The sequence below is a fragment of the Enterobacteriaceae endosymbiont of Donacia thalassina genome, assembly GCF_012568245.1.
Taxonomy (GTDB): Bacteria; Pseudomonadota; Gammaproteobacteria; order Enterobacterales; family Enterobacteriaceae.
Window position 1 is genome coordinate 410,240 of the sequence record NZ_CP046188.1, and the last position, 52,102, is coordinate 462,341.

The following is a 52,102-nucleotide window of genomic DNA, read 5'->3' on the forward strand; positions in this document are numbered from 1 at the left end:
AAATATTGTAAATGATCCATCTATAATTTTTGATGATATTGTTATTAACAATAATATTATTCTTCGTACAAATGATATAATTAAATATTATGATGAACTTATTAAAATAACCAATTATTGGAATTTATTTGGTGAAGGTACTTTTTTATTAAATAAAAAAAAAGTTACTATTAATTTATATAATTTAAAAAAAAAATTATATTTATGTTTAATGAATGTTTATATTTTAGAATCTATAAGATTTTATGTAAGTTTTGCATGTTCATTTGCTTTTGCTGAAAGAGAATTAATGGAAGGTAATGCAAAAATTATTAGATTTATAGCCAGAGATGAATATTTACATTTAATAGGAACTCAATATATTATAAATATAATGCAAAAGGGAAAAGAAGATAAAGATATGGCAAAAATTGCTATTGAATGTCAAGCACAATGTTATAAATTATTTCTTGATGCATCTATACAAGAACAAAAATGGGCAGAATATTTATTTTGTGATGGATCAATGATTGGATTAAATAAAAATATTTTATGTGAATATATTAAATATATTACTAGTATTAGAATGAAAAAAGTGGGTTTAAAAAGTCCATTTACTATTACAAAAAATCCTCTCCCATGGATTACTTCTTGGTTAATATCAGATAATGTTCAAATGGCACCTCAGGAAGTAGAGGTTAGTTCTTATTTAATTGGTCAAATTGATTCTACAATAGATATTAAAAAATTTAAAAATTTTAAATTATAAATTTATTATATTATGACTGTTATATACAGTCATAATATTTAAAATAAAAATTTATCGTATTAAAAAATATAAAGAATAAAAAGATAGTATTAATAAAATAAAACAAAAAAATTTTTCTATTTTATTTAAAAAAAGAATATTTTTATTATTAATTTTAATCAATATTAAAAATATTAATCCAGGTGTATATAATACTAATGATAATAATAAATTTAAAAATCCAGCTGCATATAATAACCATATAGAATAGATACAAGAACCAAAACCTATAAATAAATTAAATTTATTCTTTTTATTAAAAGATATTTTTAATAAATATGCGCCTACTAAAAAATATGGTATTAGTATCATTTCAGAAGCAATAGTTAATAATTTATTATAATCTATTTTAGTTATCCAAATTAATATTAAACATATTTGTACACTTATATTAGTAAACCATAATGCATATGATGGAGCATTATTATTGTTTTGTTTTGAGAATATACTAGGAAATATATCATTTTTAGCCGCAATCCATGGTACTTCTGCAGCCATAATAGTCCAACTAAGATATGCTCCACATACTGATATAATTAATCCCATTGCAGTAAATAAATTTCCAAATTTTCCAATCAAAATGGTCATTATTCCAGCCATTGAAGGATTTCTCATACTTGCTAAATCAATTCTATCCATAATTCCAAAAGATAATAAAGTTACTAATGAATATATAAATAATGCGATAATAACTGCTAATAAAGTTGCTTTACCTACATCATTTTTATTTTTTGCTTTAGATGATAAAATAACTGCACCCTCTACACCGATAAATACCCATAAAGTAATTAACATTGTATCTTTAATTTGTTTCCAAATAGGAATATTTAAATAAAATCCCATTAAATCAATTTTAAATTTATGAAAATTAAAAATAATAAAAGATAAAAATATAAAAACACTTAAAGGAATTAATTTACATAATGTAGTTATTATGTTAATAAAAGAAGCAGTTTGAGTACCATTAAGTAATAGAAAATGTATTAACCATAATAAGATAGAAGCTCCTAATATAGATTGCCATGTATTTCCATTACTAAAAATAATATTATTTGGTTTATCAACAAAAAAACTCATTGCAGAAAATACAATAACTAAATAAGAAACATTTGCAATAATAGCACATAACCAATACCCCCATGCAGAATAAAATCCAATTAAATTACCAAAACCATCTTTTGCATATGAAAAAATCCCGCCTTTAAGATTAGGTTTTAATTTATTAAGTAACAATAATGATGTGGCTAAAAAAATAATTCCAACTCCAGTAATACTCCATCCTATAATTAAGGCAAAAGGACTTGCGATTATAGCCATATTTTGTGGCAAACTAAATACCCCTGCTCCTAACATAGAACTTAGTACTAATGATGTAAGTGCTATTAAATTTAATTTTTTATTCAAAATAATTCCTTTTTTATATAAATTATTAATTTTAATTTTTTAAAATTAATAAAAAATGTTTAATATTTAAATATTAGAAATAATAATTATTTTTTACACAGGATTATATATATTTATAAATTTAGTTTTTAATTTAAATTTATTTTGTAACCATTTTCCTAACATAATTACCCCCCCTTTTTCGGTAGCATGATGTCCAGCACTAATAAAATGAATTTTATTTTCACAAGCAATATGAATATTCATTTCTGATACCTCTCCAGTAAGAAAAACATCTATATTATATTTTATAACTTTTTCAAAAAATTTTTGTCCTGCTCCACTACACCAAGCAATTTTATAAATTTTTTGTGGTGCATTTTCGCCAAAATGTAATGGAATTCTATTTAATTTATTTTGTATTTTAATTAGGAACTTTTTTATATCAATTTTCTTTTTTAAATATCCATAAAAAATAAAAGGATTAATTTTTCCTTGAATGTTTATATCTAATATATTAGCTAAATAAATATTATTACCTATATCTTGATTATAATCTAAAGGGAGATGCCAACTATATAAATTAATATTATGTTTTAAAATTGTAAATATTCTTTTTTTTTTAAATCCTTTAATAACTGGAGATTCATTATTCCAAAAATATCCATGATGGACTATAATAGCATCTGCCTTATATTTTACAGAAATATCTAATAATTTTTGGCAAGCACTAACTCCCATTATAATATTTTTTATATATTTTTTACCTTCTATTTGTAATCCATTAGGTATATAATCTTGTATACTAAGATTAGTATTTAATTTATTATTAATAATAATTTCTAATTCTTTATTTTTTATCATATTATTTTATTAAAATTTATTTTATTTATAAAATAAATCTATATTTTTTTTTGAAATTTAGGAAATTAATAATTAATTTTTTAGAACAAAATAATATTTTTTTGTAAAAAAAAGAAATTTTTGTGAGGAATATAAATGTTTGAAAATTTAAGTAATAAATTAACTAAAATATTATCAAAAATTAGAAATTATGGTCGTTTAACAGAAAAAAATATAAAAGATACTTTAGATGAAATTTATATTAATTTATTAGAAGCTGATGTTTCTTTAGAAGTAATTAAAGATTTTATTAATAAAATTAAAAAAGAAGCTATTGGTAAAAAAATTAATAATAATTTTACTCCAGGACAAGAATTTATAAAATTAATATATGAAAATTTAATAAAAATAATGGATTCTTCTAATAAAAATATTAATATAGCAACTCAACCTCCTGCTATAATATTATTAACTGGATTACAAGGAGTAGGAAAAACAACTAGTGTAGTTAAATTAGCATATTTTTTAAAAAAAAAATATAAAAAAAAAATCTTAGTAGCATCAACAGATATATATAGACCAGCTGCTATACAACAGTTAAAAATCTTAGCACAAAGTGTAAAAATTAATTTTTTTGATATAAGTTCAAATATCTCTTCATTAGAAATATCTAAAAAAGTACTTGATTATGCTAAAATAAATTTTTATGATATATTAATTGTGGATACAGCAGGTCGTTTACATATCGATCATAAAATGATGCAAGAAATACAAAATATTTCTAATTTATTATGTCCTATAGAAACTTTATTTGTTATAGATGCAATGACAGGACAAGATTCAATTAATAGTGCTAAAAAATTTAATAAAATATTACCAATAACAGGGATTTTTTTAACTAAAACTGATAGTGATACTAGAGGTGGAGCATTTTTATCTGTAAAGTATATTATAAAAAAACCTATTAAATTTATTGGAAATGGAGAAAAAATAAATAATATTACAACATTTTCTCCTGAAATTATTGCTTCTAAAATATTAGGTATGTCTTCTGAATTAACTATTATTGAAAATATTAAAAGTAATATTAATTTAAAAAAAAATCAAAAATTAATTGAAAAATTAAAAAATAAAAATTCATTAGATTTTCAAGATTTTCTAGAACAATTAGAACAAATAAAATTAATGGGTAATAAAAATATTACATATTTATTAAAAAAAATGAAAATAAATAATATGCAATATTTTACAAATCCTATAATGAATATTATTAATGTAAATGATTCTAATATAAAAAATATTAAAGCAATCATAAAATCTATGACAAATTTAGAAAAAAAAAATATTAATATCATTAATTATTCTAGAAAAAAACGAATATCATCAGGATCTGGAGTTTCTATTTTAGAAATAAATGCTATACTAAAACAGTATAATCAAATGAAATTAGTTACTAAAAAAATGAAAAAAAATAATAATATTCATAAAATAATTAAATATGTAAAAAATTTTTTTAATTTAAGAAAATAGGAATATAAATGGTTAAAATTAGATTATCTAGAAAAGGAATAAAAAAAAAACCTTTTTATCAAATAATTGTTACTGATAGTAGAAATTCTAGAGATGGACGTTTTATAGAAAAATTAGGTTATTTTGATCCTTTTAATTTTAAAAAAAATGAAAAAAAAAAAAATATAAAATTTAATAAAGATAGAATAAATTTTTGGATATCTAAAGGAGCTATTCTTTCCAAAAGATTATGTAGTTTAATAAAATAAATTTATTTATGAATATTTTAAATAAAAAAATAATTTTGGGTAAATTTGGTAAACTTTATGGTATAAAAGGATGGATTAGATTATTTTCTTATACTCAAAATAAAAAGAGTATTTTTTTATATAAAAATTTATTTATATTAGATGATATTAAAAATATTACTTTTATAAAGTTTAATCAATATAAAAATAAAAAAAATTTTTTTATTGTTCAGATTAATAATCTTAATAAAAATGAAAATACTGTTAAATTTATTAATAATAAAATTTATATATTTAAAGATGAATTAATAAAATATAAACATAAAAAAGAGTATTATTGGAATGATATAATTGGATGTTATATATTAAATAATAATAAGATTTATTTAGGTAAAATTATAAATATAATGGCAACAAAAATGTATGATATACTTATAATACAACCTAATGATTTAAAAACAAAAAAAAAAATATTAATTCCTTTTATAGAACCTAATATAATTAAAAATATAAATTTAGTTAAAAATATTATTAAAGTAAATTGGAATATATAGTTTTTTTAAATAAAATAAAAAATAATTATGTGGATTAGTATTATTAGTTTATTTCCAGAAATGTTTAAAACAATTATAAAATATGGTTTAATTCATAAAAGTATAAAAAAAAAACTATTAAATATTAATTTTTGGAATCCTAGAGATTTTGTAAAAAATAAATTTAGTAAAGTAGATTCTCCAATTTATGGAGGTGGTGGTGGTGTTATATTAAAAGCAGAACCATTAATAAAATCTATTTCTAAAGCAAAATTAGAAATGAGAAATAATGTTAAAATAATTTATTTATCTCCACAAGGTAAAAAAATTAATATATCTTATATTAAAAAATTATTATCATATAATAAAATGATATTACTTTGTGGAAGATATAAGGGTATAGATGAACGAGTTATTAATAATTTTATAGATGAAGAAGTGTCAATTGGTGATTATATTCTTAGTGGTGGTGAATTACCTGCTATGATACTAATAGATATATTAGTAAGACAAATTCCTGGAGTGTTAAATACAATGTCATCAGGTAATACTGATTCTTTTTTTAATAATGGATTATTAGACTCACCACATTATACTCGACCAAGAATAATAAAAAATGTAAAAAAAAATACTGTTCCTTCTATATTATTATCTGGAAATCATAAAAAAATAAAAGAATGGAGATTACAACAATCATTAGGAATGACTTGGTTAAAAAGACCTGATTTATTAAGAAAAAAAAAATTAACAAAAAAAGAAAAATTTTTATTTAATAAATTTAAGAATTCTTATTTAAAAAATAAATAATATTATGAGGTAAAAATGAGTAATATCATTAATTATTTAGAAAAAAAACAAATAATAAATTATCCAAAATTTCCTTTATTTAGATCTGGAGATACATTAGAAATAAAAATTTGGGTTGTAGAAGGGTCAAAAAAAAGACTTCAAACATTTGAAGGAATTGTTATTTCATTAACAAAAAAAAATAGTTTTAATTGTTCTTTCACTATTAGAAAATTATCCAATGGTATTGGAATTGAACGTGTTTTTCCTCTATATTCTAAAATAATTAATTCTATTATAATTAAAAAAAAAGGTCATGTTAGAAAAGCAAAATTATATTATTTACGTAAATTAACAGGTAAAGCTGCTAGAATTAAAGAAAGATTAATATAATATTTAAGTTTTTTTTATAAAAAAATATTATTTTTTCTTGTTTATAAAATTAATTATTTTTTTTCTAATATTAGAAAATCTTTTAATTTTAAGTTTTATTGTATTAAAAAAAATTAAATCATTACTATAAATATTTATTTTTTTTTTAGCTCTTGTAATAGCAGTATAAATTAATTCTCTAGTTAATATGGGATAAAGTTTATTTGGTAATACTAATGAAACATTTTTAAATTCTGATCCTTGAGATTTATGTACAGTTATTGCATAAGCTATATCATAAGATGGTAAGTTTTTAATAGGTATTATTTGATATTTACCATTAGCTAATAAGAATTTTATTTTTAATTTTTTTTCATTTTTATCAAAAAAAGTAATTCCAATATCTCCATTAAATAAATTTAAAAAATAATTATTTTGAGTAATAATAATAGGTCTTCCTATATACCAATTTTTATATTTAATATTATTAATAATAATTTTTTTATTAAATAATTCTTTTTCTATGATATTATTAATTATTTGAGTACCAAATAAACTATATTTAATTGCACATATAATTTGATAATTATTAAATTTTTGTAAAATTTCTTTATGATTATTATTTTTTTGTAAAAAAATAAAATATTTTTTATATTCATAAATAAATGCATTAATCATTAATTTATATTTTTTTTCATTTAAAATATTAGTATAATTAATATCATTATTATTTTTTAATAAAAATAATTTTTTAATTTTTTCTATATTCCCTTGTTTAATCATTAATGCTAACTTATGAATACCAGAATTTATTGAATATCTATAATTATATTTTAATTCAGTAATAAAATTACGAAAAAAATTTTTTGGTATATTATCATTTTTTTTTAATTTATTATTATTTATAATATTTAACCATTTAAAATATTTTTCTGTAAAAAAAAATTTTTTAAAATAACATAAGTCTTTAAACAGATTACCATATTCTATTGAAGGTAATTGATATTCATCACCTAATAATATTAATTTAGTTTTTTTAGATAAAATTGTTAAAATTATAGACATTAAATTAAAATCAATCATAGAAGCTTCATCTATTATTAATAGATCTATATTTAATTTATTTTTATTATTAAATAATGTGTTTTTAGTATAAATTTTCATTTTTAATAAACGATGAATGGTAGTTGCTTTATCGGGAATATTTTTTTTCTCTTCTTTATTTATTAAATTCAAAGATATTTTTTTAAAAAAATTATTTATAGATTGTGTTAATCTTACAGATGCCTTACCAGTAGTTGCTACTACCTTTATATTTAAAGGTTTATGAAAAATTTTTATAAAAGTAAAAATTATTTTTGATATTATATTTGTTTTACCGGTTCCTGGAGAACCATTAATAATACTAATTCTATGTGTTAAAGCTGCATAAATAGCTTGTTTTTGAAAAAAATTATTTTTATAGTTATGAAATAAAATATTTAATATGTTTTTTATTTTATCTTTTTTTTGAGGAATAAAATTATTTTTAATAAAATTTTTAACTATTATATTTTCTTCATACCATGTTTTATATAAATATAAACAATTGTTTTCTAAAATAATAGGAGTAATTCTTTCCCCATTACTAATGATATCTTTCTCAAAAGAGAAGATTTGTTCCCAGTTTGTAATACAATTTATTTTTTTTATTTCTTTTAAAAAAAATGTATTTTTTTTATTTTTAATATTTATATTTAAATGTAATTTTGATATGGGTAAACAAATATTACCTTTACTAATACTATTACTAAGTAATGTAATTGAATATTTTAAAAATTTTTGTTTATTAGAAGTTAAAATAGATGCAAGGTAAAAATCAATTAATCTTATAACACCTATTTCACATAATTTTTTAAAAAAATATTGCATATATTTTTGTCTTTTTTAAATAATTTAAATAAATAATTTATTTAATTCATTAATTAATTGAAAAGAGGGTTTCGTTTCCCAGATACCATTTTTATTTTCTTTATTATTTATACCTCTAATATAGAGATATATTACTCCTCCAAAATATTTATCATAACTATAATTACTAATACGATATTTTAAATATTTATGTAAAGCTAAAGAATAGATTTGGTATTGTATATCATAACGATTTAAACATATATCATTTTCAATATATTTTTTTCTATAATCTATATAACTATTACCTAACCAATTTGATTTATAATCTAAAATATAATATTTTTTTTCCCATAAAAAAATTAAATCTATTATTCCAGATAAAAATCCTTCTATCATTTCAAATTTTAATGTAGGTAATTTAAAAGAATTTAGATCATATTTATTTATAATATAATTATATTTTATAGAAGAAAATAGATTTTTTATAGATAAATAAAATTTAAATTCTGTTTTTTTGTTTTTATTATTTATTTTATTTAAAATAATTTTTTTATTACCTATTGGAGTTTTAATAATATTATTAAACCAATTAGTTATCATAATATGCCAAATAGAATTAATATTTTTTTTTATTAATTCTTGTTTAATAAATTTTCTAGAAATTTTTTTAGTAAAATCTATTTTTTCTAAAATACTATGTAAAGTAATTCCTATTTGTTTTCCACAAGGAAAATTATATTGTGTTTTTTTTATTTTTTTTTCATTTGTATTTAAAAATTTATATTTTAAATTATTAGTTAAATAACTAATATTATTAGTTTGTTGATTTTTTATTTTAGAAAAACTAAATATTACTTTATTTTTATAAAAAAAATTATTAATTTGAGATGTAAATAATAATTTATTTTTTTTTTTTTTTAAACTTTTATTATTTATTTTTAATAAATCATTTTTTTTTATAATTTTAATAAAAATATCTTTATTTTTTAAATTATCTAAAATTTTTTTAAATTCTATATTAGAAATATCATTTTTTTTTTTAAGCAAAAAATCTAAAGCATTAAAATATTTTATATATAAATTTAATTTTTTAAGATTAAAAATTTTAAGATTAGAAATACCAATACTACAATGAAAAATTGATCTTGTTAGTGACACATATAATAATCTTAAATTTTCTGCTAATGATTCTTCTAAAAAAAATTTTTTACTTTCTTTATCTTTTTTAAAATCTAAAATTAATTTAAAATTTTTTCTATCATGATAAAATATAGCATCTTTATTTATAAATTCTATAATATTTGAAGAAATAAATGGTAACCAAATAATAGGAAATTGTAATCCTTTTGATTTATGTATTGTCATAATTTTTATTTTTTTATTATTATAAAAATTAGATTTTATTTGTTGATTTAATATATTTTTATCGGTATATATTATTTGTTGTAATAACCATTCTACTACTTGATTACAATTTATTATATTAATACATGATTTTTGTATTAATTCTCCTAAATATAAAATATTTTTTATTTTTTTTTCGGTAAAATTATTTATGATGTTTATTTTATAAAAAAAAGTATCTTTTATAAAAATTTTTTCTAACATATTTAAAATACCTTGTTTTTCCCATATTAATTTATAATTAATAAATTTATTAATTATTTTTTCTATATAAAAATCTTTTTTATCATCTTGTAAAAAAAACCAATTAATATTAAATAATGTACTAGATAAAAAATTAATAATTTTTTGTCTTTTATATGGGTTTAAAATAGTTTTTAATAATAAAACTAATTCTTTTGCTTCTTGTTTTTCAAATATATTGTCTGAATTAGATAAATATACAGATGGTAAATTAAATTTTATAAATTCTTTCTGTAAAATAGAAGCTTCAAAACGATTTCTTACTAAGATTGTTATATCTGAAATATTAATTTTTTTATTTTTAAAATTTTTTTGAAGAAATGCTTTATTTTTTTCTCCTAAAATTATTAATTTACATATTTTATATGCGCATGTATATGCCATTTTTTGTTTATATAAATTAATATCTAATATTTTATTTATAAACCAAAAAGTAATACCAGGTTTAATCTTGTTATTAACAATAAAATTATAATTTAATTTTTTAATTGTATAATTAATAGGATGAAAAACAATATTTTTAAATAAAAAAGGGTAAGATCTATTAGAAAATAATTTATTTATACTATTTACCATAGTACTTGAAGAACGCCAGTTATTTTTTAATGTATAACAATTTTTTATTTCAAATGAAGCTTTTAAATAAGTAAAAATATCTGCTTCTCTAAATGAATATATAGCTTGTTTAGGGTCACCAATTAATATCATAATATTATTTAATTTATTAAAATATATTTTTTTTAAAATATTATATTGTTGTATATCTGTATCTTGAAATTCATCTACTAATATTACAGGAAATAATTTTCTTATATCTTGTGCAATTTTTATACCAAATTTACTATTTAATCCTTTATTTAAAATAACTAATAAATCATTAAAACTCATTACATGATTTATTTCTTTTTTTTTTTTTATATATTGATTTATGTATTTAATTGCTTTAATAATTATTAAGAATTTTATATTAATAAATTTTTTTAAAAAAATATCTATATATTTAAATAATATATATTTTGGAATTTTTATATTTTTATTTGTTTTACTAATTAATGTTTTTTGAGAAAATCTATATAATTCTTTAGGATAATAATTGTTATTGTTTTTTGTTAAACTCCATAAATCAATAATATTTATCCATATATTTATTAATTTTGTATTGTAAATATGTTTATTAATATTTGAGTTAGTAATAATATCAATTATATTATTTTTATATTTTATCCAATATTTTTTAATTATTTTAATATATTTTAAATTTTTATAAAATTGTGTATAAAAATTTTTATTTTTAACTGAATATTTTATTATTGGTTTTGATTTTTTTGATAAAAATGGAGTTAATGTATTTAATAGATTTAAAGGTGATTTCCAATAAGAAAAAACTATTCTTGCTATTTTTTTTGGTAATTTATAAAAATATTTTCTCCAAAAATTTATAGATGCTCTTTGTTGTAAAATTAATTCATCACTAATAATTTTTTTATTGGAGAAAAAATCATAAATTTCATAATTTTTAAAATTTAAAATTTTTTTACAAAAAGAATGTATTGTGTAAATAGATGCATTATGCATATTTAATTCAGCTTTTAATAATAAATCACTAGCTATTTTATGATTTTTAATTTTTTTTATAAAGTTATTTATAATTTTATATTTACTTTTTTTTTTTAAACATCCTTTTCTTAATATATGAATACTATTTTTTATTCTTTTACATAAATCTTGTGTAGCAGTATCAGTAAAAGTTACTACTAAAATTTGTTCAACAGTTAATGGTAATGGAAGTGTATTATTATTTTTTTTATATAATCCTAAAAGCATTCTTAAATATAAAATAATAATAGTAAATGTTTTTCCAGTGCCAGCAGAAGCTTCGATAAGATATTGACCTTCTAATTTTTTTTTGAAAGGATTAAATTCTTTAAATTTTATTAAGTTTTTTGACATTTTATTATTTTAATTAATTACTGTAATATAGTAAATCAATCATCCATTTTTCTATTAATTTTATTGTTTTTATCCATTCTTTTTCATTTAAATTAAAATTTAATTTTTGAAAATATGGATCGTTTTTTTCATTAATGAAACTATTATTTCTATTCCAATAATAAAAAAATTTTTTTTTTGCTTTATTTTGTATTAAATAATTGTTATTAATACATTTATTTTTTTTATCATAACAATGAGTTATCCATATCCAAGAACTTTTCATAGGTAAAAAAATAGGATTATTTATACCTGTTAAGTAACCATTAATATATTTTTCTAATAAAAAAATAGCTTTATTTTTTGTTAAAAATTGAAAATTAAATTTTGTTTTTTTTAAACCATAAATAAATAAATTTATTTTTTTATTATCAATATTATTTGCACATAAAATTAAATATTTAACCCAAAGATCAATAATAACTTTAATATCTATTATTTTAGGTTCAAATTTAATTAATCCATTTTTATAACTAAAATATTTAATCTTACCTTTTAATATAATATTTAAAATTTTAAAATTAATTAAAAATAATTTTTCTGTATATTTATATTTTTTAAATTTATTATTAAAAATTTGATTCATTTTATATATTCTTTCTTCCCACCATATTTCTCCATAGACTCCATAAGGTAAAATACCATTATTTAAATAAAAATAATATAAATTATTAAGATTTTCATTTAAAATTAAGGCACGTAATATTTTTTTATTTATAATATATTCTTGTAAATAGTTAACAGTAAACGGTTCTGTATTGGATATTTCTATATCATTTAAATTTTTTAAATATATTTTTAATCTTTGATTAAAAAAACCTTTAATAGGATGTTTCCAAAAATTAATTAAATTATTAATCTTTAATTCTAAAATTTTTATTGGTTTTATTTTATTAATATTATGATCGTGTATAATTTTATTTTTTCGATTATTGAGAGGATTATTATTTTTATAATTATATTTTCTATAAAAATATTTAATAATATTTGTACTAATTTTTTTTTCTTTTATAAAATAATTTTTAGAAATATATAATAATAATTTATTAACTATACTAGACAAATTATTATTAGTTGGATTATTATTTGTATTACTGATAAATAGTTTATTTTCTGTAGAAATAATTAATTTTAAAAATAAATTTTTATCTTCATCTAAATAATTTTTTTCTTTTTTATAATAATTATTTTGTATTAAATCAAATATAATAGGATATTTCTTATTTGGAAAATAATCATTATTCATTCCTATTATAAAAACTTGTTTAAAATACATATTTTGTAGTATATTTAAAGGACAAAAATTAAGTTTATTTACAGAAAATAAAAAATTTTGATGTTTCTTTTTAATAAAAATTTTAGTTTTTTGTATGATTATTTTAATAGAAATTTTTTTTTTATATTTTATATTTATACCTTGATCAAGGAATAAAAAAATTTTTTTTAAAATAAAATATATATTTTTATTTATAAATTTATTTTTAGGAAAAAAATCATGATATAGATTTAATAAAATATTTTTCCATTTTTTTAAAGAAAATTTTTTATTAAGTTTTTTCTTCCATTTTTCAATTTTGATTAAAAAATAAAGAAATTTTCCTATTAATTCTTTTGATAATCCATTAGATATATTATATGGAATTAAGTTTTTCCATTTTCCTATATCTTGATTTAAAGTAAAACCTAAAAATATACGATATATACCTAATTTCCACGTATATTGATCCTTAGGTAAGGAAATATTATTAAAATTTTTAATATTTATATTATATTTAATACCTAAATCTTTTACCCAATAATGTAAATATTCTAAATCCTCTTTATTTAAAAAAAATTTATTAGATATATAATTATCATCTAATAAAAAAAATATTTCTTTAGGAGTTAAATCTTTATAAGGTAATTTTAATAAAAATAAAAATTTATTTAAAATATCTAAATTTTTTATTTTTTCTATATTAGAATATATATTTATAGGTATATTAATATTTTTAAATATTGAGTTAATAAAAGGAACATATAATTTTAAATTAGGAGATATAACAATAATATCATGTAAAAAATAATGTTTATTTTTTTTTAAAGTATATAATATATTATTATATAATAATTTTGTTTCTGTATACAAATCTTCACAAATATTTATTTGAATAGATTTATCTAAATAGTGAATTTTTTTCTTAAATTTAAAATTATTTTCATTTAAAAATAAAATATCATTTTTTATATTATTTAATAAATTTAAACGATCATTTTCTACAAATGATTCAATATATCTAGATGATAGATTTATTAATTTATTTATATTATTTAAATAATAATTACCCCAAGAAAATAATAATGAATTAAAATTAATATTTTTTTTATTTTTTAAATTTGTATTTTTTTTTAAATTCCCCCAGTAATATTTAGAAGGACTACAAATTAAAATATGTATTTCCATATATTTTTCTATTTTTTTTAATAAATTTAAATATATTAAGGGAATATTTTGTATATCTAATATAAATATTCTTTCTGGAAGAGTGTTATTTTTTAAGATTATATCTTTTTTATGTTTTTGATAAAAATTATATAATTCTCCATAATACCATAATTTTTTACCTAAAATATTTTTGTAATACTGTAATAATGTTCGCCATAACTTTGCTTGCCATATTTGATGTTCGTTATCTAATGACATATAGAATTTTTTTTTTTCCCACAAAAATAATAATTCTGGTTTATATTTTTGATAATTATCATATAAATTAGAAATTTGAGTAGATAATTGAAATAAATAATTAAAATTTTTAATTTTAGATCCAAAATTTTTTTTAAAATTTATAAATTCTTTAGTAGATATTAGTTTGGGAATTAGTAATAATATTAACCAAACAATATTTTCTTTAGATAAAATCTTATCTTTAGAAATACTAGGGATTATTTTTATAAATATAGTCCAAATAAATTTATCAAGAGAAGTAAAACAAATATTACCATATATTTGAAAAATTTTTGAGAAATGAATTTCTATTAATTTCGAAAAATTTTTATATTGATCAAATAATACTATTTCTGGAGTTAAAGGATTTTTTAAAGGTTTTTTTTTAACTTGTATTTTTATGATATTTAATAAAATATTAATATTATTTGAATAATAAGTTGTAAACATATTAAATTATATTTAATTAAATTAAATTTTTTATAAACATAATTAATCCAATAAGTATAATACTTATTGATAATAACTGATTTATAGTTAAAATAATATGATTATAAAAAAACATAAATTGAATATCAGGTTCTCTAAAATATTCTATATAAAATCTTATTATACCATAAAAAAATAAAAATAAACTTGATTTGTATCCTATAAAAATATTTTTTTTAAAAATTATATTTAAAATTAAAAATAAAATTATACCTTCTAAAAGACATTCATAAATTTGAGTTGGGTGTCTAGGTAAATGACCATATTTTATAAATATATCTTGATATTTTAAATTTTTTTGAAGATAAATTATATCTTTTTCAGTTGAATTAGGAAATATAACGGCCCATGGAACATTTGTAACTTTTCCCCATAATTCACTATTAATAAAATTACCTATTCTTCCCATCCCAATTCCAATTGGGATCATAGGTGCTATAAAATCAGTAATTTTTAAAAATTTTTTTTTTTTTGTATAAGAAATAAAAAATATTACTATAATAGTACCTATTAAACCTCCAAAAAAAGACATCCCCCCTGTCCAAATTTTAATTAAAATAATTGGATTTTTAATAAATTCATGTACATTATATAATAATGTACACCCTATTTTTCCTCCTAGTAATAAACCTAAAAAACAAAAATTTAATAAATCAAAAAGTTCTTTTTTTTTCCAAAAATTATTATTCTTATTTCTTATATAAGAAATTTTTTTTATAAAGATAAAACTAATTAAATACATAATTCCATACCAATAAATACTAATTTTATTTATTTTTAAAAAAATTGGATTTATCTGGGGAAATATAAAATATTTTTTATACATTTTAACATAGATAAATTTGTAATATTAATATAATATATAATATATTTATTTATAAATAAAATTTATATATATGAAAAAAATTTTTTCTAACTTAGTTCCTAATGAAAATATTCTTTTTTTAAGAGCAAAATTAATCACAGGATATTATATAATAGATATTATCAGATGGTTAAATTATAAAATATCTGATAATTTTAAAAAAGATAAAGGAATAATAGGAAAATTAATTGAATTTTATTTGATAGGTAAAAAAAATAATAATTTTTTAAATCAAGATATACCATACCTTGGTATAGAAATTAAAACAATAACTATTAATATAAAAAACAAAATAATAAATGATATTTTTATTTGTTCTTTTCCTTTAGTAAATAAAAATGTTGTACTTTTTTATAAAAGTAATTTATATAATAAATTATCTAAAATTTTATGGATACCTATTATCATTAAAAATATCAATACTCCTATTCTAATGAGAAAAATAGGAAAACCATTTTTTTGGACACCATCTATAGATGAAAAAATAAAATTAAATTATGATTGGAATAATTTAATGAAATTATTAATTTTAGGAGAAATAACAAATATAAATTCTTATAATGGTTTTATTTTATTAGTAAAAAATAAAGGGATAAAAAGACAATTAACTAAAACTATAAATAGTATGGGTGAAATTATATCTATTATTCCTAAATCTTTTTATTTAAAAAAAAAATTTTTAAATTCTTTAATAAAGAGAAACTTATAATTTTTATAAAAATAATTAATATAATTATAAAATAAAAATATTATTAAAATAATTCTAAATTTATTAATTCTTGTATTTTTTGACGACGTCTAATAATTTTTGGAATATTATTTTCAAGTAAAATTTCGGGAATCAAAGGTCTACTATTATAATTAGAAGACATTGAGGCACCATAGGCTCCAGTATCATGAAATATTAAATAATCGCCTCTAACGACTAGAGGTAATTTAAAATAAGAAATTTCACCATTATCTAGTTGTGTAAATATATCTCCTGATTCACATAAAGGACCAGCAATAACAGTATTTATTTTTGGATAATTAGACATATCTTTACCTAAATAAGAAATAGCAGATATATAATGATAACTACCATACATTACTGGTCTAATAAAATCATTAAAACCGGCATCTACTATAACAAATCTTTTATTTTTTATATTTTTTATAGCACATACTTGACAAATTAAAACTCCTGATTCTGCTACTAAAAATCTTCCTGGTTCAATTTCTAATTTTATATTTTTTTTAAAAATATTAGTAATAATATTTCTGGTATTATTCCATAATTTAAAATAATGATTAGTATTAACTTCAATATCATTTTTTTTATATGGTATAGATAATCCTCCACCAGCTGATATCATATTAATTTTTGGCATGTAAGGTTGTAATACATACTCTAACATTGAATCACATACTTTTTGTAAATGTTTATAATTAACTCCTGAACCTATATGCATATGTATTCCAATTAAATTTAAATTATATTTTTTTATAAAATAAATTGATTTTTTTAAATCTGCATACCAAATACCATGTTTACTATTTTCACCTCCAGTATTTGTCCTTTTATTATGCCCATTACCAAAACCAGGATTAATTCTTAACCATATATTATGACCTTTTGAAATATTACCTAATTGATGTAACATATCTATTGAACCAATATTTACAGTAATATTTAGTTCAATGATACGTTTTAATGTTTGTTTATCAAAAATATCAGATGTAAATACAATATCATCTATATTTTTTGGATTATATCCAGCAATTAATGCTCTTTCTATTTCACCTAATGAAATAGCATCTACTTTAACTCCCTCATATTTCATGAGTTTTAAAATATTTATATTAGAACAAGATTTTTGTGCAAATCTTATTATATCAAAATTTTTTAATTGTAAAATTTTTTTTTTTATGTTTTCTGCACAATATAACCAAAAAGGTGTTTTATATTTCTTTATTAGAAATAAAATAGTTTCAATTGCAATATTATTTTTATTATAATTTTTATCAAAAATATGTATTTTCATTTTTATACCTTATAAATTATAATATTCTATAAAAAATATTTATAATAAATATTTATATAATTAATTATATAACTATTCATATTTATATAAATAAAAAAATATTAATATTAATTTATAATGATACAGATATTTTAAAATTTGTTAATATAAATATAGACTTTAATAAATTTAGTAGCCAAGATACTTTATCTATGTTATTTATAAAATAAAATATTTAAAATAAATAATAATTATTTATATAATTTACTAAAAGAATTTATTATAATTTAATTTATTATTAATAAAATAATATTTTAAACTTAAATTATATAAATTTTTTAATATATTGAAATTCAGGGAAAAATAATGTTACAAAAAGAAATTATTATTCATAATAATCATGGTTTTCACACTCGTCCAGCAGCAATCTTTGTAAAAGAAGCTAAAAATTTTATATCAGATATTACAATTACATCTAAAGGGAAAACAGTAAATGCTAAAAGTTTATTTAAAATACAAACTTTAGGATTAACTAAAGGAACTTTAATTATTTTAAAAACTTCAGGAATAGATGAAAAAAATGCTATAGAACATTTGACTAAAATTATTCAAAAATTATAAAAAATTTTTTAGTTTTATAAAATATAATTTTTAAAATTATTTCTCTAATTAAATTAATTAGTAATATATAAAATTATTTAAATTTTATTTTATTAATATTTAATATAAAATTATTATATAATTAATAGAGGTAAAAAATATGATTTCAGGAATTTTAGCTTCTCCTGGTATTTCTTTTGGTAAAGCTTTTTTATTAAAAAAAGATAATATTATTATTAATCGTAATAAAATTACTGATAATCAAATTAATATAGAAATTAATAAATTTTTAAATAGCCAGAAAAAATCTATAAAACAAATAGAAAAAATAAAAGAAAAATTATTACAGGATTTAAATTCTGAAAAAGAATTAATTCTTGATGGACATATTCTTTTTTTAGAAGATGAAGAAATGACAAAAGAAATTATTTTTTTAATAAAAAATAATTTATTATCAGCAGATGCTGCTGTAGATTCAGTAATAAAATCTCAAATTAAAATATTAGAAAATTTAAATGATAAGTATTTAAAAGAAAGAATTATTGATATAAAAGATATTGGAGATCGTTTAGTAAAAAACATTTTAAATTTAAATATTCTTAATTTAAATGAAATAAGTGAAAAAGTAATTTTAATTGCAAAAGATCTTACACCATCAGAAACAGCTCAGTTAAATTTAAAAAAAATTTTAGGTTTTATTACTGATTTAGGAAGTAAAACTTCTCATACAGCTATAATGGCACGTTCATTAGAAATACCAGCTATTGTTGGTACCGGTAATATAACTACTAAAGTTAAAACAAATGATTATATTATTTTAGATAGTATTAATAATTCTATTTATATAAATCCTTCTATTAATAAAATTAAAGAAAAAAAAATATTATATAATAAATATATAATAGAAAAAGAAAAATTTAAAAAAAATAGTAATTTACCAGCTAAAACTAAAGATAATTATCAAGTTAAAATATGTGCTAATATAGGATCATTAAAAGAATTAAATAATGTTATTAAAAATGGTGCTGACGGTATTGGATTATATAGAACAGAATTTTTATTTATGAATCGTAATTCTTTACCTACAGAAGAAGAACAATTTTATATTTATAAATCTATAGCTAAAAGTATGAGTAATAAATCAGTTATTATTAGAACTATGGATATAGGAGGTGATAAAAAAATTCCATATATGAATTTACCTAAAGAAGAAAATCCATTTTTAGGCTATAGAGCGATTAGAATAAGTATAGATCGTAAAGATATTTTACATACACAATTAAGAGCTATTCTAAGAGCTTCTATTTTTGGGAAATTATATATAATGTTTCCTATGATTATTTCAGTAGAAGAAGTTTTATTCTTAAAAGAAGAATTAAATTTTTTGAAAAAACAATTACAAAAACAAAAATATAATTTTAATAAAAATATTCCTATAGGAATAATGATAGAAACACCTGCCTCAGCTATAATAGCTCATTATTTAATAAAAGAAATAGATTTTTTTAGTATAGGAACTAATGATTTAACTCAATATACATTAGCTGTGGATCGAGGAAATGATTTAATTTCGCATTTATATAATCCTATTCATCCTGCTATATTATTTTTAATTAAGAAAGTAATAGATGCTTCACATGCAGAAGGAAAATGGACAGGAATGTGTGGAGAATTAGCAAGTGATGAATGTTTTATACCTGTATTATTAGGAATGGGGTTAGATGAACTTAGTATGAGTGCTATTTCTATCCCAAAAATCAAAAATATTATTCGTAATATAGAAATAAGAAAAGTAAAAGAATTAGTTAATGATGTTTTATTACAACCTACAATTAAAAATATTAAGAATTTATTATTAAAATTTAATAAAAAAAATAATTTTTCTAAAGGGTAATCAAATGAATATTTTTTCTAATTTTTTTAAAAAAAAACAAAAAAAAATTGAAATTACTAAAATATTTGCTCCTATTTCAGGAAATATAATAGATATAGAAAAAGTTCCTGATGTTGTATTTTCAGATAAAATTGTAGGAGATGGTGTTGCTATTAATCCTACTGGTAATATTATAGTTGCTCCTATTGATGGAATTATTGGTAATATTTTTGAAACTAATCATGCTTTTTCAATAAAAACATTAAATGGGATAGAATTATTTGTGCATTTTGGTATTGATACAGTAAATTTAAAAGGTCTAGGATTTATAAGAAAATTTGATTTAAAAAAAAATAATGTAGTTAAAAAAGGTGAAATCATTATTGAATTAGATTTGAATTTTTTAAAAAAAAAAGCTAAATCTATATATACTCCAGTAATAATTTCTAATGTTGAAAAAATTAATAAAATAATAAAATATTCTGGAAATGTTATTGCTGGTATTGATCCTATTTTAAATGTTTATAAATAAAAAATTTTTAAAAAAGCATTTTTTAATAATAAAAAATAATTATTAAAAAATGTCATTTAAATATTTACAAACAAATATAAAATATTTAAAATAATTTTTTTATAAATGAATAAGACTATGTGTAATTGCAATTGCTAATGCATCAGCTTCATCTTTTTTTGGATAATAAGGTAATTTTAATAACATAAAAACTGCGTCTTGTATTTGTTTTTTATTTGCATGTCCGAAACCGGTAATAGTCATTTTAACTTTACTTGCTGAATATTCAAATACATTAAGATTATGATTCACAGCTGAAATTATTGCCGCACTTCTTGCATGTCCTAATTTTAATGCAGAATCTGCATTTTTAGACATAAAAATTTGTTCTATAGCAAAATTATCAGGTTTAAATTTTTTTATTATTTTACTTATATCTTTATAAATCATTTTTAATCTTGTAGGAAAATTATTAATTTTAAAAGTTAAAATACAACCACTATTAATATAAATTATTTTATTTTTAAATTTTTTAATTAAACCATATCCTGTAATTCTAGATCCTGGATCAATACCTAAAATTATTTTCATAATATTTTATTTTTTTTATTATAAGAAAATATTTGTTTACTAAATTTCAGCATCATGATAAACATTTTTTATATCTTCACATTTTTTACATAAAGATAAAAAATCAATTAATTTATTTTTTGTTAAAACATTTATTTTTTTTTTTATAAATGGTTTAATAATTAATTTAATTTTTATGGGTTTTATTTTAAAATTTTTTATTTCTTTAGTAAGAATTTTATATCTTTTTTTTGAAAAAATTATTTGAATAATTTTTTTATTCAAAAGAATATCTTCTGCTTTTAATTTTTCTGCTATATCAATAATATCATTTAAGTTATTTTTATATAAATATGAAATAAAAATTTTTTTTTTAAATATATAACTAACTGCACCTTGTGGTTTTAAATTACCTCCAATCTTATTTAAAATATTACGTATAAAAGAAACAGTTCTATTATTATTATCTGTTAAACATGAAATCATTATTGCAATATTATCAGGACCATAACCTTCATAATAAATTTCTTTTAGTTTTTTATTATCTTTTTTTTTTTCCAAAATATTATTAATTACTGATCTACTCATATTAACTGATAATGCTTTTTCGATAATTAAACGTAATTTAGAATTATATTTTGGATTTATATTTTTACTAATTTTGATTACTGAATGTAATTCTTTAATAATTTTAGAAAAAATTTTATCTTTTTTATTATCTTGAGATGCTTTACGATAACGCATATTAGACCATTTACTATGTCCAGACATAAAATAATATTCCTTTTATTATTATTTTTAAATCAATATCATAAGTAGGATAATCCTAAATCTTTTAAAAGATTAAAATTAATTTTATTAGGAGCTTGAGTTAATAAACAATTTGCTGATGTAGTTTTTGGAAAAGCAATAACATCACGAATATTATTCGTATTAGTTAATAACATAATTAATCTATCTAATCCCAAAGCTATTCCTATATGTGGAGGTGTACCAAATTTTAAAGCTTCTAAAAAAAAACCAAAATTCTTTTTTTGCATTGATTCATTCATTTTAAGAAAATTAAATATTTTTTTTTGTATTTTATAATTATTAATTCGTGAAGAACCACTTCCTATTTCATAACCATTAATTACTAAATCATATGATTCAGATATTATTTTGTAAGGATTTTCTTTTAAAAAAAGATCTATATTTTTTATAAAATGATTTTTAGGTGATGTAAATGGATGATTCATAGAAACTAATTTACCTATTTTATCTTTTTTAAATAAAGGAAAATCAATTATCCATAATGGATACCATTTATTTTTTTCAATAAGATTGAAATCTTTTCCTAATTTTTTGCGTAAATGTCCCATAGAGGAAATATTATCATTGATAATTTCAGTTCCAATAAAAATAATATCATTGTGATCACATTTATTTATTTTAATAAAATCTTCAATTTGTCTATTAGTTAAATCAATAATAAAATTATCTTTTATATTTAAGATATTTATCAACTTATTATTATTTACTTGAAATATATTTAAATCATTTGTACCATATTTTTTAATATAACATATATATTTTTCTAAATCTTTTATTTTTAAATTAGATAAATATCTATTTTTAATAGAAATTGAAATTATTCTATTTTTATTTTTTTTAATAAAAAAATTATTTAAATCTATAAGTTTTAATTTATTTCTTAAATCAGGTTTATCTGTACCATAATATTGCATTGATTTTTTAAAAGTTAATACTTTAAATTTATTTAAAGATATTTTTTTTATATTTTTCCATATATAAAAAATCATTTTTTCTATAAAATTTCTAAATACTTTTGAATTTATAAAAGATATTTCTATATCAATTTGTGTAAATTCTGGTTGACGATCTGAACGTAAATCTTCATCACGAAAACATTTCGCAATTTGATAATAACGATCTAATCCAGAAATCATTAATAATTGTTTGAAAATTTGTGGAGATTGAGGTAATGCATAAAAATTATGTTTATGTATTCTACTTGGTACTAAATAATCTCTTGATCCTTCTGGTGTTGAATTTGTTAAAATAGGAGTTTCAATATTTAAAAAATTATTTTTTTCTAGAAAATTTCTAATATAACTTACTACAATAGATCTTTTTTTTAAAATTTTAATCATTTTCATTTGTCTTAAATCTAAATATCGATATTTTAATCTAGTTTCTTCAGTATTAATCATATTAATATCAATAGGTAATGATTTAGATTTGTTAAGTATAATTATACTAAATACAATAATTTCTATTTCACCAGTAAATAAATTTAAATTTTTATTTTTTTTTGTTCTTTCTACTATTTTACCTTTAATTTTTACACAAAAATTATTACGTAGTTTACTTGCTAAACTATAAGCTATTTTATATTGAGGTTTAAATACTGCTTGAATAACACCTTCTCTATCTTTTAAATTAATAAAAATTAATTTTCCTAAATTTCTATAACTATCTACCCAACCATAAAGAATAATTTCCTTATTTATATATTTTTTATTAATTTCCCCACAGTAAATTTTTTTTTTCATTCATAAATCCTATATTTTAAAAATATTTGTTAAATATTTATATTATTTATGTATAAAATATATTTTAATAATTGAATTTAAATATATATAATTTTATATAAAAATATTTATTCTTTTAAAAAGAATTATTTAAAAATTATGAAAATTTTAAAAATATTAATTTTAATAATTATAAAATCACATAAAATTTTTTTAAAAAATATGATATTTTATTAGATAGTTTAATTATTTTATTTAAATTAAATATTTTAAAATTTAAATTACATATTTAAAATTAGTTAATTATATCAATAAAAAATAAAAAAATATATTTTTATATTTTAAAAAAAAATAATATAAAATTTTATTTATAAAATAAATATATACTTAATATATTAAGAATAATTATATTTATAATTAATATATTATTAAAATAATAAAAATAGGAAATATATGAATATAAAAAAAATTCTTTCTAAGAAAATTCATAAATCTATGGTTAAAATAGGTATTCCAGAAAAATATAATGTAATATTACGTTCATGTAAAAAAAAAGAATTAGGACATTATCAAATTAATGGAATTATATCTGCAGCTATTCATTTAAAAATTAAACCTAATGATTTAGCTCTTAAATTAGTTAAAAATTTGAATATAAAAACAATAATATCTAAGATTACAATATCTAATTTAGGATATATTAATCTTTTTATTAATAAACATTGGTTATCAAATCAAATTAATTTATTAATAAATTCTCAAAAATTAGGATTAACAGAAAAAATTATATCAGAAAATATTGTTATTGATTATTCAAGTCCTAATATAGCAAAAGAAATGCATGTTGGACATTTAAGATCTACAATTATAGGAGATTGTATTGTAAGAATTTTATCTTTTGTTGGTCATAATGTTATAAAATCCAATCATATTGGTGATTGGGGAACAAATTTTGGAATACTTATAGCTTTTTTAAAATTAAAAAATAAAAAAACAAACTTATTACTTTCTGATATAGAAAAATTATATAAACAGGCTCAAAAAAAATATGTTAAAGATATAAATTTTGCAAAAAAAGCTAGATTATATGTAGTAAAATTACAAAAAAAAGATATTTCTTGTTTTAAGATATGGCAAAAAATAGTTAATATTACTATGAATTATAATTACCAATTATATAAAAAACTTAATATTAAACTTACATATCATGATACTATGGGAGAAAGTATATATAATGATATGTTATCTGATTTAATTATAGATTTAAAAAAAAAAGGTATAGCTATTAATAATAATGGAACTGTTATTATCCCTATAAAGGGAGAAAAAAATATAAAAGGAGAATTAATGGCTGTTATTATTCAGAAAAAAGATGGAGCATATCTTTATGCTACAACAGATATTGCATGTATTAAATATCGTTATGAAAAATTTAAAGCAAATAGAATTATTTATTATGTAGATTCTCGTCAAAAACAGTATTTAAAACAAATTTTTCAAATAGCTAAAAAAGCAAAATATGTTCCTTCAAATATAAAATTAGAACATCATATGTTCGGTATGATTTTAAATAAAAATAATAAACCTTTTAAAACAAGAGAAGGAGAAAATATAAAATTAAATGATTTAATAACTGAATCAGTTATAAGAGCTAAAAATATCATTCTTAAAAAGAATCCTTCTATTAAAAAAGAAATATTAGAAGATTTATCCTTTAAAATTGGAATTGGAGCAATAAAATATGCTGATTTATCTAAAAATAGAATAAATAATTATATTTTTAGTTGGAATAAAATGTTATCTTTAGATGGTAATACATCTTTATATATTCAATATGCATATGTAAGAGCTATTTCTTTATTAAAGAAATCAAATATTAATTTAAAAAATTTTTTAAATTCAGAAATTAATTTTATAAATCATTATGAAGTTAATTTAGCTATATCATTTTTAGATTTTGAAGAAATTATTTTTAAAATTGTTAAAAAAGGTACTCCACACATATTATGTAATTGGTTATATAAAATTACAGTATTATTTACTCTATTTTATGAAAATTGTAATATTTTAAATCTTAAGGATCATATACTAAAAATTAGTAGATTAAAAATAGTTTTTTTAACATCGTTATTTTTAAAAAGAGGATTATATTTATTAGGTATTAAAACTATAAAAAAAATATAAAAAATATTAATAATAAATATATTTTTTTTTTTTTTAATACTATTATTTAATATTATTTTATATAAAAATTTTATTTTACATAATTTATGTTTAAAAAAAAAGTAATTATTGCAATGTCTGGTGGTATAGATTCTTCTTTTTCTGCCTGGTTATTAAAAAAACAGAATTATCAGGTAGAAGGATTATTTATGAAAAATTGGGAAGAGGATGATACAAATAATATTTGTAATATCGAAAAAGATTTATATGATGCAGAAGTAATTTGTAAAAAATTAAAAATTCCTTTACATAAAATTAATTTTTCATCAGAATATTGGGATTATGTATTTCAAAAATTTATTTCTGAATATAAAAAAGGAAATACACCAAATCCTGATATTTTATGTAATAAAATTATTAAATTTAAATATTTTATGAATTTTGCTATTAATCATTTAGGAGCTGATTTTATTAGTACAGGTCACTATGTACGTTGTAAAAAAATAAAAAATAATTTTTTTTTATTAAGGGGAATAGATTCTAATAAAGATCAAAGTTATTTTTTATATACAATTAAAGAAAAACAATTAAAAAAGATTTTGTTTCCTATTGGAGGTTTAAAAAAAACTGAAGTAAGATATTTTGCTAATAAACTTAAATTTATCAATGCTAATAAAAAAGATTCTACAGGAATTTGTTTTATAGGAGAAAAAAAATTTCCAAATTTTTTAAATAAATATATATCTTCTCCATCAGGAGATATAATTAATATTCATGGACAAATTATAGGTAAACATAAAGGATTAATTCATTATACTATAGGACAAAGAAAAGGTATTGGAGTAGGAGGATCTATATTTTATGAAAATAAACCATGGTATGTTTATAAAAAAAATATAAAAAAAAATACCTTAGTTGTAATACAAGATAGACAAAATTTATATTTATATTTTATTGGTTTAATAGTAAAAAAAATTACTTGGATAAATTTTATTCCTAAAAATTTTGAAAAAAAATGTACAATCAAAACTAGATATCGACAAAAAGATATTAAATGTAAAATTATTTTTTTAAATAATAATAGAATTAAGGTATATTTTTATACCCCTATTTCTAGTATTACAAAAGGACAATCGGCTGTATTTTATTATGGAAAAATTTGTTTAGGAGGTGGAATTATTGAAAAAGGTATTCCATTAATTTAACTAAAATAAATTTAATATTTTAAAATTATTATTTTAATAATATAAATAAATAATTAAACAAAAAATAATATTTTATAAAATAGAGTATTATTATGGAAAAAAAATCTTTTAAAAAAATATTAATTAATTTAATTAATATTAATAAATCTTTTTCAGGAAAAAAAATTATTTCTAATTTAAATTTAAATATAAATGATGGAGAATTTATTACTTTATTAGGACCTTCTGGTTCTGGAAAAACAACTATTATCCGTTTAATAGCAGGTTTGGAAAAAGTAGATAGTGGCTCTATTATTCTTAATAAAAGAGAAATAACACAATATCCAGCAGAAAAAAGACAAATAAACACTGTTTTTCAAAGCTATGCATTATTTCCTCATATGTCCGTATTTGATAATATAGCTTTTGGATTAAAAATGCAAAAAAAAACATATAAAGAAATAATTGATAAAGTTGAAAAAATTTTAGATATAGTACAATTAAAAAAATTTATAAATAGAAAACCTCATGAATTATCTGGAGGCCAACAACAAAGAGTTGCTATAGCAAGAGCTGTAATTAATCAACCTAGAATATTATTATTAGATGAATCATTATCAGCTTTAGATTATAGATTACGTAAAAAAATGCAAAATGAACTTAAAGCATTACAAAGACAATTAGGTATTACATTTATATTAGTTACACATAATCAAGAAGAAGCTTTAAGTATATCAGATCGTATTATTTTATTACGTAATGGAAAAATAGAACAAGATGGGACACCTAGAGAAATATATGAAGAACCTAAAAATTTATTTGTTGCTAAATTTATAGGAGATATAAATATATTTAATGCTTTTATTTTAAAAAAAATACATAATAATCAAGTATTAGCTAATTTAGAAGGTTATATATGTAATATTCATGTCCCATTCCCAGTTATTATTGGAGAAAAAATACATGTATTATTAAGACCTGAAGATTTAAGAATTAAAGAAATTGATAATAAAACAAATTTAACTACAGGTTTAATTGGATATATAAAAGAAAAAAATTATAAAGGTATGACTTTAGAATCTACATTAAAATTAAAAAATGGTAAAATTATTACTGTAAGTGAATTTTTTAATGAAAATGATCCTTGTTTTGATCATTCTTTAAATCAAAAAATGTTAATAAATTGGGTCGAAACATGGGAGGTTGTATTACCTTATGAAAAAAATAATGGAATATACTAAAAATATTACAATTTTTATAATTATAAGTTGGTTATTATTATTTATTTTATTACCTAATATAATGATAATTATAATCAGTTTTTTAAAAAAAGGAAATTATAATTTAATTAGGTTTAAATTTTCTTTTAATAATTATCTAAATTTATTAGATTTCTTATATATTAAAGTATTTATAAATTCTTTTTTTATTTCATTAATTACAACAATAATATGTTTTATAATAGGTTATCCATTTGCATGGTGTTTAACAAAAATATCTGCTCAAAAAAAATCTTTAATGTTATTTTTTTTATTTTTACCTTTTTGGGTTAATTCATTAATTAGAATATATTGTTTAAAAATATTTTTAGGAATTAATGGATGTTTAAATAACATTTTACTTTATTTTAAAATTATTAAAGATCCTATTCATATAATTTATACTCCTACTGCTGTAATACTAGGATTAATATATATTTTATTACCTTTTATGATTGTACCTATATATTCTAGTTTTGAAAAACTAGATCGTTTTTGGATAGAAGCGGCAAAGGATTTAGGAGCACAATCCTGGAAAATATTTCTTTATATAATTATTCCTTTAACTACATCAGGAATTATTGCAGGATGTCTTTTAGTTTTTTTATCTAGTATGGGTATGTTTTATATTTCCGATTTAATGGGTGGATCAAAAAATTTGCTAATAGGAAATATTATTAAAAATCAATTTTTAAATATTAGAGATTGGCCATTAGGAGCAGCAACAAGTACAATAGTGACATTATTTACGGGTATTTTTTTAATATTATATTTTAAAACTATTAAATTTTTAGATAAAAAGGAATTTAAAAAAAATGTTTAAATATATCTGTAGAATTATTTTTATAAATCTTATTTATTTTTGTTTTTATATACCTATTATATTATTAATAATAAATTCTTTTAATAAATCTAATTTTGGTATTATATGGCAAGGATTTAGTATAAAATGGTATCAATTAATTATCCATAATTATGCATTATTAGAAGTTACATATCATTCTTTATGTATTGGTATGCTTACTGCTACTATTACGACTTTCATGGGATTATTAACTGCATTATCGTTATACCATTTTAATATTCATATTAAATCTTTTATAAATATTTTATTATTTATAGTAATTATTTCTCCTGATATTGTAATGGGTATTTCTTTATTATTATTATTTATTTTATTAAATTTATCTTTAGGTTTTTGGTCTTTATTATTTTCACATATTACATTTTGTTTACCATATGTCGTTATTAATATTTATTCAAGATTAGAAGATTTTGATAATCGTATGATAGAAGCTGCAAAAGATTTAGGTGCTAGTGAAATAATTATTTTAATAAAAATTATATTTCCTATAATATTACCAACCATTATTTCAAGTTGGTTATTAAGTTTTGCTTTATCTATGGATGATATAACAATATCAACTTTTGTAACAGGACCAGAATATGAAATACTTCCATTAAAAATTTATTCAATGTCAAAAATAGGAATTACTCCTGAAATTAATGTTTTAGCAACAATATTAATAATAATATCTTTATTTTTAGTAATTATAAGTAGAATTATTTTAGGAAGATATAAAACATATAATCAAATTACATCTTTTTTAGAATAATTTTTTTTATTTTAAATAAAAAATAATTATTTTTGACATTTATAACAAAAAAATGTACTTCTATTTCTTTGAAATATTCTAGTAATTTTATTTTTACATATTTTACATAATTTATCTTTTTTTCCATATACAAAAAAATATTTGGAAAAATTTCCAATATTATTATTAGGTAATTTATAATTACAGATAGTAGAACCTCCATATTTGATTGATTTATATAAAATATTTTTTATATTTTTTACTAAAATTGTAATTTCTTTAAAATTTAAAGTATTAGAAATACGAACAGGTGATATTTTTGATAAAAATAAAGACTCATTAGCATATATATTGCCTATTCCTGTTACAATTTTATTATCCATTAATAATATTTTTATAGCAATATTTTTTTTTTTTGTAAAATTGTATAAATACAAATTATTAAATTTAGTTGTTAATGGTTCAGTTCCTAATTTTTTTAAAAATACATTTTTTTTATAATTTTTGATTTCCCATAACCAAAATCCAAATTTTCTAACATCTGTATATCTTAAAATTAAATTATTATCTATAATTAGATCAATATGATCATGTTTACTATAAAAAATATTATCATTTTTATTTAAAATACATAATTTTCCTGTCATACCTAAATGAATAATAATTGTATTTTTTAATAAAATTATGATAATATATCTACCTCTTCTTTTAATATCTAAAATTTTTTGATTATTTATTTTAATAATATTATTAGGAATAATATATTTTAATTTTTTAGTTCTAATTATAGAATAATTGATTATTTTCTCCTTTAAATAAGGTAGAATCATATTTTTAATCACTTCTACTTCAGGTAATTCAGGCATAAGTTTTATTTACCAACACAAAATTGTGAAAAAATATTATTTAATAAATCTTCAGAATAAAATTTTCCTGTAATAGAATCTAATTCTTTCTGTATTAATTTAAAATCTTCAGATAAAAACTCTATCGAATTTGTATTTAAAAAATTATTTTTTCCTATTATAAGATATTTATAAATAGATTTTAATGAGTTTAAATATCTTTCTCTAGCTGTAAATTGATCTTCATTTGTATTTATATTTATAATTTTTTTCTTAATAAAATCCATTAATATTGATATACCTTTTTTTTTTTTAATAGATATTTTTATAACTGTATATTTATTATTATTGTCATATATTATTTCTGGTATATTATTTGTTATATCTATTTTATTACGTATAATGATAATAGGAATATTTTTGATAAAATTTTTTAAATATTTTTTAATAATTTTATTTAAATTTTTTTTTGACATTTGATCTTCTATTACTAAAAATAAGTAATTAGAACTTTTAATTTTTTCAAAAGTTTTTTTAATACCTAAAATTTCAATTTGATTACTGGTATCTCTAATTCCTGCAGTATCTATAATTTCAATAGGGACTGAATTTATATAAATATTTTCATGTAAAATATCTCTAGTTGTTCCTGGAATATTAGTTACTATAGAAATATTTTTATTAGTAATTAAATTCATTAAACTAGATTTTCCAGAATTTGGTGGTCCAATTAATATTATTTTAATTCCTTCTTTAATTCTAATACCATCTTCTACATATTTTATAATACTTGTTAAAAATATTAATAATTTTTCTATTTTTTTTAAGATTTCTTTAAAAAAAATAGAAAATTTAATTTTATAATCAAATTCAAGAAAAGATTCTAATTGTACTCTTAAATTAATAATAATTTTTGTAAGTTTTTTCAATAAAAATGAAAATTTACCATTCATTAAATTCATTGCTGAAAAGATAGCTGATTTGGAATTAGCTGAAATAATATCAGAGATTGCTTCTGCTTGAGTTAAATCAAATTTTTTATTTAAAAATGCTCGTTTAGAAAATTCTCCTGGAGAAGCGATTCTAATTCCAGAAATATTTAAGATATCATTTATTAATAAATCTAATAATATAGAATTTCCATGACATTGTAATTCTAAAATATCTTCTCCGGTAAAAGAATTAGGTTTTGGAAACCATAATGCTATACCTTTATCTATAATTTTATTCTTATAAAAAAAAGGTAAATAAGATGCATATCTTGGTTTTAAATATTTTAATTTTAATATATATTTTATTACATCTATTGCTTTATCACCAGATATTCTTATAACTCCTATACTACCTTGACCTGAAGGAGTTGCTTTAGCTATTATTGTATATTTTTGTTGTTTTTCCATGATTTAATAGTATTTTTTATTTATTTTATAAAAAATCCATTTTTGTTGTAAAATGGTGATTATATTATTTATTATATAATATAAAACTAATCCAGAAGGAAGCCATAAAAAAAACAAACTAAAAATAATAGGAATTATATATGTTAATTTTTCTTGTATAGAATCATTATCAAAATTATTTTGAGAAATTTTTTGAATTATTAACATAGTGATACTCATTATTATTGGCAAAATATAATATGGATCTTCCGATGATAAATCTTTAATCCATAAAATAAATGGAGCATGTCTTAGTTCTATAGAATTAGTTAACATATAGTATAAAGCTAAAAAAATTGGCATTTGTATAATAAAAGGAATAAATCCAGATAATGGATTTAAATTTTCTTTTTTATATAATAAAATTATTTCTTTACTAAAACGTTCTTTATCATTATTAAAATTTTTTTTAATTTTTTTAATTTTTGGTTGTAAAAAATTCATTTTAGCTATAGCAATATATTGTTGTTTAGATAATGGATATGTGATAATTCTGATAAATATTGTAATAATAATTATCGAAAAACCCCAATTTCCTATTATATTAAATAATAAATTTAATAATTTAAATAATGGTTTAGATAAAAATCCTAAAAAACCATAATCTACTGTTAGATCTAAAAAAGGTGTAATTTTAGACATTTTTTCTTGAATCTTAGGACCTATCCATAATTTAGATAAAAAAATATGATTTTTTTTTGGAAAAATTAAATAATAAGAAGATTTAAAACCAACACTAATAATATTAGTAGATATTTTTTTTATATATATATTATTTTTTCTAGAAAAATCAGAAATAATCCAAACTGAAGCAAAATATTTTTGTAATATAGCTATCCAGCCATGATGAGTATTAATATTTATTTTTTTATTTTTTAATATATTAGAAAATTTATATTTTTTGAATTTATTATTATCTGTAGAAATAGCTACATTATTAAAAGTATTGACTGAAATATTATTATGTGTTTTATCTAGATATTTTTTAGGTGTATTACTAGATTTATCTATTTGTCCAAATATACCTATATTAATAGGTTTTTTACTTTGATTAAATATTTGATGATTAATTTTTATTAAATAATTTCCTTTTATAAAGGTAAATATTTTAATATATAAAATATTTTTTTTTAAAAAAAATAAAGGTATTTTTAATATATTTTTATTTTTTTTTAATTTAAAATTATATGATTTTGAAAAAAATTTAATATTTTTATTAAAAAATTGATCTTTTTTAAGATTACTCTTTTGTATTATACCACTTTTTATTTGATATAAAAAATCAGAATTTTTTTTTAATAAAGTAAAAAATTTTTTAGAATGTAATTTATCTAAATAATCTAATAGCTGTACTTTTTCAATAGTACCTCCATAAGGATTAATTTTTAAAATAAATTTATCAGTTTTAATTAAAATATTATTATGTTTAATAATATTAGAAAATATTCCATATTTATTATTTGTATTTATTATACTTTTATTAATAATTTCCCTTTTATTATTTTCCATATAATTATGTATTTTTTGCCAATTACTTAAAACAATAAAACTAAATAAACAAAAAATAATTACAATAATATTATTTTTTGAATTCATTATTTTATGCTCATTTTAATTTATTACTAGTAAAAATTAATTATAACTTAAAATTCATAATTAGTTTAAATTTTATTTAAAAAATAAAAATAAATAGTTATTTTAAAATAACTTGTTTTTTTTTGAAAAAATTCCATATTTTTTCTAAATATTTTTTCAAACAAAAATTATTTTTTTTTAAAATATTTTTATTATTTACAAATATAATATAATCCATATTTACAAATAAATATTGATTTAAACGAAAATACTCACGAATAATTCTTTTTAATTTATTTCTTATATTTGTTTTATTAATAATTTTTTTAGGTATAATTATACCTATACGAGAATATTTTATTCTATTTTTTTTACTTAAAATAGTATAATATTTATTATATAATTTAATAGGATTATTAAATACAAGATTAAAATTTAATGAAGTTAATCGTTTTTTTTTAGAAAAATTGAAATTATTCATTTTTTATTTAATTGTTTTATCTGATATACTTAAACAAAAACGTTTTTTAGCACGACGACGATTTATGATTTGTCTTCCATTTTTTGTTTTCATTCTATGTCTAAATCCATGAGATCTTTTTCTTTTTAATATAGATGGTTGAAAAGTACGTTTCATAAAATTACACTTATAAAAATTTTATAATTTATTAATTATTACACAAAATTTATATTTTTTATATTATTTTTTTTTAAATTTTTAAAATTTTATTATTAGATTAATATATTAATTTTTAATAATTAAAAATTTAATTGTGTTATGATTATAAATAAATATTTTTTATTATAATTTTTTTATAAAATCAAAAAATGATAGAGAATAATATTCTTATTAATCGTGAATTACTAATTAAACCATTACAATATGTTACAAACATTATTAATACTAAATCTATATATCCAAATATAAATCATATTTTAATAGAAATTTTAAATAATGGTTTAATTTTTTTTAAAAGTACTAATTTAGAAATTGAAATTACATCATTTATTAAAAATTTAAATAATAAAAAAAAATATTCTATTATTATTCAAGGAAAAAAATTTTATAATATATGTCGTAGTTTACCTAAAAATCATAGAATAAATATATTATTTAGTAATAATAAAGCTATTATATCATCAAAAAATTGTAATTTTACTATATCTACTTTACCAGCAGAAAATTTTCCAACTATAGATTTTATAAAATCTGATATAGAATTTAGTCTTGAACATAAAACAATAAAAAAATTCATATATGCTACTTATTTTTCTATAGCAGATAATGATGTAAGGAAATATTTAAATGGATTATTATTACAAATAAAAAATAATATTTTAAATATTGTATCAACTGATGGACATAGATTATCTATTTATACTTGTAAAATAAATATAAAAATAATAGATTATTGTGTTATAATTCCTAAGAAAAGTATTTTTGAATTATCTAAATTAATCAATGATACTAATGAATTAATTAATATTAAAATTAATAAAAATAATATATGTTTTATTTTTAATAATTTAAAATTTATATCTAAATTAATTGAAAGTAATTTTCCTAGTTATGAAAAAATTATACCTAAAATTTTTTATAAAATTATTAAAATTAATCGTATAAAGTTAAAAAATGCTTTAAATAGAATTTCTATTCTAGTTAATGAAAGAACTAAGGGAGTAACCTTATCATTTAACAATAATTATTTAAAAATATTTAGTAGTAATATTCATAATGAAAAAGCTGAAGAAATATTAAAAATAGAAGAAGAATATAATAAGACAAAAGAATATAATATGAGTATATCTTTAAATATTAATTATTTAATTAATGTAGTTAATATATTAGAAAATGAAATTATTAAAATTTCTTTTATTAATAATATTTCTAGTATTCGAATAGAAAATGAATATAAAAAAAATAAAATTTATTTAATTATGCCAATGAAAATTTAAAATTATATAAATTTTTTATAAAAAAGGATTAAATTTGACAAATAAATATTATAATTCATCAAGTATCCAAATTTTAAAAGGACTAGATGCAGTAAAAAAAAGACCAGGAATGTATATTGGAAATACAGATGATGGTACAGGATTACATCATATGGTATTTGAAGTAATAGATAATGCTATAGATGAATCGTTATCTGGTTATTGTAAAAATATAAATGTAATTATTCATAATGATAATTCAATTTCTATAATTGATGATGGTAGAGGTATTCCTACAGGAATACATAAAGAAGCTCAAGTATCAGCAGCTGAAGTAATTATGACTATATTACATGCAGGAGGTAAATTTAATAATAAATCATATAAATTATCAGGAGGATTACATGGTGTAGGTATTTCTGTTGTTAATGCTTTATCTAAAAAATTAGAATTAATTATTAAAAGAAATGGTAAGTTATATAAACAATTATATTGTTATGGAATTCCACAAGAAAAATTAAAAAGTATTGGTATTACTACAACTACAGGTACTCATATTAGATTTTGGCCTAATTATAATATTTTTACTAATATTCAATCTTTTAATTATAAAATTTTATCTAAAAGATTAAGAGAACTATCTTTTTTAAATTCAGGATTATTAATTTCAATAACTGATATAAAAAATAATAAATCTAATTTATTTAAATATTATGGAGGTATAAAAGAATTTATTAAATATTTAAGTAAAAATAATAACATTATACATAAAAATATTTTTTATTGTTATAATAAAAATAACGAAATTAGTATAGAAGTTGTTATGCAATGGAATAATTCTTTTAAAGAAAAAATATATTGTTTTACTAATAATATACCCCAAGAAAATGGAGGGACTCATTTATCTGGATTAAAATCAGCTATAACACGTACAATTAATTTGTATATTGATAAAGAAAAATACAATAAAAAAAAAATATGTAATATAACAGGAGAAGATACTAGAGAAGGTTTAATAGCTATTATATCTATTAAAATTTCAAATCCTAAATTTTCTTCTCAAACTAAAGAAAAATTAATTTCATCTGAAATCAAATCTTTGGTAGAATGTTATGTGAATCAACAGTTAATGTTTTTTTTATTAGAAAATCCTAATGATGCTAAAAAAATAATAGAAAAAATTATACATGCAGCAAAAATAAGAGATATAGCTAGAAAAACAAAAGAAATAATAAAAAACCAAAACATTTTTAACATATCTAGATTACCAGGAAAATTATCTGATTGTCAAGAAAATAATCCTAAATTATCTGAAATTTATTTAGTAGAAGGAGATTCTGCTGGAGGATCAGCAAAACAAGGAAGAAATAGAAAAAATCAGGCAGTTTTACCCTTAAAAGGAAAAATTTTGAATGTAGAAAAAGCTGGATTTAATAAAATTATTTCTTCTCAAGAAATTATTATGTTGATTACTGCTTTAGGTTGTAATATTAATTCAGGAAAATACAATTTAGATAAATTAAGATATCATAATATTATTATTATGACAGATGCAGATGTAGATGGAGCACATATTCGTACTCTATTATTAACATTTTTTTATCGACAAATGCCTCAAATAATAGAAAAAGGATATATATATATAGCTCAACCACCACTATATAGAATTAAAAAAGGAAATAAAAAAATATATATTAAAAATAATGAAGAAATGGAAATTTATACACTAAATATAGCTTTAAATAAAGCTATATTTTTTTTTAAAAATTCACAAAAGATTTTATCAGATAAAAAATTATTTATTTTAATTAATGAATATAATTTAGTAAAAAAAATTATAAGATTTTCAAAATATATTTTTCCTAATAAAATATTATATGCTTTATTATATAATATAAAATTAGAAAAATTAAATGATTATAATCATGTAAAATTATGGTTAAATAATTTATTATTATTTTTAAATAAAAAATATATAAATATTAATTTTTCAGGAAATATAAATAAAAATATAAAAAAAAATATTTTTGAACTAATAATTTATGAAAATAAATATGGTAATATAAATAAATATTTTTTTAATTATGATTTTTTTATTAGTAATGAATATAAAAAAATTTGTTTATTAGGAAATCAATTAATATCTTTAAAAGATAAAAAAATTTTTCGTGTAAAAAAAGGAGAAAAATATAAAAATATCAAATCTTTTGAAGAGGGTATAGAATGGTTATTAAAAGAATCTAAAAAAAGTTTTACTATACAAAGATATAAAGGATTAGGTGAAATGAATCCAAATCAATTATGGGAAACAACTATGAATCCTTTAACTCGTAATATGTTAAAAGTAACAATTAAAGATGCATTAATAGCAGATAAATTATTTTCCACTCTTATGGGTGATGAAGTTGAACCTAGAAGATTATTTATAAAAAATAATGCTTTAAAAGTAACTAACATTGATTTTTAATAAAATAATTAAAAAAAGATAATATTTTTAGTATTTCTATTTTAATATATAAAAATAATTAATAATTATGTAAATCAATAGATTGAAATTTTTTATCTATATTTTTTTCATAGCTATTTATATTTTTTTTATTTATTAGACCTTTTTCAATTTCTCGTAATGCTAAAATAGTTGTTTTATCATTTTTTTCAGGTAATAAAGGAATTTTTCCTCTAATTTGAATTTGTCTTGCTCTTTTAGATGCTATTATAACTAAATCAAATCTATTACCTATTTTTTGAACAGCTTTTTCTACTGTAACTCTAGCCATAATTAATATTCCATTTTTTATAAAAAATTACTAAATTTAATTATTAATTTTATTTAAATAATAATAATATATATATTAATTATTATATCATATTTTTTAAATATAAAATTTTAAAAAAATAATATTTAAAATCAAATATGTTTTTTATTTTAAAGGAAATTATTATATGAATTTAAATAGTATTCCTGCAGGAAAAAATATTCCTAATGATATTAATGTTATTATTGAAATATCTTCAAATTCTAGTCCAATAAAATATGAAATTAATAAAAAATATGGAACATTATTTGTAGATCGTTTTATTAATATACCTATTTTTTATCCATGTAATTATGGATATATAAATAATACATTATCATTAGATAATGATGCACTAGATGTTTTAGTTATAACTAAATATCCAATTATACCAGGATCTGTAATAAGATGTCGTCCTATAGGTTTATTAAATATGATAGATGAATCTGGAGATGATAAAAAAATAATTGCAGTACCCCACGAAAAAATTTCTCAAGAATATATATTAATTAAAGAGATAAAAGATTTATCTATTTTTTTACAAAAACAAATTATATATTTTTTTAAACATTATAAAGATTTAGAAAATAAAAAATGGTGTAAAGTTAATGATTGGGGAGATATTTTTCAAGCAAAAAATGAGATTTTAATTTCTATTAAAAGATTTCAACAAAAAAATAATAATAATTAATATTTTAATAAATTTATATTATTTGTTATTAAAGTAATTATTTTTTTTAATAATTTTATAAAATAAAAAAATAAGATTTAATATATTTTTATAAAAAATTTTGATTATTATATAATATATATTATGAATTTTATTAAGGTAAAAAAATGTCTAAAATAAAAAAAGTAATAGGTAGGGAAATAATTGATTCTAGAGGTTATCCTACTATTGAAGCGGAAGTACATTTAAATAATGATATAATTGGTACTGCTTCTGTTCCTTCTGGAGCGTCAACAGGATCTAAAGAAGCAATAGAATTGCGTGATGGAAATAAAAAAAGATTTTTAGGAAAAGGAGTTTTAAAACCTATTAAAATAATTAATACTATTTTAAATAAATATTTATATAATCAAAATGCATTAAATCAATCAAATATTGATGAAATTATGATTAATTTAGATAATACTGAAAATAAATCAAATTTTGGTGCTAATACTATTTTAGCTGTTTCTTTAGCAAATGCTAGAGCATCAGCGTTATTTTATAAAATACCATTATTTCAATATATTAGTAATATTAATAATACAGAAAAAAAATTTTTTATGCCATTACCAATGATTAATATTATTAATGGTGGTAAACATGCTAATAATAATTTAGATATACAAGAATTTATGATTCAACCTATTAGTGCAAAAAATATAAAAGAATCTATACGTTATGGTGCAGAAATATTTCATCATTTATCTTTTGTACTTAAAAAAAATAAATTAATTACTTCAGTTGGAGATGAAGGAGGATATGCTCCAAATTTAACTAATAATAGTGAAGCATTTGATATGATATCACAAGCTGTTTACAATGCTGGATTTATTCTTGGAAAAGATATTACTTTTGCTATTGATTGTGCAGCTTCAGAATTATTCTATAATAAAAGATATCACTTAAAAAGTGAAAATATAAATCTTTCTTCGAAAGAATTTACGAATTTTTTATCTAATTTAAGTAAAAAATATCCTATTACTTCTATAGAAGATGGATTAGATGAATCTGATTGGGATGGATTTATATATCAAACAAAAGTACTAGGTAATAAAATTCAATTAGTAGGAGATGATTTATTTGTTACTAATCAAAAATATTTAAAAAAAGGTATTAAAAAAAAAGTTGCTAATGCTATTTTAATAAAATTAAATCAAATTGGTTCTCTTACAGAAACATTATCTACTATTAAATTAGCTAAAAAAGCAGGATACAAAATTATTATTTCACATAGATCTGGAGAAACAGAAGATACATTTATTTCAGATTTAGCTGTAGGTACAAATGCTGATCAAATTAAAACTGGTTCTATGAGCCGTTCTGATAGAATTGCAAAATATAATCAGTTAATTAGAATTGAAGAAAAATTATAAATAATTTTATAAACTATGTTGTGTATATATCCAACATAGTAATCAATATTATTTAAATAAATTTTTTATTTAAAATGAAAATATATACAGAAAAAGAAATAGTTTTTTGGTTAAAAAAACAAAGTTTATTTGCTAAAAATTTATTAATAATTTCTCATTTACTTAATTTTATTAATATATGTGTATTCATCATACAAAATTGGATATTATCTAAACAAATACAAACTTTCTTTTTAAAAGAAGATAATAAAAAAATTATTTATTATAATATAATAATATTTATATGTTTGATAATAAAAATATTAATAACAATTTTAATAAGTAAAATAAATTTTTATTATAGTCAAAAAATAAAAATTTCTATTAGAAAAAAAATTTTAAGTAAATTAACATCACAATATTATGAAAAATTAAAAAATCAAACATCAGGATCTGATCTATCATTAATTATAGATCAAGTAGAAAATTTAAAAAATTATTATAATCAATATATACCTCAAATTTTTACTATAAAAATAGTATCTTTAGTAATTTTAATTAATATATTTTTTATCAGCTGGTTTTTAGATATAGTAATAGTTACTATTAGTATAATAATTATTTTTTTTATAATATTAATAGGTAAACAAGCTACAAAAAAAAATAAAAAAAATTTTAAAATATTATCTATCTTAAATGGACTTTTTTTTGATAGATTAAAAGGTATAGAAACTATTAGATTATTTAATTTTTATAAAATAGAAATTAAAAAAATTTCTTTATATATTGAACAATATAGAAAAAAAAATATTGAGATATTAAAAATAATTTTTTTAACTTCAGCTATTTTAGAATTTTTTTCTTCTATTTCTTTAGCTTTTATTATTATGTATTTTTGTTTTACATATTTACATGTAATAAATTTTGGTTTTTATAATAAAAATATTAAAATATTACATAGTTTTTTTATATTAATGCTAATTTCTGAATATTTTCAAAATTTTAATAATTTAGGATTACTTTATCATATTAAATCAAGAGCAATTGGTGCTGCTAATAATATAATAATATTATTAAATAATAAAAAATATATTAATTTAAAAAATAAAAAAAAAAATTTCCAAAAAACAAAAAAATTAGAAATAAGAGCTAAAAATTTAGTAATTAAAAATAAAGATGGACATATTTTAGTAGGACCTATATCTTTTAAAATTTTTTCTGGACAAAATATAGTTATTATTGGACCTAATGGATGTGGAAAAACAACATTATTTAATGTTTTTTTAGGTCTTTTACCATATGATGGATCATTTAAAATTAATAATATTGAATTTAATAATATAAATTTATATAGTTGGTATAAACAAATATCATTTGTTAGACAAAATCCTAAATTATCTGCTATAACAATTCGAAAAAATTTATTTTTTAGTAAAAAAATAAATATAAAAAAAATAAAAAATATTATTAAAGAAATTGGTATAACAAATTTTTTGGAAAAATTACCGAATGGAATAAATACTTCTTTATATAAAGAAAGAATATATTTATCAGTAGGTCAAATACAAAGAATAGCTATTGCTAGAGCATTAATTAAAAATCATTTATTATTATTATTAGATGAACCAATATCTAATATTGATATTCAAAGTCAATATGATATTATAAAATCAATAAAGAAAAATATTTCACCATTTAAAGTTAGCATAACAATTACACATAAAATATATAAAATAAATTATTATAATGAAATTTGGTATATGAATAATGGTAAAATTATAAAAAAACATATTTTAAAAAAAAATCAATAAATTTTTATTAAAAAAAAGAGTTTTAAAATGTTTCATTTATTTTATTTCTTAAAAAACTATCAAAAACATGTTAAAAAAATTTTTTTAGGAATTTTTTTATCTATAATAAATAATTTTATGAATTTGTTTTTATCTATAATATCTGGATATTTATTAACTTCTACGTTTTTATTAAGTATGCAAAATAATAATATTTATTATAATTATATAATACCTACAACTATTATTAGATTAATTTCAATAATTAAAATTATTACTAAATATTTTGAAAAAATCATTCAACATAATAATACTTTACATTTTTTAAAAAATTTAAGAATTTTAATTCTAAATAAAATTTTTCCTTTATATCCATCTAAATTAATTTCATTTCATAATATTGAAATATTAAATATATTAATTTCTGATATTGAAATATTAGATTTTTTATATTTACAAATAATTACTCCTTTTTTAATAATAAGTATTATAACTTTGATAGTTTTATTATATTTAAGTTTATTTAATATAATTTTTTTTTTAATCTTATTCATTAATATATTAATATTAATTATATTTTATTTTTTTTATTTTTATCAAAAGGGTAAAATAATAGGAAAAAAAAATATAAGTATAAAAAAAAAATATTATAACTTAATAAATAATTTTTTATCATTTTATACTGAATATAAAATATTTGAAGGTATAAAATATATATCTAATAAAATTAATATATTAGAATTAAATTTAGAAAAAATACAATTAATAAAAAACAATTACAATATTAATTCTCAATTATTAATAAGTATTATTACTGATATTAATATATTAATAATATTAATATATAATCATATTTATTTTTATGATATTAAATTACAACATAAAATTATATTATTTCTATTATTTCTAATAACTTTTTCAAAAATATTATTTCCTCTAAATAATATTTTTCAAAATATTCATGAAATTTTTTTTTCAGCCAAGAAAATTTTTAATATTATCAAACAAAAACCAATTATTACTTTTATAAATCAAAATAAGAATTATATTAATTCTTCTCTGAAATTAGATATAAATAATTTATTTTTTTATTATAATAAAAAATATCCATATATACTAAAAAATATATCTTTACATATAAAAAAAAAACAAAAAATAGCTATTACTGGATATAATGGTTGTGGAAAATCTACATTATTTATGTTATTAACTCGAGCATGGGATCCTATTAAAGGAAGTATTTATTTAAATAAATATAATTTAAAAAAATGGGATTTATTAACATTAAGAAAAAATATAAGTGTTTTACCCCAACAAATATATTTATTTAGTGATACACTAAAAAATAATATTTTATTAAATAATCAAAATAATTTAAATATTAATGATAAAGATTTAATAAAAATTTTAAAATTAGTAGGTTTAGAAAAATTATTAAATAACAAAAAAAATTTAAATCAATGGATGGGTGAAGGTGGTAGAATCCTTTCAGGAGGAGAATTAAAAAAATTAGGAATAGTAAGAATTATATTACATAATGGAAATTTAATTTTATTAGATGAACTTACAGAAGGATTAGATCCAATTTCTTCTATTAAAATTATTAAATTAATTTTATCAATTTTTCAAAAAAAAATAATTATATTTATTACACATAATATTCATATTATGAAAAAAATGGATTGTATTTATTTTATGAATAATGGTTTTTTAGTTGAAAAAGGTAAATATGATGATTTAATGAATAAAAAAGGATATTATTGGCATTATATAAAAAATAATATAATATTATGATTATAATATTTTATTAATATAAGGAATAATAATGTCAAAAGAAGAGAATATAGAAATGCAAGGAATAGTATTAAATACATTACCTAATACTATTTTTCATGTAAAATTAGAAAATGGACATATAATAACAGCTCATATTTCAGGAAAAATGAGAAAAAATTATATTCGTATATTAACAGGAGATAAAGTTACTGTTGAATTAACACCATATGATTTAAATAAAGGTAGAATTATTTTCCGTAGTCGTTAATAATTTTTGATTTAATATTAATGAATATATTTTAAAAGTATTATTACATTACAAATATAATAAATATTATTAATTACTTTATAAACTAGTAATTATTTTTTATTTAAAAATTTTTGTGCATCTAATGCAGCCATACATCCTGTTGCTGCTGATGTGATTGCTTGTCTATAAATATTATCCATAACATCACCAGCAGCAAAAACTCCAGGTATATTTGTTTCTGTAAAATTTGAATTACATGATTTATTTTTATTAGTGATAATATAACCGTTTTTATCTAATTCTAATATTTTTTTAAATAAAAAACTATTAGGAATAGAACCAATTAATATAAATATACCATATACCGGTATTATTTTAATATTTTTAGTATTTAAAGAATAAATTTTTATTCCTTTTACTCCAACATTATTTCCTAATATTTCTTTTACAATATAAGGAGTATGTAATATTATTTTTTTATTTTTTATAAATAATTTTAATTTTTGAAGTAATATTTTTTCTGCAGTAAATTTTTTTTTTCTATGAATCAAATGTACTTGAGAAGTAATTTTAGATAAATATAATGCTTCTTCTATAGCTGAATTACCTCCACCCACAATTGCAACTACTTTATTACGATAAAAAAATCCATCACAAATAGCACAAGTAGAAATACCTTTTCCTATAAATTTTTTTTCAGAATCTAAACCTAAAAATTTTGGATATGACCCGGTAGCAATAATCATACTACTACAAATATATGTAAATAAATTACCTTCTACAATAAAGGGTGGTTTTTTTAAATTAATAACTTTTATTATTGTATCATTAATAATATTAGTATTAAAATATAAAGCATGATTATATAATTGATCCATTAATTTTTGTCCAGTTATTTTTGGATAATTTCCTGGCCAATTTTCAATATTAAATGTTTGTGTTAATTGCCCTCCAATATTATTTCCTGTAATAATAATAGGATTTAAATTAGCTCTTGCAGTATATATTGCTGATGTATAACCAGCAGGACCAGATCCTAAAATAAGAATTTTTGTTTTTTTATAATTTTTCATATAAATTTATTATTTTCATATTTAAAATATTAATATAAAATATATTATATTAATATCAAATATTTTAAAAAATTAAAATATATATAAATATATATATTATATAATATATATATTATTTAATATAGGAAACTATTATGTTAGATACACATTTATTACGTAATAATATTAATTATGTATATAAGATGTTGAAAAAAAGAAATTTTTATTTAGATATTAATCTAATAAATCAATTAGAAAAAAAACGTAAAAATATTCAAATTAAATTAGAAAAATTACAAATTAAAAAAAACCAAATATCTAAAAATTTATCAAAAAATATTGAAAATATATCTAAATATAAAAAAATAGTAATAGAGATTAATAATCAAATTTCAAAAAATAAAATTTTATTAAATAATATAAAAAAAGATATATATAATATATATAATTTAATACCTAATTTACCATTAGATGGTGTGCCTATTGGAAAAGATTCAAAAGAAAATAAAGAAATCAAAAAATGGGGGAAAATAGTTAAATATAATTTTCCTATACTTGATCATATAGAAATAGGTTACTTACATAAAGGTATTGATTTAGAATCAGGTGTAAACTTGAGCGGATCAAAATTTTTTGTATTAAAAGGAACAATAGCATATTTATATAGAATACTTATTCAATTTATGTTAAATATTCATATTAATAATCATAATTATAAAGAAATTTATGTTCCTTATGTAGTAAAAAAAAAAACTTTATATGGTACTGGACAATTACCTAAATTTAGTAAAGATCTTTTTCATATAAAAAATTTTAAAAATTCTAATGTATGTGATTATTTTTTAATCCCTACTGCAGAAGTACCATTAACAAATCTAGTATATAATAAAATTATTGAAGAAAAAGAATTACCAATCAAAATGGTAGCTCATAGTCCTTGTTTTCGATCAGAAGTTGGTTCATATGGTAAATATAATAAAGGATTAATACGTACACATCAATTTGATAAGGTAGAATTAGTACAATTAGTCAAACCTAAATTTTCTATTAAAACTTTAGAACAAATTACTGATCATGCAGAAAAAATATTACAATTATTAAAATTACCATATAGAAAAATGTTATTATGTACAGGTGATATGAGTTTTGCAGCGAGTAAAACTTATGATTTAGAAGTATGGTTTCCTTCAAAAAATAAATATTATGAAATTTCTTCTTGTTCTAATATGTGGGATTTTCAATCAAGAAGAATAAAAGCCAGATATAGAAGAATTAAAGATGGAAAAATTAAATTTATACATACTTTAAATGGTTCTGGGTTAGCAGTTGGTAGGACATTAGCTGCTATTATGGAAAATTATCAACTTAAAAATGGAAGTATTAAAATACCAAGAATTTTACGGCCATATATGCAAGGTTTAAAATATATAAAATAAGAAAATTTTATAAATATTCATATTAAAATTTTTGTTCAAATAAATTTTGTATAGAATTATATAAATGAATAGTTTTAAATAAACGAGTAGGTACTACAAAAATAGTATCATCACCTGCAATTGTTCCCAATATACCTTCTGCTTTTCCTAAAGAATCTAATAACCTGGCTATTAATTGAGCTGCTCCAGGACTAGTATGAATAATAATTAAAATATCATTATAATCAATATCTAATACTAAATTTTTTAATGGGCTGGTTGTATTTGGTACTCCTAATTCTAAAGGTAAACAATATACCATTTCCATTTTAGTATTTCTAATTCTTACAGCTCCAAATTTTGTTAACATCCTAGATACTTTTGATTGATTAATTTTATGAAATCCTTCTGCTTGTAAAGCACGTACAATTTCTGTTTGAGTACTAAATTTTTCTTGTTTTATTAAATTTTTAAATAATTTAATTAAATTAGCTTCTTTTTTTTTTGCAGAAATTATATTATTCATAAAGTCACCACAACAAAATAAAAGAAAATATGTTTTATTTAAAATAAATTTTATTTTAAATACTGTTAACTATATAACATAGTATTAAAATAAAAAAGACTAATTGCATTTATAATACAACTATACTATCATATTTTAATAAAAATTTATATTTTTTTATTAAAAAATTAGAAATAAATAAATTATATAATCTTATTAATTAATTATATTTTGGATATATATAAATGAGTATTTTATTGAAAAAAAAAATGAATCGTCAATGGTATCTTATAAATGCAAAAAATAAAATTTTGGGTAGATTATCTAGTATAATTGCCTATTATTTAATGGGAAAACATAAAATTACATATTTACCTCATATTGATATGGGTGATTATATCATAGTTGTTAATGCTGATAAAATTAAAATAACAGGAAATAAAAGAAAAAATAAATTTTATTATAGTCATAGTGGTTATTCTGGAGGATTAAAAAAAATTTCATTTGAAAAACTAATTATAAAAAATCCTTGTAAAATAATTCAACATTCAGTAAAAGGTATGCTACCTAAAAATAAAATAGGAATGTTAATGTTAAATAGATTAAAAATTTATACAGGTATAACACATAAACATATAGAACAAAAACAAAATATTTTAAATATTTAATTATATTATTCAGGATATAAATTTATGAAAAAAAATAATTATGATTATAATGCAACAGGAAGAAGAAAAAGCTCTTCTTCAAGAGTATTTATAAAAAAAGGTAATGGGAATATATCTATTAATAAAAAAAATATAGATATTTTTTTTTCAAGAAAAATATATTGTAGTATGATAACAAAACCTTTAGAATTAATAAAAATGAATAATAAGTTAGATTTATATATTACTGTAAAAGGTGGTGGTACTTCTGGACAAGCAGGTGCCATTAGACATGGAATTACAAGAGTTTTAATAAAATATGATAATCTTTTTAGAAAAGATTTAAAAAAAGCAGGTTTTATAACACGTGATGATCGTAAAGTAGAACGTAAAAAAGTAGGTCTTAAAAAAGCTAGACGTAGTCCACAATTTTCTAAACGTTAAAATAAAAATTTATTAATTAATTTTATTAATTAAATAAAATTTAATTTTAATTGTTTTAAACAATTGAAATAATTGTAATTATTTTAATATTTTTATAAATATTTTTAGAGAAAAAAATGGATAAATTTATAATAAAAGGTCCAGTCCAACTAAAAGGAGAAGTTAATATTTCTGGATCTAAAAATTCTGCCTTACCAATTTTATTTGCATCTCTCTTAATTGAAGAATTAATAGAAATCAAAAATATTCCTAAATTAAAAGATATTGATATAACAATAAAATTGTTTTTAAACTTAGGAGTAAAAATTAAATATGGAAAATCATTAATTATTAATGCAAATAATTTATATACTAATTTTAATTTACCTAAAAATTTAATACAATCTATTAGAGCTTCTATTTGGTTAATAAGTCCTCTTTTAGTACGCCTAAAAAAAATAAATATATCCCTACCAGGAGGTTGTTCTATTGGAATGAGACCTATTGATTTACATATTAAAAATTTACAAAAATTAGGTGCTAATATTTGTATTAAAAATAATTGCATTATTGCATCTATAAAAAAAAAATTTCAAGGTGCTCATATTATAATGGAAAAAAAAAGTGTAGGAGCTACTATTAGTATAATTTTAGCAGCAATTTATGCTAGAGGTATTACTATTATCGAAAGTGCAGCAAAAGAACCAGAAATAAAAGATTTAATTAATTTTTTAAATACTATGGGTGCTAATATTCAAGGAGCAGGTACAAATAAAATAATTATTAAAGGTGTTTTAAAATTAAAAGGAGGTATTTATTCCATAATGGATGATAGAATAGAAACAGGAACTTTTTTAATAGCTGCAGCTATATCTAAAGGTAATATATTATGTAAAAATACTAATCCTAAAAATTTAAGAATAATTTTAAAAAAATTAAAATCTTCAGGAGCAGAAATTAAAACAGGAAAAAATTGGTGTAGCATTAATATGCATAATAAAAGACCAAAAGCTGTTAATATTATAACAGGTTCATATCCTAATTTTCCTACAGATATGCAACCTCAATTTACTTTATTAAATTGTATTTCTTTAGGTAAGAGTATAGTAAAAGAAACTATTTTTGAAAATCGTTTTTTATATATACATGAATTAATTAAAATGGGAGCAAAAATTTTTATAAAAAATAATGAAGTATTTTGTAATGGTGTTAGATCACTTTATAGTGCAAAGATTAAAGCTACAGATTTAAGAGCATCAATTAGTTTAGTTTTAGCAGGATGTATTGCAAAAGGAACTACTATTATTGATAATATAAATTATATTGATCGTGGATATGAAACTATAGAAAAAAAATTAATTTCCTTAGGTGCAAAAATTAAAAGATTAAAAAATAAAAATTAATAATTTAATATTATTAATTTTTATTTTTTAATATATTTTATAAGGATAATAATTAATGTATGCTGTTTTTGATAGTTGTGGAAAACAATATAAAATTATTCAAGGTCAAACTATTAAATTAGAAAAAATTATAGGAAAAATTGGAGATAAAATTGAATTTAAAAATATTCTAATGATATATGATAAAAATCAATTTAATATAGGAAAACCTATTATTCCAGGAGCAAAAATAATAGCACAAATAATTTTACATGGTAAAAATAAAAAAATTAAAATAATCAAATTTCGTCGGAGAAAACATTATCGAAAAACAAAAGGACATCGTCAATTATTTACTAGTATTAAAATTCTTAAAATTAAATATTCAATATAGGATAATATTTTATGGCACATAAAAAAGCTGGAGGATCTTCTAGAAATGGTAGAGATTCACATTCGAAAAGACTAGGTATAAAATGTTTTGGAGGAGAAAAAGTTAAACCAGGATATATTCTTATAAGACAAAGAGGTAATAAATTTCATGCAGGAGATAATGTAGGATGTGGTAAAGATCATACTTTGTTTTCAAAAATTAATGGGATTGTTAAATTTACTAAAAAAGGAATTAAAAAAAAAAAATATATTAATATTATAATTATATAAACTTTATATTAATTTTTAATTCTAATAAAATATTAAACAATTTTTTTAATTTATAAAATATATATTTTTTATAACGTGGAGTTATAATGAAATTTTTTGATGAAGTAATTATAGATATTAAAGCTGGTAAAGGAGGAAATGGATGTATTAGTTTTCATCGTGCAAAATTTATTCCTAAAGGAGGTCCTGATGGAGGTAATGGAGGTAAAGGAGGAAATATATATTTTATATCTAATAATAATATTAATAATTTAAATTATTTTCATAATAGAAATACTTATATATCTGAAAATGGATTTAAAGGACAAAATAGTCAGTGTACAGGAAAAAATGGGAAAGATTTAATAATTCAAGTACCAATAGGTACCAAAATTATTGATATGAAAAAAAAAATAGTTCTTGTATTTTTAAAGAAAAATAAACAAATTTTTTTAGCAGCAAAAGGAGGAAATGGAGGATTAGGAAATATCAATTTTAAATCTTCTATAAATAGAACTCCATATAAAAGAACTAAAGGTTATCTAGGACAAAAAAAAAAAATTAAACTAGAATTTATTTTAAAAGCAGATATAAGTGTATTAGGATTACCTAATTCAGGAAAATCAACATTTATAAAAAAAATATCTTCTGCTAATACTAAAATTGGTAATTATTTTTTCACCACCACAAAACCAATTTTGGGTGTTATTAAAAATAAATTAAGTGATTCTTATATTTCAATATTAGATGTACCTAGTATTATAAAGAAATCTTCAATTGGAAAAGGATTAGGATTAAATTTTATTAAACATTTTAAATATTGCAAATTATTATTACATTTTATAGATGTATCAAGTATTGATGAGAAAAATAATATATCTACTATTATAGATATAATTAATTTTGAAATTATAAAATTTAATAAAAAACTTCTTTTAAAAGAACAATGGCTTATTTTTAATAAAATTGATTTATTAAATAATAAAAATAAATTAATATATTATATTGATAAAACTTTAATAAAATATAAATTTATAAAAAAATTTTATTTAATTTCATCCATAAGAAATATTGGAATAAAAAAATTATATATAGATATTTTAAAATATTTTTATAAATAAAAAAATTATAGTATAAAATACTTCGTTAAAATACTTATTTAAAATATTTAGATAATTTTATTATAAAATTATATTAAATTAAATTTTATTTAATTTGGATTTAAAA

At 17.9% G+C, this 52,102-nt stretch carries 47 protein-coding genes (1 of these 47 only partly in view); 29 read left to right on the plus strand and 18 right to left on the minus strand.

Translation table 11 applies throughout. The features are described from left to right. Nucleotides 1-748 carry the 3' portion of a class Ia ribonucleoside-diphosphate reductase subunit beta gene (gene nrdB / locus GJU02_RS02000; protein ID WP_168919406.1) on the plus strand. Its footprint begins 383 nt before the window's first position, so only the last 748 of its 1,131 coding nucleotides appear in the window; the start codon falls outside the window, past its left edge; the stop codon is at nt 746-748. Between the two features lie 51 nt (nt 749-799). Here the strand turns inward: nrdB and GJU02_RS02005 are convergent, their stop codons facing one another. Both GJU02_RS02005 and GJU02_RS02010 read right to left on the minus strand, forming a co-directional pair. Further along, nucleotides 800-2,191, minus strand: a complete 1,392-nt coding sequence (locus GJU02_RS02005; protein ID WP_168919407.1) for a basic amino acid/polyamine antiporter — start codon at nt 2,189-2,191, stop codon at nt 800-802. A gap of 93 nt (nt 2,192-2,284) precedes the next feature. Then, nucleotides 2,285-3,031 carry a Nif3-like dinuclear metal center hexameric protein gene (locus GJU02_RS02010; protein WP_168919471.1) on the minus strand — a complete coding sequence of 249 codons (747 nt, stop codon included), beginning with the start codon at nt 3,029-3,031 and terminating at the stop codon, nt 2,285-2,287. Nucleotides 3,032-3,169: 138 nt separating this feature from the next. Here GJU02_RS02010 and ffh point away from each other — a divergent pair, with 138 nt between their 5' ends. Genes ffh through rplS form a run of 5 tightly spaced genes read left to right on the plus strand, consistent with a single transcriptional unit; the run spans nt 3,170 to nt 6,482 of the window. Then, nucleotides 3,170-4,543 carry a signal recognition particle protein gene (gene ffh / locus GJU02_RS02015; protein ID WP_168919408.1) on the plus strand — a complete coding sequence of 458 codons (1,374 nt, stop codon included), beginning with the start codon at nt 3,170-3,172 and terminating at the stop codon, nt 4,541-4,543. Nucleotides 4,544-4,551: 8 nt separating this feature from the next. Further along, entirely contained in the window at nt 4,552-4,791 is a 240-nt protein-coding gene (gene rpsP / locus GJU02_RS02020; protein ID WP_168919409.1) for a 30S ribosomal protein S16, read from the plus strand. 8 nt (nt 4,792-4,799) lie between these two features. Then, complete coding sequence (rimM, locus tag GJU02_RS02025) at nt 4,800-5,324, plus strand: ribosome maturation factor RimM (protein ID WP_168919410.1); 525 nt, start codon at nt 4,800-4,802, stop codon at nt 5,322-5,324. Nucleotides 5,325-5,351: 27 nt separating this feature from the next. Further along, complete coding sequence (trmD, locus tag GJU02_RS02030) at nt 5,352-6,110, plus strand: tRNA (guanosine(37)-N1)-methyltransferase TrmD (RefSeq protein WP_168919411.1); 759 nt, start codon at nt 5,352-5,354, stop codon at nt 6,108-6,110. Nucleotides 6,111-6,125: 15 nt separating this feature from the next. Then, nucleotides 6,126-6,482, plus strand: coding sequence for a 50S ribosomal protein L19 (gene rplS, locus GJU02_RS02035; protein ID WP_168919412.1), 357 nt, complete (start codon nt 6,126-6,128; stop codon nt 6,480-6,482). A 27-nt stretch (nt 6,483-6,509) separates the two neighbouring features. On the opposite strand, the gene recD is transcribed toward rplS, so the two are convergent. Genes recD through lgt form a run of 4 tightly spaced genes read right to left on the minus strand, consistent with a single transcriptional unit; the run spans nt 6,510 to nt 16,009 of the window. Next, the gene (gene recD, locus GJU02_RS02040) at nt 6,510-8,372 is read right to left on the minus strand and encodes an exodeoxyribonuclease V subunit alpha (protein ID WP_168919413.1); all 1,863 of its coding nucleotides are present in this window, start codon (nt 8,370-8,372) and stop codon (nt 6,510-6,512) included. Between the two features lie 24 nt (nt 8,373-8,396). Next, on the minus strand, nt 8,397-11,951 hold the full coding sequence (gene recB, locus GJU02_RS02045) for an exodeoxyribonuclease V subunit beta (protein ID WP_168919414.1): 3,555 nt from the start codon (nt 11,949-11,951) through the stop codon (nt 8,397-8,399). Nucleotides 11,952-11,964: 13 nt separating this feature from the next. Further along, nucleotides 11,965-15,144 carry an exodeoxyribonuclease V subunit gamma gene (locus tag GJU02_RS02050; protein ID WP_168919415.1) on the minus strand — a complete coding sequence of 1,060 codons (3,180 nt, stop codon included), beginning with the start codon at nt 15,142-15,144 and terminating at the stop codon, nt 11,965-11,967. 16 nt (nt 15,145-15,160) lie between these two features. Then, nucleotides 15,161-16,009, minus strand: a complete 849-nt coding sequence (gene lgt, locus GJU02_RS02055) for a prolipoprotein diacylglyceryl transferase (protein ID WP_168919416.1) — start codon at nt 16,007-16,009, stop codon at nt 15,161-15,163. 70 nt (nt 16,010-16,079) lie between these two features. Between lgt and GJU02_RS02060 the strand changes: the two genes are divergently transcribed. Then, on the plus strand, nt 16,080-16,757 hold the full coding sequence (locus GJU02_RS02060) for a MutH/Sau3AI family endonuclease (RefSeq protein ID WP_168919417.1): 678 nt from the start codon (nt 16,080-16,082) through the stop codon (nt 16,755-16,757). A 43-nt stretch (nt 16,758-16,800) separates the two neighbouring features. Here the strand turns inward: GJU02_RS02060 and lysA are convergent, their stop codons facing one another. After that, nucleotides 16,801-18,072, minus strand: coding sequence for a diaminopimelate decarboxylase (gene lysA / locus GJU02_RS02065; RefSeq protein WP_168919418.1), 1,272 nt, complete (start codon nt 18,070-18,072; stop codon nt 16,801-16,803). Nucleotides 18,073-18,417: 345 nt separating this feature from the next. Between lysA and GJU02_RS02070 the strand changes: the two genes are divergently transcribed. The 3 genes from GJU02_RS02070 (at nt 18,418) to crr (ending at nt 21,056) form a co-directional block, all read left to right on the plus strand. Continuing rightward, nucleotides 18,418-18,672 carry an HPr family phosphocarrier protein gene (locus GJU02_RS02070; protein ID WP_168919419.1) on the plus strand — a complete coding sequence of 85 codons (255 nt, stop codon included), beginning with the start codon at nt 18,418-18,420 and terminating at the stop codon, nt 18,670-18,672. 139 nt (nt 18,673-18,811) lie between these two features. After that, nucleotides 18,812-20,545, plus strand: coding sequence for a phosphoenolpyruvate-protein phosphotransferase PtsI (gene ptsI / locus GJU02_RS02075; RefSeq protein ID WP_168919420.1), 1,734 nt, complete (start codon nt 18,812-18,814; stop codon nt 20,543-20,545). Between the two features lie 4 nt (nt 20,546-20,549). Continuing rightward, entirely contained in the window at nt 20,550-21,056 is a 507-nt protein-coding gene (crr, locus tag GJU02_RS02080) for a PTS glucose transporter subunit IIA (protein WP_168919421.1), read from the plus strand. Nucleotides 21,057-21,155: 99 nt separating this feature from the next. On the opposite strand, the gene ruvC is transcribed toward crr, so the two are convergent. From ruvC to aspS, 3 genes are read right to left on the minus strand one after another with little or no spacing between them, the layout of a single operon-like run. After that, a complete protein-coding gene (gene ruvC, locus GJU02_RS02085; RefSeq protein WP_168919422.1) occupies nt 21,156-21,626 on the minus strand; it encodes a crossover junction endodeoxyribonuclease RuvC in 471 nt (156 codons plus the stop codon). A 39-nt stretch (nt 21,627-21,665) separates the two neighbouring features. Further along, nucleotides 21,666-22,376 (minus strand): YebC/PmpR family DNA-binding transcriptional regulator, encoded by a 711-nt coding sequence (locus GJU02_RS02090; RefSeq protein WP_168919423.1) that lies wholly within the window; start codon nt 22,374-22,376, stop codon nt 21,666-21,668. A gap of 38 nt (nt 22,377-22,414) precedes the next feature. Next, nucleotides 22,415-24,160 (minus strand): aspartate--tRNA ligase, encoded by a 1,746-nt coding sequence (gene aspS, locus GJU02_RS02095; RefSeq protein ID WP_168919424.1) that lies wholly within the window; start codon nt 24,158-24,160, stop codon nt 22,415-22,417. A 432-nt stretch (nt 24,161-24,592) separates the two neighbouring features. Between aspS and argS the strand changes: the two genes are divergently transcribed. The 5 genes from argS (at nt 24,593) to potC (ending at nt 30,361) form a co-directional block, all read left to right on the plus strand. Then, the gene (gene argS / locus GJU02_RS02100; RefSeq protein WP_168919425.1) at nt 24,593-26,323 is read left to right on the plus strand and encodes an arginine--tRNA ligase; all 1,731 of its coding nucleotides are present in this window, start codon (nt 24,593-24,595) and stop codon (nt 26,321-26,323) included. An 86-nt stretch (nt 26,324-26,409) separates the two neighbouring features. Beyond that, nucleotides 26,410-27,507, plus strand: a complete 1,098-nt coding sequence (gene mnmA, locus GJU02_RS02105) for a tRNA 2-thiouridine(34) synthase MnmA (RefSeq protein ID WP_168919426.1) — start codon at nt 26,410-26,412, stop codon at nt 27,505-27,507. Between the two features lie 92 nt (nt 27,508-27,599). After that, a complete protein-coding gene (gene potA / locus GJU02_RS02110; protein WP_168919427.1) occupies nt 27,600-28,727 on the plus strand; it encodes a spermidine/putrescine ABC transporter ATP-binding protein PotA in 1,128 nt (375 codons plus the stop codon). Beyond that, nucleotides 28,702-29,568: a spermidine/putrescine ABC transporter permease PotB gene (potB, locus tag GJU02_RS02115; protein ID WP_168919428.1), complete on the plus strand. Its 867-nt coding sequence runs from the start codon at nt 28,702-28,704 to the stop codon at nt 29,566-29,568. Before potA ends, potB begins: the two co-directional genes overlap by 26 nt. Further along, nucleotides 29,561-30,361, plus strand: coding sequence for a spermidine/putrescine ABC transporter permease PotC (gene potC / locus GJU02_RS02120; protein ID WP_168919429.1), 801 nt, complete (start codon nt 29,561-29,563; stop codon nt 30,359-30,361). Before potB ends, potC begins: the two co-directional genes overlap by 8 nt. A 26-nt stretch (nt 30,362-30,387) precedes the next feature. Here potC and mutM read toward each other — a convergent pair whose 3' ends face one another. The 5 genes from mutM to rpmH form a co-directional block, all read right to left on the minus strand. Then, nucleotides 30,388-31,206, minus strand: coding sequence for a bifunctional DNA-formamidopyrimidine glycosylase/DNA-(apurinic or apyrimidinic site) lyase (mutM, locus tag GJU02_RS02125; protein WP_168919430.1), 819 nt, complete (start codon nt 31,204-31,206; stop codon nt 30,388-30,390). 5 nt (nt 31,207-31,211) lie between these two features. Then, nucleotides 31,212-32,585, minus strand: a complete 1,374-nt coding sequence (gene mnmE / locus GJU02_RS02130; RefSeq protein WP_168919431.1) for a tRNA uridine-5-carboxymethylaminomethyl(34) synthesis GTPase MnmE — start codon at nt 32,583-32,585, stop codon at nt 31,212-31,214. Between the two features lie 3 nt (nt 32,586-32,588). After that, entirely contained in the window at nt 32,589-34,220 is a 1,632-nt protein-coding gene (gene yidC, locus GJU02_RS02135; protein ID WP_168919432.1) for a membrane protein insertase YidC, read from the minus strand. Between the two features lie 97 nt (nt 34,221-34,317). Beyond that, complete coding sequence (gene rnpA, locus GJU02_RS02140) at nt 34,318-34,680, minus strand: ribonuclease P protein component (protein WP_168919433.1); 363 nt, start codon at nt 34,678-34,680, stop codon at nt 34,318-34,320. Nucleotides 34,681-34,683: 3 nt separating this feature from the next. Further along, nucleotides 34,684-34,836 carry a 50S ribosomal protein L34 gene (rpmH, locus tag GJU02_RS02145; protein WP_168919434.1) on the minus strand — a complete coding sequence of 51 codons (153 nt, stop codon included), beginning with the start codon at nt 34,834-34,836 and terminating at the stop codon, nt 34,684-34,686. A 191-nt stretch (nt 34,837-35,027) separates the two neighbouring features. On the opposite strand from rpmH, the gene dnaN reads away from it, so the two are divergent. Together dnaN and gyrB are read left to right on the plus strand one after the other, a co-directional pair. After that, nucleotides 35,028-36,155 carry a DNA polymerase III subunit beta gene (dnaN, locus tag GJU02_RS02150; protein WP_168919435.1) on the plus strand — a complete coding sequence of 376 codons (1,128 nt, stop codon included), beginning with the start codon at nt 35,028-35,030 and terminating at the stop codon, nt 36,153-36,155. A 34-nt stretch (nt 36,156-36,189) separates the two neighbouring features. Then, on the plus strand, nt 36,190-38,601 hold the full coding sequence (gyrB, locus tag GJU02_RS02155) for a DNA topoisomerase (ATP-hydrolyzing) subunit B (protein WP_168919436.1): 2,412 nt from the start codon (nt 36,190-36,192) through the stop codon (nt 38,599-38,601). 58 nt (nt 38,602-38,659) lie between these two features. Here gyrB and rpoZ read toward each other — a convergent pair whose 3' ends face one another. After that, nucleotides 38,660-38,911, minus strand: coding sequence for a DNA-directed RNA polymerase subunit omega (rpoZ, locus tag GJU02_RS02160; protein ID WP_168919437.1), 252 nt, complete (start codon nt 38,909-38,911; stop codon nt 38,660-38,662). A 166-nt stretch (nt 38,912-39,077) separates the two neighbouring features. Between rpoZ and ppa the strand changes: the two genes are divergently transcribed. The 5 genes from ppa (at nt 39,078) to infA (ending at nt 44,827) form a co-directional block, all read left to right on the plus strand. Next, on the plus strand, nt 39,078-39,620 hold the full coding sequence (gene ppa / locus GJU02_RS02165; protein ID WP_168919438.1) for an inorganic diphosphatase: 543 nt from the start codon (nt 39,078-39,080) through the stop codon (nt 39,618-39,620). Between the two features lie 146 nt (nt 39,621-39,766). Next, nucleotides 39,767-41,014 carry a phosphopyruvate hydratase gene (gene eno, locus GJU02_RS02170; protein WP_168919439.1) on the plus strand — a complete coding sequence of 416 codons (1,248 nt, stop codon included), beginning with the start codon at nt 39,767-39,769 and terminating at the stop codon, nt 41,012-41,014. 74 nt (nt 41,015-41,088) lie between these two features. Next, nucleotides 41,089-42,804: an ATP-binding cassette domain-containing protein gene (locus GJU02_RS02175; RefSeq protein WP_168919440.1), complete on the plus strand. Its 1,716-nt coding sequence runs from the start codon at nt 41,089-41,091 to the stop codon at nt 42,802-42,804. 27 nt (nt 42,805-42,831) lie between these two features. Next, nucleotides 42,832-44,577 (plus strand): ATP-binding cassette domain-containing protein, encoded by a 1,746-nt coding sequence (locus tag GJU02_RS02180; RefSeq protein ID WP_168919441.1) that lies wholly within the window; start codon nt 42,832-42,834, stop codon nt 44,575-44,577. Between the two features lie 31 nt (nt 44,578-44,608). Further along, entirely contained in the window at nt 44,609-44,827 is a 219-nt protein-coding gene (infA, locus tag GJU02_RS02185) for a translation initiation factor IF-1 (protein WP_168919442.1), read from the plus strand. A gap of 92 nt (nt 44,828-44,919) precedes the next feature. Here the strand turns inward: infA and trxB are convergent, their stop codons facing one another. Further along, nucleotides 44,920-45,882, minus strand: coding sequence for a thioredoxin-disulfide reductase (trxB, locus tag GJU02_RS02190; protein WP_168919443.1), 963 nt, complete (start codon nt 45,880-45,882; stop codon nt 44,920-44,922). Between the two features lie 134 nt (nt 45,883-46,016). Here trxB and serS point away from each other — a divergent pair, with 134 nt between their 5' ends. Further along, nucleotides 46,017-47,297, plus strand: a complete 1,281-nt coding sequence (gene serS, locus GJU02_RS02195) for a serine--tRNA ligase (RefSeq protein ID WP_168919444.1) — start codon at nt 46,017-46,019, stop codon at nt 47,295-47,297. Nucleotides 47,298-47,319: 22 nt separating this feature from the next. Here the strand turns inward: serS and argR are convergent, their stop codons facing one another. Continuing rightward, nucleotides 47,320-47,802 (minus strand): transcriptional regulator ArgR, encoded by a 483-nt coding sequence (gene argR / locus GJU02_RS02200; RefSeq protein ID WP_425482341.1) that lies wholly within the window; start codon nt 47,800-47,802, stop codon nt 47,320-47,322. Nucleotides 47,803-48,026: 224 nt separating this feature from the next. Here argR and rplM point away from each other — a divergent pair, with 224 nt between their 5' ends. The 6 genes from rplM (at nt 48,027) to cgtA (ending at nt 51,996) form a co-directional block, all read left to right on the plus strand. Then, nucleotides 48,027-48,449, plus strand: a complete 423-nt coding sequence (gene rplM / locus GJU02_RS02205; protein ID WP_168919445.1) for a 50S ribosomal protein L13 — start codon at nt 48,027-48,029, stop codon at nt 48,447-48,449. Nucleotides 48,450-48,473: 24 nt separating this feature from the next. Continuing rightward, nucleotides 48,474-48,872, plus strand: a complete 399-nt coding sequence (gene rpsI / locus GJU02_RS02210; protein WP_168919446.1) for a 30S ribosomal protein S9 — start codon at nt 48,474-48,476, stop codon at nt 48,870-48,872. 116 nt (nt 48,873-48,988) lie between these two features. After that, nucleotides 48,989-50,254, plus strand: coding sequence for a UDP-N-acetylglucosamine 1-carboxyvinyltransferase (gene murA, locus GJU02_RS02215; protein WP_168919447.1), 1,266 nt, complete (start codon nt 48,989-48,991; stop codon nt 50,252-50,254). Nucleotides 50,255-50,309: 55 nt separating this feature from the next. Further along, nucleotides 50,310-50,627, plus strand: a complete 318-nt coding sequence (rplU, locus tag GJU02_RS02220) for a 50S ribosomal protein L21 (RefSeq protein WP_168919448.1) — start codon at nt 50,310-50,312, stop codon at nt 50,625-50,627. Nucleotides 50,628-50,638: 11 nt separating this feature from the next. After that, complete coding sequence (gene rpmA / locus GJU02_RS02225; RefSeq protein ID WP_168919449.1) at nt 50,639-50,896, plus strand: 50S ribosomal protein L27; 258 nt, start codon at nt 50,639-50,641, stop codon at nt 50,894-50,896. Between the two features lie 86 nt (nt 50,897-50,982). Beyond that, entirely contained in the window at nt 50,983-51,996 is a 1,014-nt protein-coding gene (gene cgtA / locus GJU02_RS02230) for an Obg family GTPase CgtA (protein WP_168919450.1), read from the plus strand. Nucleotides 51,997-52,102 lie beyond the last annotated feature (106 nt).

What these genes read in the sequence shown, in the direction of transcription:
- ffh (WP_168919408.1), top strand. Translation starts at nt 3,170, where the DNA reads ATGTTTGAAAATTTAAGTAATAAATTAACTAAAATATTATCAAAAATT.
- rpsP (WP_168919409.1), top strand. Translation starts at nt 4,552, where the DNA reads ATGGTTAAAATTAGATTATCTAGAAAAGGAATAAAAAAAAAACCTTTT.
- rimM (WP_168919410.1), top strand. Translation starts at nt 4,800, where the DNA reads ATGAATATTTTAAATAAAAAAATAATTTTGGGTAAATTTGGTAAACTT.
- trmD (WP_168919411.1), top strand. Translation starts at nt 5,352, where the DNA reads ATGTGGATTAGTATTATTAGTTTATTTCCAGAAATGTTTAAAACAATT.
- rplS (WP_168919412.1), top strand. Translation starts at nt 6,126, where the DNA reads ATGAGTAATATCATTAATTATTTAGAAAAAAAACAAATAATAAATTAT.
- recD (WP_168919413.1), bottom strand. Translation starts at nt 8,372, where the DNA reads ATGCAATATTTTTTTAAAAAATTATGTGAAATAGGTGTTATAAGATTA.
- recB (WP_168919414.1), bottom strand. Translation starts at nt 11,951, where the DNA reads ATGTCAAAAAACTTAATAAAATTTAAAGAATTTAATCCTTTCAAAAAA.
- GJU02_RS02050 (WP_168919415.1), bottom strand. Translation starts at nt 15,144, where the DNA reads ATGTTTACAACTTATTATTCAAATAATATTAATATTTTATTAAATATC.
- lgt (WP_168919416.1), bottom strand. Translation starts at nt 16,009, where the DNA reads ATGTATAAAAAATATTTTATATTTCCCCAGATAAATCCAATTTTTTTA.
- GJU02_RS02060 (WP_168919417.1), top strand. Translation starts at nt 16,080, where the DNA reads ATGAAAAAAATTTTTTCTAACTTAGTTCCTAATGAAAATATTCTTTTT.
- lysA (WP_168919418.1), bottom strand. Translation starts at nt 18,072, where the DNA reads ATGAAAATACATATTTTTGATAAAAATTATAATAAAAATAATATTGCA.
- GJU02_RS02070 (WP_168919419.1), top strand. Translation starts at nt 18,418, where the DNA reads ATGTTACAAAAAGAAATTATTATTCATAATAATCATGGTTTTCACACT.
- ptsI (WP_168919420.1), top strand. Translation starts at nt 18,812, where the DNA reads ATGATTTCAGGAATTTTAGCTTCTCCTGGTATTTCTTTTGGTAAAGCT.
- crr (WP_168919421.1), top strand. Translation starts at nt 20,550, where the DNA reads ATGAATATTTTTTCTAATTTTTTTAAAAAAAAACAAAAAAAAATTGAA.
- ruvC (WP_168919422.1), bottom strand. Translation starts at nt 21,626, where the DNA reads ATGAAAATAATTTTAGGTATTGATCCAGGATCTAGAATTACAGGATAT.
- GJU02_RS02090 (WP_168919423.1), bottom strand. Translation starts at nt 22,376, where the DNA reads ATGTCTGGACATAGTAAATGGTCTAATATGCGTTATCGTAAAGCATCT.
- aspS (WP_168919424.1), bottom strand. Translation starts at nt 24,160, where the DNA reads ATGAAAAAAAAAATTTACTGTGGGGAAATTAATAAAAAATATATAAAT.
- argS (WP_168919425.1), top strand. Translation starts at nt 24,593, where the DNA reads ATGAATATAAAAAAAATTCTTTCTAAGAAAATTCATAAATCTATGGTT.
- mnmA (WP_168919426.1), top strand. Translation starts at nt 26,410, where the DNA reads ATGTTTAAAAAAAAAGTAATTATTGCAATGTCTGGTGGTATAGATTCT.
- potA (WP_168919427.1), top strand. Translation starts at nt 27,600, where the DNA reads ATGGAAAAAAAATCTTTTAAAAAAATATTAATTAATTTAATTAATATT.
- potB (WP_168919428.1), top strand. Translation starts at nt 28,702, where the DNA reads ATGAAAAAAATAATGGAATATACTAAAAATATTACAATTTTTATAATT.
- potC (WP_168919429.1), top strand. Translation starts at nt 29,561, where the DNA reads ATGTTTAAATATATCTGTAGAATTATTTTTATAAATCTTATTTATTTT.
- mutM (WP_168919430.1), bottom strand. Translation starts at nt 31,206, where the DNA reads ATGCCTGAATTACCTGAAGTAGAAGTGATTAAAAATATGATTCTACCT.
- mnmE (WP_168919431.1), bottom strand. Translation starts at nt 32,585, where the DNA reads ATGGAAAAACAACAAAAATATACAATAATAGCTAAAGCAACTCCTTCA.
- yidC (WP_168919432.1), bottom strand. Translation starts at nt 34,220, where the DNA reads ATGAATTCAAAAAATAATATTATTGTAATTATTTTTTGTTTATTTAGT.
- rnpA (WP_168919433.1), bottom strand. Translation starts at nt 34,680, where the DNA reads ATGAATAATTTCAATTTTTCTAAAAAAAAACGATTAACTTCATTAAAT.
- rpmH (WP_168919434.1), bottom strand. Translation starts at nt 34,836, where the DNA reads ATGAAACGTACTTTTCAACCATCTATATTAAAAAGAAAAAGATCTCAT.
- dnaN (WP_168919435.1), top strand. Translation starts at nt 35,028, where the DNA reads ATGATAGAGAATAATATTCTTATTAATCGTGAATTACTAATTAAACCA.
- rpoZ (WP_168919437.1), bottom strand. Translation starts at nt 38,911, where the DNA reads ATGGCTAGAGTTACAGTAGAAAAAGCTGTTCAAAAAATAGGTAATAGA.
- ppa (WP_168919438.1), top strand. Translation starts at nt 39,078, where the DNA reads ATGAATTTAAATAGTATTCCTGCAGGAAAAAATATTCCTAATGATATT.
- eno (WP_168919439.1), top strand. Translation starts at nt 39,767, where the DNA reads ATGTCTAAAATAAAAAAAGTAATAGGTAGGGAAATAATTGATTCTAGA.
- GJU02_RS02175 (WP_168919440.1), top strand. Translation starts at nt 41,089, where the DNA reads ATGAAAATATATACAGAAAAAGAAATAGTTTTTTGGTTAAAAAAACAA.
- GJU02_RS02180 (WP_168919441.1), top strand. Translation starts at nt 42,832, where the DNA reads ATGTTTCATTTATTTTATTTCTTAAAAAACTATCAAAAACATGTTAAA.
- infA (WP_168919442.1), top strand. Translation starts at nt 44,609, where the DNA reads ATGTCAAAAGAAGAGAATATAGAAATGCAAGGAATAGTATTAAATACA.
- trxB (WP_168919443.1), bottom strand. Translation starts at nt 45,882, where the DNA reads ATGAAAAATTATAAAAAAACAAAAATTCTTATTTTAGGATCTGGTCCT.
- serS (WP_168919444.1), top strand. Translation starts at nt 46,017, where the DNA reads ATGTTAGATACACATTTATTACGTAATAATATTAATTATGTATATAAG.
- argR (WP_425482341.1), bottom strand. Translation starts at nt 47,802, where the DNA reads ATGAATAATATAATTTCTGCAAAAAAAAAAGAAGCTAATTTAATTAAA.
- rplM (WP_168919445.1), top strand. Translation starts at nt 48,027, where the DNA reads ATGAGTATTTTATTGAAAAAAAAAATGAATCGTCAATGGTATCTTATA.
- rpsI (WP_168919446.1), top strand. Translation starts at nt 48,474, where the DNA reads ATGAAAAAAAATAATTATGATTATAATGCAACAGGAAGAAGAAAAAGC.
- murA (WP_168919447.1), top strand. Translation starts at nt 48,989, where the DNA reads ATGGATAAATTTATAATAAAAGGTCCAGTCCAACTAAAAGGAGAAGTT.
- rplU (WP_168919448.1), top strand. Translation starts at nt 50,310, where the DNA reads ATGTATGCTGTTTTTGATAGTTGTGGAAAACAATATAAAATTATTCAA.
- rpmA (WP_168919449.1), top strand. Translation starts at nt 50,639, where the DNA reads ATGGCACATAAAAAAGCTGGAGGATCTTCTAGAAATGGTAGAGATTCA.
- cgtA (WP_168919450.1), top strand. Translation starts at nt 50,983, where the DNA reads ATGAAATTTTTTGATGAAGTAATTATAGATATTAAAGCTGGTAAAGGA.